The organism is Microvirga sp. KLBC 81, from assembly GCF_003075415.1.
In the GTDB taxonomy this organism is placed as follows: Bacteria; Pseudomonadota; Alphaproteobacteria; order Rhizobiales; family Beijerinckiaceae; genus Microvirga.
Map to the genome: position 1 here is coordinate 111944 of NZ_QDAH01000009.1, position 45323 is coordinate 157266.

The 45323-nt window shown below is 63.0% G+C and carries 47 protein-coding genes (1 of these 47 cut by a window edge); 27 read left to right on the top strand and 20 right to left on the bottom strand.

Annotated features, from left to right (window positions below; genetic code table 11):
* Together acnA and DC522_RS09150 are read right to left on the bottom strand one after the other, a co-directional pair.
* On the bottom strand, positions 1 to 283 hold the beginning of the coding sequence (gene acnA, locus DC522_RS09145; RefSeq protein ID WP_116528445.1) for an aconitate hydratase AcnA. 2423 nt of this gene lie to the left of the window's left edge; 283 of the gene's 2706 nt are visible here — the first part of the coding sequence; the start codon lies at positions 281 to 283; the stop codon falls past the left edge of the window.
* A gap of 237 nt (positions 284 to 520) precedes the next feature.
* Positions 521 to 1243, bottom strand: a complete 723-nt coding sequence (locus DC522_RS09150; RefSeq protein WP_116528387.1) for a GntR family transcriptional regulator — start codon at positions 1241 to 1243, stop codon at positions 521 to 523.
* A 154-nt stretch (positions 1244 to 1397) separates the two neighbouring features.
* On the opposite strand from DC522_RS09150, the gene DC522_RS09155 reads away from it, so the two are divergent.
* From DC522_RS09155 to DC522_RS09180, 6 genes are all read left to right on the top strand, one after another.
* Positions 1398 to 2405 (top strand): ABC transporter substrate-binding protein, encoded by a 1008-nt coding sequence (locus DC522_RS09155; protein WP_165820109.1) that lies wholly within the window; start codon positions 1398 to 1400, stop codon positions 2403 to 2405.
* A gap of 65 nt (positions 2406 to 2470) precedes the next feature.
* On the top strand, positions 2471 to 3232 hold the full coding sequence (locus DC522_RS09160) for an ABC transporter ATP-binding protein (protein WP_116528389.1): 762 nt from the start codon (positions 2471 to 2473) through the stop codon (positions 3230 to 3232).
* 11 nt (positions 3233 to 3243) lie between these two features.
* Entirely contained in the window at positions 3244 to 4107 is an 864-nt protein-coding gene (locus tag DC522_RS09165; RefSeq protein ID WP_116528446.1) for an ABC transporter permease, read from the top strand.
* 51 nt (positions 4108 to 4158) lie between these two features.
* Positions 4159 to 5895, top strand: a complete 1737-nt coding sequence (araD, locus tag DC522_RS09170) for an L-arabinonate dehydratase (RefSeq protein WP_116528390.1) — start codon at positions 4159 to 4161, stop codon at positions 5893 to 5895.
* Between the two features lie 18 nt (positions 5896 to 5913).
* Positions 5914 to 6630 (top strand): ribonuclease activity regulator RraA, encoded by a 717-nt coding sequence (locus DC522_RS09175; RefSeq protein WP_116528391.1) that lies wholly within the window; start codon positions 5914 to 5916, stop codon positions 6628 to 6630.
* A gap of 39 nt (positions 6631 to 6669) precedes the next feature.
* A complete protein-coding gene (locus tag DC522_RS09180; RefSeq protein ID WP_116528392.1) occupies positions 6670 to 7656 on the top strand; it encodes a 2-hydroxyacid dehydrogenase in 987 nt (328 codons plus the stop codon).
* 22 nt (positions 7657 to 7678) lie between these two features.
* Here DC522_RS09180 and DC522_RS09185 read toward each other — a convergent pair whose 3' ends face one another.
* The 9 genes from DC522_RS09185 to cphA all read right to left on the bottom strand — a co-directional run bounded on the left by DC522_RS09185 (position 7679) and on the right by cphA (position 16981).
* Positions 7679 to 7924, bottom strand: coding sequence for a hypothetical protein (locus DC522_RS09185; protein ID WP_116528393.1), 246 nt, complete (start codon positions 7922 to 7924; stop codon positions 7679 to 7681).
* A 32-nt stretch (positions 7925 to 7956) separates the two neighbouring features.
* Positions 7957 to 8304 carry a cytochrome C oxidase subunit IV family protein gene (locus tag DC522_RS09190; RefSeq protein ID WP_116528394.1) on the bottom strand — a complete coding sequence of 116 codons (348 nt, stop codon included), beginning with the start codon at positions 8302 to 8304 and terminating at the stop codon, positions 7957 to 7959.
* A 10-nt stretch (positions 8305 to 8314) separates the two neighbouring features.
* Positions 8315 to 9037, bottom strand: coding sequence for a heme-copper oxidase subunit III family protein (locus tag DC522_RS09195; protein ID WP_116528395.1), 723 nt, complete (start codon positions 9035 to 9037; stop codon positions 8315 to 8317).
* A gap of 14 nt (positions 9038 to 9051) precedes the next feature.
* The gene (locus DC522_RS09200; RefSeq protein WP_116528396.1) at positions 9052 to 9756 is read right to left on the bottom strand and encodes a cytochrome c oxidase subunit 3; all 705 of its coding nucleotides are present in this window, start codon (positions 9754 to 9756) and stop codon (positions 9052 to 9054) included.
* A complete protein-coding gene (locus tag DC522_RS09205; RefSeq protein WP_165820101.1) occupies positions 9749 to 11527 on the bottom strand; it encodes a cytochrome c oxidase subunit I in 1779 nt (592 codons plus the stop codon). The genes DC522_RS09200 and DC522_RS09205 overlap by 8 nt, the downstream gene beginning before the upstream one ends.
* A gap of 58 nt (positions 11528 to 11585) precedes the next feature.
* Positions 11586 to 12392 carry a cytochrome c oxidase subunit II gene (locus DC522_RS09210; RefSeq protein ID WP_116528398.1) on the bottom strand — a complete coding sequence of 269 codons (807 nt, stop codon included), beginning with the start codon at positions 12390 to 12392 and terminating at the stop codon, positions 11586 to 11588.
* A 308-nt stretch (positions 12393 to 12700) separates the two neighbouring features.
* Positions 12701 to 12991, bottom strand: a complete 291-nt coding sequence (locus DC522_RS09215; RefSeq protein ID WP_116528399.1) for a hypothetical protein — start codon at positions 12989 to 12991, stop codon at positions 12701 to 12703.
* Between the two features lie 145 nt (positions 12992 to 13136).
* On the bottom strand, positions 13137 to 13991 hold the full coding sequence (locus DC522_RS09220) for a cyanophycinase (RefSeq protein ID WP_116528400.1): 855 nt from the start codon (positions 13989 to 13991) through the stop codon (positions 13137 to 13139).
* 116 nt (positions 13992 to 14107) lie between these two features.
* Positions 14108 to 16981, bottom strand: coding sequence for a cyanophycin synthetase (cphA, locus tag DC522_RS09225; RefSeq protein WP_245444062.1), 2874 nt, complete (start codon positions 16979 to 16981; stop codon positions 14108 to 14110).
* A 643-nt stretch (positions 16982 to 17624) separates the two neighbouring features.
* On the opposite strand from cphA, the gene DC522_RS09230 reads away from it, so the two are divergent.
* Entirely contained in the window at positions 17625 to 17927 is a 303-nt protein-coding gene (locus tag DC522_RS09230; RefSeq protein WP_116528401.1) for a hypothetical protein, read from the top strand.
* A 21-nt stretch (positions 17928 to 17948) separates the two neighbouring features.
* Here the strand turns inward: DC522_RS09230 and DC522_RS09235 are convergent, their stop codons facing one another.
* Both DC522_RS09235 and DC522_RS09240 read right to left on the bottom strand, forming a co-directional pair.
* Positions 17949 to 18608, bottom strand: a complete 660-nt coding sequence (locus DC522_RS09235) for a Spy/CpxP family protein refolding chaperone (RefSeq protein WP_165820102.1) — start codon at positions 18606 to 18608, stop codon at positions 17949 to 17951.
* Positions 18609 to 18681: 73 nt separating this feature from the next.
* Positions 18682 to 19068 (bottom strand): response regulator, encoded by a 387-nt coding sequence (locus tag DC522_RS09240; protein WP_116528403.1) that lies wholly within the window; start codon positions 19066 to 19068, stop codon positions 18682 to 18684.
* 138 nt (positions 19069 to 19206) lie between these two features.
* Here DC522_RS09240 and DC522_RS09245 point away from each other — a divergent pair, with 138 nt between their 5' ends.
* The 4 genes from DC522_RS09245 to DC522_RS09260 all read left to right on the top strand — a co-directional run bounded on the left by DC522_RS09245 (position 19207) and on the right by DC522_RS09260 (position 23915).
* Positions 19207 to 19947 (top strand): Crp/Fnr family transcriptional regulator, encoded by a 741-nt coding sequence (locus DC522_RS09245; protein WP_116528404.1) that lies wholly within the window; start codon positions 19207 to 19209, stop codon positions 19945 to 19947.
* Between the two features lie 60 nt (positions 19948 to 20007).
* Positions 20008 to 21930, top strand: coding sequence for a PAS domain-containing sensor histidine kinase (locus tag DC522_RS09250; protein ID WP_116528405.1), 1923 nt, complete (start codon positions 20008 to 20010; stop codon positions 21928 to 21930).
* Positions 21931 to 22001: 71 nt separating this feature from the next.
* A complete protein-coding gene (locus DC522_RS09255; RefSeq protein WP_116528406.1) occupies positions 22002 to 22757 on the top strand; it encodes a HugZ family protein in 756 nt (251 codons plus the stop codon).
* A 252-nt stretch (positions 22758 to 23009) separates the two neighbouring features.
* Complete coding sequence (locus DC522_RS09260; RefSeq protein ID WP_116528407.1) at positions 23010 to 23915, top strand: YihY/virulence factor BrkB family protein; 906 nt, start codon at positions 23010 to 23012, stop codon at positions 23913 to 23915.
* Here DC522_RS09260 and DC522_RS34720 read toward each other — a convergent pair whose 3' ends face one another.
* Entirely contained in the window at positions 23916 to 24080 is a 165-nt protein-coding gene (locus DC522_RS34720) for a hypothetical protein (RefSeq protein WP_165820103.1), read from the bottom strand.
* A gap of 316 nt (positions 24081 to 24396) precedes the next feature.
* Between DC522_RS34720 and DC522_RS09270 the strand changes: the two genes are divergently transcribed.
* The 3 genes from DC522_RS09270 (at position 24397) to DC522_RS09280 (ending at position 25909) form a co-directional block, all read left to right on the top strand.
* Positions 24397 to 24861 (top strand): Hsp20 family protein, encoded by a 465-nt coding sequence (locus tag DC522_RS09270; protein WP_116528409.1) that lies wholly within the window; start codon positions 24397 to 24399, stop codon positions 24859 to 24861.
* A 76-nt stretch (positions 24862 to 24937) separates the two neighbouring features.
* A complete protein-coding gene (locus tag DC522_RS09275; RefSeq protein ID WP_116528410.1) occupies positions 24938 to 25459 on the top strand; it encodes an Hsp20/alpha crystallin family protein in 522 nt (173 codons plus the stop codon).
* Positions 25460 to 25534: 75 nt separating this feature from the next.
* The gene (locus DC522_RS09280; protein WP_116528411.1) at positions 25535 to 25909 is read left to right on the top strand and encodes a hypothetical protein; all 375 of its coding nucleotides are present in this window, start codon (positions 25535 to 25537) and stop codon (positions 25907 to 25909) included.
* 117 nt (positions 25910 to 26026) lie between these two features.
* Here the strand turns inward: DC522_RS09280 and DC522_RS09285 are convergent, their stop codons facing one another.
* The gene (locus DC522_RS09285; RefSeq protein WP_116528448.1) at positions 26027 to 26578 is read right to left on the bottom strand and encodes a sigma-70 family RNA polymerase sigma factor; all 552 of its coding nucleotides are present in this window, start codon (positions 26576 to 26578) and stop codon (positions 26027 to 26029) included.
* Positions 26579 to 26981: 403 nt separating this feature from the next.
* Between DC522_RS09285 and DC522_RS09290 the strand changes: the two genes are divergently transcribed.
* From DC522_RS09290 to DC522_RS09335, 10 genes are all read left to right on the top strand, one after another.
* A complete protein-coding gene (locus tag DC522_RS09290) occupies positions 26982 to 27380 on the top strand; it encodes a response regulator (protein WP_165820104.1) in 399 nt (132 codons plus the stop codon).
* Between the two features lie 187 nt (positions 27381 to 27567).
* Positions 27568 to 28122, top strand: coding sequence for a hypothetical protein (locus DC522_RS09295; protein WP_133239256.1), 555 nt, complete (start codon positions 27568 to 27570; stop codon positions 28120 to 28122).
* 119 nt (positions 28123 to 28241) lie between these two features.
* Positions 28242 to 28856: a ribonuclease D gene (locus DC522_RS09300; protein WP_116528414.1), complete on the top strand. Its 615-nt coding sequence runs from the start codon at positions 28242 to 28244 to the stop codon at positions 28854 to 28856.
* Positions 28857 to 28961: 105 nt separating this feature from the next.
* On the top strand, positions 28962 to 29699 hold the full coding sequence (gene lptC / locus DC522_RS09305; RefSeq protein WP_165820105.1) for an LPS export ABC transporter periplasmic protein LptC: 738 nt from the start codon (positions 28962 to 28964) through the stop codon (positions 29697 to 29699).
* Complete coding sequence (locus tag DC522_RS09310) at positions 29696 to 30304, top strand: LptA/OstA family protein (RefSeq protein WP_245444063.1); 609 nt, start codon at positions 29696 to 29698, stop codon at positions 30302 to 30304. The genes lptC and DC522_RS09310 overlap by 4 nt, the downstream gene beginning before the upstream one ends.
* A gap of 40 nt (positions 30305 to 30344) precedes the next feature.
* Positions 30345 to 31199: an LPS export ABC transporter ATP-binding protein gene (gene lptB, locus DC522_RS09315; protein WP_116528416.1), complete on the top strand. Its 855-nt coding sequence runs from the start codon at positions 30345 to 30347 to the stop codon at positions 31197 to 31199.
* 175 nt (positions 31200 to 31374) lie between these two features.
* Complete coding sequence (rpoN, locus tag DC522_RS09320; RefSeq protein ID WP_116528417.1) at positions 31375 to 32802, top strand: RNA polymerase factor sigma-54; 1428 nt, start codon at positions 31375 to 31377, stop codon at positions 32800 to 32802.
* A 93-nt stretch (positions 32803 to 32895) separates the two neighbouring features.
* Entirely contained in the window at positions 32896 to 33471 is a 576-nt protein-coding gene (gene hpf, locus DC522_RS09325) for a ribosome hibernation-promoting factor, HPF/YfiA family (protein ID WP_116528450.1), read from the top strand.
* 81 nt (positions 33472 to 33552) lie between these two features.
* Complete coding sequence (gene ptsN, locus DC522_RS09330) at positions 33553 to 34011, top strand: PTS IIA-like nitrogen regulatory protein PtsN (RefSeq protein ID WP_116528418.1); 459 nt, start codon at positions 33553 to 33555, stop codon at positions 34009 to 34011.
* 93 nt (positions 34012 to 34104) lie between these two features.
* On the top strand, positions 34105 to 36093 hold the full coding sequence (locus tag DC522_RS09335; RefSeq protein WP_116528419.1) for a methyl-accepting chemotaxis protein: 1989 nt from the start codon (positions 34105 to 34107) through the stop codon (positions 36091 to 36093).
* Between the two features lie 10 nt (positions 36094 to 36103).
* Here DC522_RS09335 and DC522_RS09340 read toward each other — a convergent pair whose 3' ends face one another.
* From DC522_RS09340 to DC522_RS09350, 3 genes are all read right to left on the bottom strand, one after another.
* Positions 36104 to 36832 (bottom strand): SIMPL domain-containing protein, encoded by a 729-nt coding sequence (locus DC522_RS09340; protein ID WP_116528420.1) that lies wholly within the window; start codon positions 36830 to 36832, stop codon positions 36104 to 36106.
* 91 nt (positions 36833 to 36923) lie between these two features.
* Positions 36924 to 38009: a polyamine ABC transporter substrate-binding protein gene (locus DC522_RS09345; RefSeq protein WP_116528421.1), complete on the bottom strand. Its 1086-nt coding sequence runs from the start codon at positions 38007 to 38009 to the stop codon at positions 36924 to 36926.
* 116 nt (positions 38010 to 38125) lie between these two features.
* Entirely contained in the window at positions 38126 to 39280 is a 1155-nt protein-coding gene (locus tag DC522_RS09350; RefSeq protein ID WP_116528422.1) for an aminotransferase, read from the bottom strand.
* A 133-nt stretch (positions 39281 to 39413) separates the two neighbouring features.
* On the opposite strand from DC522_RS09350, the gene DC522_RS09355 reads away from it, so the two are divergent.
* The 3 genes from DC522_RS09355 (at position 39414) to DC522_RS09365 (ending at position 43254) form a co-directional block, all read left to right on the top strand.
* Complete coding sequence (locus DC522_RS09355) at positions 39414 to 40418, top strand: iron ABC transporter permease (RefSeq protein ID WP_116528423.1); 1005 nt, start codon at positions 39414 to 39416, stop codon at positions 40416 to 40418.
* The gene (locus DC522_RS09360; protein ID WP_116528424.1) at positions 40415 to 41209 is read left to right on the top strand and encodes an ABC transporter ATP-binding protein; all 795 of its coding nucleotides are present in this window, start codon (positions 40415 to 40417) and stop codon (positions 41207 to 41209) included. The genes DC522_RS09355 and DC522_RS09360 overlap by 4 nt, the downstream gene beginning before the upstream one ends.
* A gap of 80 nt (positions 41210 to 41289) precedes the next feature.
* Positions 41290 to 43254 (top strand): nucleoside-diphosphate sugar epimerase/dehydratase, encoded by a 1965-nt coding sequence (locus DC522_RS09365; RefSeq protein ID WP_116528425.1) that lies wholly within the window; start codon positions 41290 to 41292, stop codon positions 43252 to 43254.
* On the opposite strand, the gene DC522_RS09370 is transcribed toward DC522_RS09365, so the two are convergent.
* Together DC522_RS09370 and DC522_RS09375 are read right to left on the bottom strand one after the other, a co-directional pair.
* A complete protein-coding gene (locus DC522_RS09370) occupies positions 43187 to 44128 on the bottom strand; it encodes an NAD-dependent epimerase/dehydratase family protein (protein ID WP_116528426.1) in 942 nt (313 codons plus the stop codon). The genes DC522_RS09365 and DC522_RS09370 overlap by 68 nt on opposite strands.
* Positions 44125 to 45225: a glycosyltransferase family 4 protein gene (locus DC522_RS09375; RefSeq protein ID WP_116528427.1), complete on the bottom strand. Its 1101-nt coding sequence runs from the start codon at positions 45223 to 45225 to the stop codon at positions 44125 to 44127. The genes DC522_RS09370 and DC522_RS09375 overlap by 4 nt, the downstream gene beginning before the upstream one ends.
* Between the last annotated feature and the right edge of the window lie 98 nt (positions 45226 to 45323).

The following is a 45323-nucleotide window of genomic DNA, read 5'->3' on the forward strand; positions in this document are numbered from 1 at the left end:
CCAGAGCCGGCCCGCAGGTGGTGTCGTGCATCAGAACACGGCCGGGCAGGAAGGGGATCTCCTCCTCGCTGCGCCCGCTGCTCAGCCAATTCAGGATCGCATCCTTGGCCCTGGGGGCATCGTCCCCCGCATTGCGCAGGACATTCTCAAGCATGATCCGCAGGATATGCGGCAGCCGCTGAAGGCTCTCTCCAGCGGCCATGGGGAGATCGACGATACAATGCCGCCCCCCATCGGTGGCAATGGTTGCTGCAGCTTCTCGCGTGTCTGTTTCATGGGTCATGGCCCAATATTGCATAATGTCGCCAATAAATGCAAATGGTTTTGCATTTTAGGCTTACAAAATGATTTGGGCCTCACTCCGTACAAACTCCCACAGGCTTGAAGGTAGCCTGTGCGGGATCGGGGACTCCCAGCAAAGCAAGTTCGGGGACCGCAAACCCGTCGGTTGAGATCAATGGCCCCGGAAGCGGTGAAGGGCGGATCCCTGAAGGCTCTGGTCCTGCCAGAAGGGATTGCTCTACCGCCTCAGGTAACCAGGATAGCGTGCGCTGATCTCGTCCACATGGGAGAGGGTGCCTGAGAGGTGATCGCGCAGATGCTGCTGCGCCTCGTCGGGTTTGCCGTCGGCGATGGCCTGCACGATCAGCTTATGATGCCGCACGATGCCCTCGATCTTGCCAGGGGTTGGCAGGAAGAGGCGCCGAAGGCGGTCGATATGCCCGCTGCGGCTGCGCACGAGCAGCCAGAGATCATGCATCTGGGCAGCTTCATAAAGGTGCCGGTGAAACTCCTGATCCGCGGCCTCGAAAGCCTGCAGGTCGTTGGCCTCCATCAGGGCCTGCTGCTGTGCAACGATCCCCTTGAGCCGTGCGACCAGCCTCGTGTCCGGGTTCAGGGCCAGGCTGCGCACGATCTCGAGCTCCAGGGAGCGCCGCAGGAAATGGGCCTGCTGAGCGAGCGTCAGGTCGATGGGGCTGACCACTGTCGCATGCTGCGGAAAGACATCCACAAGGCCCTCCTCCTCGAGCCGCATCAGGGCGTCACGGATGGGCGTGGAGCTGACCCCGAACTGCGCAGCAAGCGTCGTCCGCGACAGGGTGGTGCCCGGCGTCAGCTCCAGGGACAGGATCGCCTCCCTCAAGCGCTCGAAAACCTGAGGAGCCGCCTGACGGCCACGCTCCAGGCGCTCCGGGGTTTGGAGGGGAGCTTGTTGTTTCAATGCTGATTTTGACAGCGACATCCTGAACAACCCGATTTGTCCGTTGAATTCATATAGCACACTTGCGAGCCGTGCACTAATGCATTAGTGTATGAGTTGCCGGAACGGAAGTCCCGGATCATCCCGAAGCTCCCGCAAAGAGGGGCCACTCTGAGGAAACACCATGAAGAAGCAGATGAGGCGCCTTGGCGCCGGTATTGCGGCTGCCGTCGGATTGCTTGCTCTGGCAGGCGCGGCCCAGGCTCAGCAGAAGAGCGAAATCTCCATCACCCGTCAGCCCGGCATCCTCTATTTGCCGACCCATATCATCGAAAAGCAGCAGCTGATCGAGAAGCACGCGGCGCGTCTCGGCTTGGCCGAGCTCAAGACCAAGTGGGTGACCTTCAGCGGCGGCGGTGCGCAGACCGATGCGCTCCTGTCCGGCGGCGTCGACATGGTGAATACCGGCGTCGGCAACCTGCTTCTCCTGTGGGATCGCACCAAAGGCGGCGTGAAGGGAATCGTGGCGACGTCCGCGCAGCCGCTGGCCCTCGTGACGCATGACCCCAAGATCAAGTCGCTGAAGGATTTCGGCCCTGGCGACAAGATCGCGGTGCCGACCGTGAAGGTCTCGACACAGGCCATTCTGCTGCAGATGGCGAGCGCGAAGGAATTCGGCGCGGATCAATGGTCGAAGCTCGACGCCAATACGGTGCAGCTCGGCCATCCCGATGCCGTCGCGGCCATGACGAACCCGCAGCACGAGGTGAAGAACCACTTTGCCGCGCCGCCCTTCCAGTACATCGAGATGAAGACGGTGCCGAATGCGCGCATCATCCTGCAATCGCCCGACATCATCGGCGGGCCGCTGACCCAGGGCCAGTTCTTCACCACCACCAAGTTCGCAGATGCCAATCCGAAGGTGATCGAGGCGGTTCGCGCCGCATCGAAGGAGGCGCAGGACTTCATCCGCAAGGATACGAAGGCCGCAGTCGACATCTACAAGGAGATCACCGGCGACAAGACGAGCGCCGAGGATCTGCTCGCGTGGCTCAAGGAGCCCGGCATGATGGAATGGAATCTTCAGCCGCAGGGCACGATGAAGTTCGCCGAGCACCTCCACAAGATCGGCACGCTCAAGACGAAGCCCTCGTCCTGGAAGGATTTCTACCTGCCGATCGCGCATGATCTGAACGGCAACTGATTGAGCCCGTGCGCCCCGCGACGCGGCGGGGCGCGCCACCACCATTTCATTTCAGGTCTTCATTCATGTCCGCTCTTCTCGATGTCAGTGGCGTGACGCTGCGCTACAAGACGCCCAGCGTTCTCGTGACGGCGACCGACAGGGTCAGCTTTCAGGTCAATCAATCGGACCGTTTCGTTCTGCTGGGACCCTCCGGCTGCGGCAAGTCCACGCTTCTCAAGGCCGTCGGCGGCTATTTGAATCCGAGTGAAGGCAAGATCCGCATCAAGGGCCGCGAGGTCACGGAGCCCGGGGCGGACCGGATGATGGTGTTTCAGGAATTCGACCAGCTTCTGCCGTGGAAGACGGTGCTGGAGAACGTGATGTTCCCGCTTCTCGTGGCACGCAAGCTGCCGCGCAAGGAGGCTGAGGACAGGGCAAAGGCCTATATCGAGAAAGTCAATCTCACGCGCGCCATCAATGCCTATCCGCACACCCTCTCGGGCGGCATGAAGCAGCGCGTGGCGATTGCCCGCGGCATGGCGATGGAGCCTGATATCCTGCTGATGGACGAGCCGTTCGCGGCGCTCGACGCGCTCACCCGTCGCACCTGTCAGGATGAGCTCTTGCAATTGTGGGAGGACACGAAGTTCACCGTGCTCTTCGTCACCCACTCGATAGCGGAAGCGATCAAGATCGGCAATCGCATCCTGCTTCTCTCGCCTCATCCCGGCCGCGTGAAGGCCGAGGTGAACGACGTGGACCGCGTCTCGCCGACCGACGGCAGCGCGGGCCAGCTCGAGAAACACATCCACGAACTCCTCTTCGCGGAAGAGGGCGCACATTAAGGATGACGCTCATGAGCAATGCACAGATCGTGATGCGCGCCGAGACCACGCCGGCGCAGGCTTCAACGAGTGAGGTGGAGCGCAAGCTCAGTGCCCTGGAGCTCGCCTGGGGCAATGGCTTCGTCCGCAAGACAGCCATCATCATCTTCCTCGGGATCGTCTGGGAAATCTACGGACGCTATCTCGACAACCCGCTTCTCTTCCCGACCCTTCTCGACACCCTGTCCACCATGGTTGACCGGGTTGCGGATGGCACCATCCCGCAACGCGCCTGGACGTCGCTGAAGGTTCTGCTGATGGGCTACGCCTCCGGCGTCACCATCGCGTCGATTCTGACGATCCTTGCCATCAACACGCGCATCGGCACGGATTTCCTCGAGACGATGACGGCAATGTTCAACCCGCTGCCGGCGATCGCGCTTCTGCCGCTTGCGCTGATCTGGTTCGGCCTCGGCAACGGCAGCCTCGTCTTCGTTCTCATTCACTCCGTGCTCTGGGCCGTGGCGCTCAACACCCATTCGGGCTTCCTCGGCGTGTCGCAGACCTTGCGCATGGTGGGGCGCAACTACGGACTCAAGGGTCTGTCCTACGTGTTCAAGATCCTGGTTCCGGCGGCCTTCCCGTCGATCCTCACCGGATTGAAGATCGGCTGGGCCTTTGCCTGGCGTACCCTGATCGCGGCGGAACTCGTGTTCGGCGTGTCGTCGGGGCAGGGCGGTCTTGGCTGGTTCATCTTCGAGAACCGCAACCTGCTCGACATCCCGTCCGTCTTCGCGGGGCTGCTCACCGTCATCACCATCGGCCTCGTCGTCGAGAACCTGATCTTCAGGACCATCGAGCGCAAGACCATTCGGAAATGGGGGCTCCAGAGCTGAGCTTTCGCTTAGGCTTCCACCCATCCCGATCCATTCAACAGGTATCCATCCATGTCGCCCAAGAAGACACCCGATGCGCTGCGCAGCGCACGCTGGTTCGCGCCCGATGATCTGCGCGGCTTCGGCCACCGCTCCCGCATGATGCAGATGGGCTACGCCCCCGAGGATTGGGCCGGACGTCCCGTCATCGCCATCCTCAACACCTGGTCCGACATCAATCCCTGCCACGCCCATTTCAAGCAGCGCGTCGATGACGTGAAGCGCGGTGTGCTGCAGGCCGGCGGTTTCCCGATCGAGCTGCCCGGCATCTCTCTGGCAGAGCAATATGTGAAGCCGACAACCATGCTCTACCGCAACCTGCTCGCCATGGATGTGGAGGAGCTGCTGCGCTCCCATCCCGTGGACGGCGTGGTGCTCATGGGCGGCTGCGACAAGACCACGCCCGCCCTGCTGCTCGGGGCCACGAGTGCGGGACTGCCTGCCATCTATCTGCCCGCCGGTCCGATGCTGCGCGGCAACTGGAAGGGCAAGATTCTCGGCTCCGGTTCCGACGCCTGGAAATATTGGGACGAGCGCCGCGCCGGTACGATCTCCGATGCGGATTGGCTCAACATGGAAGCCGGCATTGCCCGCAGCTACGGCACCTGCATGACCATGGGCACCGCCAGCACGATGATGGCGATCGCAGAAGCCATCGGCATGACGCTGCCGGGCGCTTCCTCCATTCCGGCCGCGGATGCCAACCATATCCGCATGAGCGCCGAATGCGGTCGGCGCATCGTCGAGATGGTCTGGGAGGATCTGACGCCGAACAAGGTGCAGATCCGTGAAGCGTTCCTGAACGGCATCGCGGTCGCGATGGCCATGGGCTGCTCCACCAATGCCATCATCCACCTCATCGCGCAGGCGCGTCGCGCCGGGCAGGATATCGGGCTTGGTGATTTCGAGGCCGCGAGCCGCAAGGTCCCGGTCATCGCCAATATCCGCCCGAGCGGCGACAAATACCTGATGGAGGATTTCTTCTATGCGGGCGGCCTGCCCGCACTGATGACCCGCATCAGGGATCACCTCCATCTCGACGTTCTCACCGTGAACGGCCGGACATTGGGCGAGAACATCTCGCGGGCAGAAGTCTACAATGACGATGTCATCCGGACCGTCGACAACCCGATCTATGCCGAGGGCGCGCTCGCAGTGCTCAAAGGCAATCTCGCGCCCGACGGCTGCGTGATCAAGCCGAGCGCCTGCGATCCGCGCTTCCTGAAGCATACGGGTCCGGCGCTGGTGTTCGACGATTATCCTTCCATGAAGGCCGCTATCGAGGACGAGAACCTGGATGTCACGGCCGATCACGTCCTCATCCTGCGCAATGCCGGCCCCCAGGGCGGGCCGGGCATGCCGGAATGGGGCATGCTGCCGATCCCGAAGAAGCTCGTGAAGCAGGGCGTGCGCGACATGGTGCGCCTGTCGGATGCGCGCATGAGCGGGACGAGCTATGGCGCGTGCATCCTGCATGTGTCGCCCGAGGCCTATGTGGGCGGGCCTTTGGCCCTGGTGCGGAACGGCGACATGATCTCGCTCGACGTCGCCGCTCGCACGATCGATCTCGACGTACCGGCCGAGGAACTGGAGCGCCGCCGTGCCGTCTGGGTGAGACCTGAGCCTCGCTACGAGCGCGGCTATGGCTGGATGTTCACGCGCCACATCAAGCAGGCCCACGAGGGCTGCGACTTCGACTTCCTGGAAACGAGCTTCGGCGCGCCCGTGGGCGAGCCCGCCATCTTCTGACGATTGGAGACAACCATCATGGCACTTCAGCCCGAAACCCGCGAGAAGCTGAAAACCGTCAGCACCGCGACGCTCTGCACGGCCCTCTACAAGCGCGGCCTGCGCAACCAGTTCATCCAGGATGTGCGCCCGCTCAACCCGAACCTCGGCAACATGGTGGGCGAGGCCTTCACCCTGCGCTACATCCCGGCGCGTGAGGATCTGAACCCGATCAGCGTGTTTCAGGATCGCGCTCACCCGCAACGCAAAGCGGTTGAGGAATGCCCTCCCGGTGCGGTCATGGTCATCGACAGCCGCAAGGATGCGCGCGCGGCATCCGCCGGCGGCATCCTGGTCTCTCGCCTCATGAAACGCGGCGTGGCGGGCGTCGTCACCGATGGCGGCTTCCGTGACTCGCCTGAGATCGCACGTCTCGACATCCCGGCCTACCACAACCGTCCTTCGGCTCCCACCAACCTCACGCATCATCAGGCGCTCGACATCAACGTGCCGATCGGCTGCGGCGACGTGCCGGTCTGGCCGGGGGACGTGGTGGTCGGCGACGGCGAGGGCGTGGTGGTGATCCCGGCGCATCTGGCTGACGAGATCGCGAACGAAGCCGTCGAGATGACGGCGTTCGAGGATTTCGTTCAGGAGGAGGTGCTGAAAGGCCGCTCGATTCTCGGCCTCTATCCTGCGACGGATCCGCAGACGCTGACCGATTTCGCCGCATGGCGCGAAGCCAACCGGCGCTGATCGGCGTCTCTTGATTCATCACTCCAGGGGCACGCAAGCATGGCGTCTTCAGCCGTCAAGGTCTTCTACAACAGCCTCGGCACGCCCGAGATCTACGCGTTGATGCAACGACTGAAATCCCCGTCCCTGGAGCTGGTGCTCCTGGAGGCGGACGACGACGAGGAGCGCGTCGCCAAGGTCCGGGACTGCGAAGCGATCATTGCCGCCGCAACGCCGCTGACGCGCAGAACCATCGAGGCTGCTCCCCGATTGCGCTTCGTCCAGCACCAGGGCGTCGGCTACCACGATACGGTCGATGTCCCGGCTCTGGTCGAGCGCGGCATCCGCCTCGCGGTCAGTACGGCCGGCACCATCGGCGTTGCCGAGCATGCCGTGATGCTCGCCCTTGCGGCGGCAAGGCGGCTGACATTCGCCGATCCGGAACTGCGGCGCGGGCAATGGCATGCCAACAGACTGCGCCCAGTTTCCATCGAACTTGCTGGCAAAACAGTGGGATATGTCGGCATGGGCCGCATCGGCCAGGCCGCGGCCGAGCGTTTCAGAGGATTCCAGACCCGGGGGCTCTATTCCGATCCGAATGTGCGCCTGCCGCCTGAGCGCGAAGCGGCGCTGGGGCTCGAGCCGGCATCTTTGGAGCGTATCTTGCGCGAGGCCGATTTCGTCACCCTTCATCTGCCGCTGACCTCGGAAACCCGCAACCTCATCGGGCGGGACGAGCTCGCCCTGATGAAACCGAACTCCATCCTCATCAACACCGCACGCGGCGGGATCGTGAATGAGGCGGCTCTTGTGGAGGCCTTGAAGATGGGCCGACCCGGCGCCGCTGGCATCGACGTGTTCGAAACGGAACCGATGCCGGCTGATCACCCGCTCGCCACGCTGCCCAACACGGTTCTGACGCCTCACATCGCGGCAGGAACCTGGGACTCGTTCGTGGGCAAGATGGACTCGGTTCTGTCGAACATCGATGCCTTCTTCGACGGGCGACCGCTGCAGAACGAGATCGTGCTCGGATCGACAGCGTAAAACCTCAGCCGAGCACCGATGGTCAGAATGCGGTCTCCGTAAAGATGAGAATGCTGCCGATGAGGATCAGGGCGAAGGCAGGCCAATGGGTCTTGAAGCTGAACGCTTTCGGGCTCTGTCTCGGCTCCAGACTGGCTTTCGTCCCGGTCCTCCCGCCTGGCCTTGCGTCGCTCAATCGTCCTGGCCAAAGAGCTTGAGCGGCTCCGTAGAGCACGCCTGCGATGATGAGCAATGCGCCGATCCAGGTGAGGAGAAAGCCCGATTCCATGGAACTATCCCTGCTCTTAACTCATACAAGGCTCACTGACCGGGTGCAAAGAACGAGATGCGCGAGAAAAGCGTGTAGTCCGCTTCGAGCACCATGATGCCGACGAAGACCAGCACGGCGCTCATCGGCACCAGGATGGCATAGACGAGCGACAGACGTTCCCAGGCCATGTGCATGAACACGGCGACGATGAGCCCCGCCTTGAGCAGCATGAACAGGAGGATGAGGGAATATCTGAGGAGACCCTCGAGCTGGAAGTAATCGACCAGGTACGAGCAGGCGCTCAGGATGAACAGCCACACCCAGACCACGAGGTAGAGCTTGATCGGATGCTGCTGTCCGTGCGCGTGGGTGGAAGAATGTGCCGCCGCCTGTGCCATGACCGGCCTCTTACCAGAGATAGAAAAAGGCGAAGATGAAGACCCATACCAGATCGACGAAGTGCCAGTAGAGGCCCATGATCTCGACGGCCTCATAATTGCCCTTGCGGCTGGTGAAGAATCCCTTTCGCTCGTGATCGAAATCGCCGCGCCAGACTTTTCTGGCGACGATGAGAAGGAAGATCACGCCGAAGGTCACGTGCGTGCCGTGAAAGCCCGTGATCATGAAGAAGGTGGAGCCGAACTGAGCCGCTCCCCACGGATTGGTCCAGGGCCGCACGCCCTCATGAATCAGCTTGGTCCATTCGAAAGCCTGCATGCCGACGAAGGTGGCGCCCAGGAGCGCCGTCAGGAGCATCAGGGCTGCGGTCTTCCGGCGGTCGCGGCGGTAGGCGAAATTCACCGCCATCGCCATGGTTCCGCTGCTGCTGATCAGGACGAAGGTCATGATGGCGATCAGGATCAGCGGCAGCGTCGCGCCGCCGATGGTGAGCGCAAAGACCTCGCTGGCGTTGGGCCACGGCACCGTCGTCGACATCCTCGCCGTCATGTAGGCAATGAGGAAGCTGCTGAAGACGAAGGTGTCGCTCAGCAGGAAGATCCACATCATCGCCTTGCCCCAGGACACGTTCTTGAACGCGCTCCTGTCGGAGGAAAAATCGGTCGCGATGCTGCGCAGGCCGGAGCTGTCGGTGTGGGTTGTTTCGAAGTGGGAAATCGTGTGCTCCGCCATCACCAGAGCTCCTCTCACGTCAGCAGCTGCCGGCAGATATCGATCACATCCCCGGCCCAGCCGGTCAGGACGCTCAAAAGAACCAGCCAGACGAACAGCAGGAAGTGCCAGTAGGTGGCGCACAGCTCCACGCTGAGCTGCAGACGCTCCGGCGCGATGCCTCGCCACGCCCTCGCGATGGTTCTTCCCAGGGCGATCAGGCCGCCTAGGAGATGCAGGCCATGGATCCCCGTCAGCACATAGAAAAACGCGTTGGCCGAGTTGGACGCCAGGAGATAGCCATCGGCCGTCAGCTGCCGCCAGGCCAGAAGCTGGCCGGACAGGAAGGCCAGAGCCGTCACGCCGGCCGCGAGAAGACCGAGCCTCAACTCGACGTCCTCTCCCCGGCGGGCCGCCTTTCGTGCTCCATGCAATGCGACGCTGCTCAAGACGAGCATTCCCGTGTTCAGCCATAGGATCCTCGGAAGCGGCAGCGCGCGCCAATCCGGCATCTGCATCCGGATCGCATAGGCGCTGATAAAGAGAGCGAAGAGCGAGCCGATCACGGCCAGAAAGACGCCGAGGCCGACCTTCGCGGCAGATGAAGACGTGCTTCTGGCCGCTGGCCAGTCGACGGCAACGCCCTGTTCGAGCCAGGGTTTCGACATCAGGCCCTGCCGCGAGAGCCACCATGTGGCAATGATGAGCAGTGCAGTCAGGAAAACGAGGATGCTACCCATGGATCGTTCCCGACGTTGGCTGTGCGCTTGGCTGGTTCTGCGGCAGGAAATCCTCGGCCGCGCCCGGCACGCTGTAATCATAGGCCCAGCGGTAGACCACCGGCAGCCTCGCGCCCCAATTGCCGTGCGGAGGCGGTGTTTCGGGGGTTTGCCATTCGAGCGTCGTCGCCCTCCAGGGATTGCCGCCGGAGGGCCTTCCGTAGCGCAGGCTCCAGAACAGGTTGAAGACGAACACGAGTTGGACCGCGCCGACGATCAGCGCCACGATGGTGATGAAGGCGTTGAGCGTATGGGCCGAAGCCGGGACGAAGGCCATGTCGCCGATCTCGTGATAGCGGCGCGGAACGCCCATCAGGCCGAGATAATGCATGGGGAAGAAGATCGCGTAGGCGCCAAGAAACGTGACCCAGAAATGGAGCTTTCCGAGCGGATCGTTCATCATGCGTCCCGTGATCTTCGGGTACCAGTGATAGATCGCCCCGAAGATCACGAGGATCGGCGCGACGCCCATGACCATGTGGAAGTGGGCGACCACGAACATCGTGTCGGAGAGCGGAACGTCCACGACGACATTGCCGAGGAAGAGGCCCGTGAGCCCTCCATTCACGAAGGTGACGATGAAGGCGAGGGCAAACAGCATGGGGACGGTGAGGTGGATGTCCCCGCGCCAGAGGGTCAGGACCCAGTTATAGACCTTGATCGCCGTCGGGATGGCGATGATGAGCGTCGTCGTGGCGAAGAAGAACCCGAAGTAGGGGTTCATGCCGCTCACATACATGTGGTGCGCCCAGACGATGAAGCTGAGAGCGCCGATGGCCAGCAGCGCCCAGACCATCATGCGGTAACCGAAGATGTTGCGCCGCGCGTGAGTGCTGATGAGATCGGACACGATACCGAACGCCGGCAGGGCGACGATATAGACCTCCGGATGGCCGAAGAACCAGAAGAGGTGCTGGAAGAGGATCGGGCTGCCGCCGCTGCGATCCAGGGTCTGGCCCATCTCGACGATGGCCGGCATGAAGAAGCTGGTGCCGAGAGTCCTGTCGAACAGCATCATCACGGCGCCGACGAAGAGAGCCGGGAAGGCGAGGAGCGCCATGAAGCTCGCGGTGAAGATCCCCCACACGGTCAGGGGCATGCGCATCAGCGTCATGCCGCGCGCCCGCGCCTGCAGCACGGTCACCACATAATTCAGGCCGCCCATGGTGAAGCCGATGATGAAGACGATCAGCGACACGAGCATCAGGATGATGCCCCAGTCCTGTCCTCCCGGCGTGCCCGAAAGAATGGCCTGCGGCGGATAGAGCGTCCAGCCCGCGCCCGTGGGCCCGCCCGGCGCGAAGAAGCTGGCGACCAGGATCAGCACGGCGAGCAGATAGATCCAGAAGCTCAGCATGTTGACATAGGGAAACACCATGTCGCGCGCGCCGACCATCAGGGGGATGAGGTAATTGCCGAAGCCGCCGAGGAAGAGGGCGGTCAGCACATAGACCACCATCATCATGCCGTGCATGGTGATGAACTGGTAATAGGCATTGGCATCGATGAAGGAGAAGACGCCCGGGAAGCCAAGTTGCAGGCGCATCAGCCACGACAGCACGAGGGCGATGAGGCCAACCGTCAGAGCCGTGGCGGAATATTGGATGGCGATGATCTTCGCGTCCTGGCTGAAGACGTATTTCGTCACCCAGCTATGCGGGTGATAGAGCTCGACATCGTCGACATCGGCCGCATGCGCCGGTCCGATGTGACCGAGTGGGACGTCAACCATCAGGATCCTCTCCCTGACCGTTTCCTCTGCCCCCGTCCGTCGAATGCCGACGGTTGGTTTATTGGGCTGCAGGTGCCAGACGCGCGAAACTCCGCGACGCCTGACCCTCGAGCCATGTCTGGTAGTCTTTCTGCTCCTGGACGACGACCGTTCCCCGCATCTGCGGATGACCGACGCCGCAGAGTTCCGCGCACAGGATCTCGAAGGTTCCGGTCCGGGTCGGCGTGAACCAGATATAGGAGACCTGGCCCGGCACCAGATCCATCTTGGCCCGCATTTCCGGCACGTAGAAATTATGGATGACGTCGACGGAGCGCAGCAGTGCCTTGACGGGCTTGTCCACGGGCAGACGCAGCTCGCCGCCCTCGATGATCACGTCGTCCTGCCCCTTCGGATCATCGCGGCTGATGCCTAATGGATTGTCGGGGCTGACGAGGCGCGTGTCGGTCACGCCGAGCTTGCCGTCCGGGCCCGGCAGCCTGAAGGCCCATTGCCATTGCTGGCCAAGGATCTCGATGTCGGTGGCGTCCTCGGGAACGGTGATGAACTGCCGCCAGACGAACAGGCCCGGCGTCAGCATGGCCGCGACGCCGATGCCTGTGATGACCGTCAGCCAAAGCTCCAGGCGTTTGCTTTCCGGTTCATAATGAGCCTGCCGGCCCGGCTGATGCCGGAAGCGGTAGACGCAATAGGCCATGAAGAAAACGACCGCGACGAAGACCGCGCCTGTGATCCAGAAGGTGATGACGATCGTGGAATCGATGTAGCCCCAGTTCGAGGCAATGGGCGTCCACCACCAGGGGCTCACAAGATGGAAAACCACCGAGCCGACGGTGATCAGAACCAGTATGAGCGCTACAGCCATCCCCGTTCACCCTTGCCTTAAGAGGCTGCCGGCATGAAATTGAAGGCGATAACTTGTCAGCCAAAGCAATCTCAGAAGAAAAAGCCGAAAATCGCTTTAGTCGACACAACGCGACGACTCGCACAACACTGCGCTTCCCAGGAAAAACCTTCACGTCTCCAAGACAATGAAGGGACAATGAAGACTTCCTGCTAAGGTCGCTCAAAGTTATACCCAACGGCTGAGTTGGTCAACGAGAGCCTGAGCGTAGCAAAGCCCATCATGTCTGCTGGTGACGGATTCGTCTCCCTGATGAGGGTCCGGAGAGCTTACTGCCCGTTGTCGATCTCGATCGAGCGGCAGATACCTCCAACAGGGCATTGCGCTGTGTCGGCGGCCCTGATCCATGCCGGCTGGACAGTCATGGAACGCCCGCAGAAACTGGGGTCGCGAACATAACGGTCATAGGTCGTGGGGCCGGTGCGCAGCACCACTGCACCCTGTGACGCGACGATCTGTCTGGCTTGCTGACAGGTCATGGTCAGGGTTGTGGCTGCCGATTGCGCCATGGCGCCCGTCGACAAGGCTGCAAGCATGACAGACGCAAGAAAGGCTTTCATACGGCTTCCCGATATTTGCTTTGAGAGATGAGAAACAAACCCGATCGGCTGCTGTTCCCTGGAGCAGCCGATCGGAACGCCGTACGCCACCGCACAAGGCATCTGACCCGTGATGGCCTTCGGGAGGCAGGTCCTCCGATGGTGGTCATCCCATCGTCTGCGTCTCGATGGCGTGACTTTTCGTGACGTCCGGCACCTCGGTGGGGCGGCGTTTGGCGACGTCGAAGGTGTCGCCTGCACTCAGCACATGCAAACGCACGTCGAACATCGAGAGCGCGCGCTCCGGTTCCGCCTCGGCGATGTTGGAATGCGTCACGCCTGCGCCGTCCACCACATAGACGCAGCCGCTGCCGATCACTTCGAAGCGGTCATCCTGGAACACGAGAGCCGTGTCCTCGTCGATGCCGATCCCGAGTTCGCGCGGGTTGTGGGCAACCGCTCCGAAGAGACGTCCGAAGCGCCCCCTCTCCGCAAAATGCTGGTCGATGATCATGTTGCGGACAAGCCCTAGGCCTGGTGCCATGTGCAGATCGCCGATCTTGTAGGATTCGCCGCTGGTGCCCTTCACCAGCATCGTTTCACTCATCATGGAGGCACCGGCCGACGTGCCTGCAAGCAGCCCGCCGCGTTCATGGATTTCCCGCACCCGCTGCTCGATGGGCGTGTCGCCGATCTGGCTCGAAATCCGCAATTGGTCGCCGCCGGAGAAGAACACGCCAGCGGCGTCGTCGAGCAGGCCGAGCTTTTTCGGGTCGAGGGTCTCGGCACGATCCTTCACGTAGAGCTCGACGATATCGGTGACGCCGAGATCAGCGAATGCGCGCTCGTAAGATTCGAAGTAGCCTTCGGGCTCATGGGAGGCGACAGTGGCGATGACGAGCCTGCCGCCGTCGAGGTGCTTGACCACCTCGCGGAGGATGGTGCAATCGCCTTCCTTGTCCTCGCCGCCGCCGATGATGATGAGCGGCCCCTTCGACCCTCGCTTCCTGCGTTCCGCCATGGTTCCCGATGCTCTTCTCGTCCCAAAAGGTTTTCGCGTGAGGGGATAAATGGAGCGCAGGCCACGCTCCGCCCAGCTTGAGGGCACAGCATGGCCGCACATGGGATCTGTGGGGATCAGGCGCTCTTTCGCCAAGGCTCCACCTGATCCACCATCCTTTCGATCTCCACATCGAAGCGGGTGGCGGGTTGAGGCTGGAAGTTGAGAACCTGCTGCCACATGGCCTCGACATCCGTCGGGGTGAGCACCACGAGGTCGCCCGGCTGCGCCATGCGCAAGCAGAGATCCGCAGCCTCGTCCTCTTCGAGAATCCGTTTGATCCGCTCCTCGGGGAATCCGACGGCCAGTGCGCCTTCGGCGAGCAGAGTGACGATCTCGCCGGGCTGGCGGCCACGCCGGGCAGGATCCTCGCGGAAGATGATCTCGTCGAAGTAGCGCGTCGCCAGCGCGCCCATGACCCGCATGTCGTCGTCGCGGCGGTCGCCGGGAATGTTGATCATGCCGATCACGCGTTGATGGTGCGGGCGCAGCTTGAGGATGAGATCGCCGAGGGCCTGGAGGCCCGCCGGGTTGTGCGCATAGTCGAGGATCACCCGGAAGCCGTGCCCATCGAACACGTTGAGGCGGCCAGGACTGTGCGCGAATGAGCTGGTGTAGGTGGACAAAGCCATGCGAATGACATTGACCGGCACGCCCTGCGCATAGGCCATGGCCACGGCTCCCATGGCATTCTGCACGTTGAATTCCGCCAGGCCATCGAGGGTGGCCGGAATTTCGGCCGCTCGCATCACGTGGATGCTGTCACCATCGTCGTGGATCACGATCTCGCCGCCGAGGGAGCGTCCAGGCTCGCGCACGACGGCAAAGCCGCCATCCTCGATGTGCTCTCGCAGGAAGTCGGGCATGTCGGCACCGCCACGCAGCGAGAAATAGCCGATCCTCCCGCCGGCGCGACGGCTCATGCCGACGGTGAGCGGATCGTCGGCGTTGAGGATGCTCGTGCCGTTCCGGCGCACGGCCTCGACCACAACGGACTTGACCCAGGCGAGGTCCTCGGCGGTGTCGACGCCCTTGAGCCCCAGGTGATCCGACTGGATGTTGGTGACGAGACCGACATCGCATTCCGAGAAGCCGAGGCCCTCACGCAGGATGCCGCCACGGGCGGTTTCCAGAACCGCCACGTCCACGGTCGGATCGCGCAGCACCACGCGGGCGCTCCACGGCCCGGAGGCATCCGTCTCCATCACCCGGTCATTGTTCACGTAGATGCCGGTCGTCGAGGTGAGGCCCACATTCAGCCCATGAGCCCGCAGGATATGACCCACCATGCGGCAGGTCGTGGATTTGCCATTGGTGCCCGTGACTGCGAGGATCGGGATGCGTGTGGGCGTGCCGCGCGGGAAGAGCATGTCGATCACCGGCCGAGCCACGTTGCGCGGCCGTCCTTCGGAGGGCTGCAGGTGCATGCGGAAGCCTGGTGCGGCATTGACCTCGATGATCCCGCCACCGGTCTCGTGCACCGAACGTGCGATATCGGGAGCGATGAAATCGATGCCGGCAACGTCGAGACCCACGGCCTGCGCGGCGCGGCGCGCGATCAAGACGTTGTCGGGATGAATGTCGTCCGTGCGGTCGAGGGCCGTTCCACCCGTCGAGAGATTGGCGGTATCGCAGAGACAGACGACCTGGCCGGCTTCGGGGATGCTCTCAGGCGTCAGGCCTGCTTTCGCCAGAAAGGCGAGCACATGATCGTTGAGGGTGATGCGGGTCATGGCGTTCTCATGGCCCTCGCCGCGACGCGGATCGCGGTTGACCTCCTCCACGAGCGCGGCAATGCTGTGCCGCCCGTCGCCCACCACATGCGCGGGCACACGCTCGGCCACGGCGACGACTTCGCCGTTCACCACGAGGATGCGATAGTCGCGTCCCTTGAAGCAGCTCTCGACGATCATGCGGCGGGAATGGCGCGCGGCCTCCGCAAAGGCTTGCGTGACCTCCTCCGGCGTCGACAGATCGATGCTCACGCCACGTCCGTGATTGCCGTCGAGGGGCTTCACCACGACCGGGTAGCCGATCCACTCTGCCGCATGCACGGCCTCCTCTGCGCTGCGCACGACCTCGCCTTTCGGAACGGGAAGGCCTGAATCGGCGAGGAGCGCCTTCGTCAGGTCCTTGTCGCCCGCTGCGTCGGTGGCGATGGAGGAGGTGAAGCTCGTGATGCTGGCGCGGATACGCTTCTGATAACGGCCGGTCCCGAGCTGCACAAGGCTTTGATCGTCAAGGCGCATGACCGGGATGCCGCGACGCTCGGCCTCCTGCACGAGGGAGAGCGTCGTCGGCCCAAGCGCCTTGCGGCGATGCACATATTTGAGCGCAGCGAGCGCGGCCTGCAGATCGAAAGCGGCCTGGAGTGCAGGTTCCTCCTCGTCCTTGTAGATGCGGTCGAGCCCTTGAACGCCCTGCATCTCGGCCGGGAGAAGCGAGTCCACGAGCTGGAGCGCGAGGCGTCCGGCGAGAAGGCCCGTCTCCTCTTCTTCGTAGACGTACATGACGTTGTAGACACCGGGCTCACCACGCACGGAGCGCGTCTTGCCGCGCGTCGCGCGAAGGCCCATGAGCGACTGAAGCTCGATGGCGACGTGCTCGGCCACATGGCCAAGCCAGGTTCCTTCCTCGAGACGCCTCACGAAGCCGCCAGGCTCGTGGAAGCAGCAGCCATGCTGGTGCAACCCCGGCAGCAGGGCGAGGAGCCGTTCGGTGAAATGGGGAAGGCGGTCGGAGGGCCACTCCTCCAGCGAGCCGAGATCGAGCTTGATCCGGATCATGGGCGTCAGGCTGTAAAGGTGAGGTCCGCGATAGACGCCCTTCTCGATGACGCGCATGGGCTTTGCGACCTCACCGGATGTTTGGGCTTTATCGGATTGTTCTCGATCAATCTGCTGAGATACGATGTCCGCAGATCCGGCCTGCGCCTGCAAATCTTCACCCACGCTTGAACTCCTCATGGGAACGCGGCAGACGGCTGCGCCCGCACGCAACACGTCTTTGCTGTGATTTCGGATTCTTGGTGACTAAGAGCGTTCAAAATGAACCTTGGGACTGCTCAATCCGTGAGCAGAGCCCCTTGTTCCCAGATGGAACGAAGATTTTCAGATGTTATTTCGTCTGCGATTAACATAAGTAATTTCGGGGTGCCGACGGCTTGATCTTGCGCTCGTCTTGCGCGTCCCCGAGACAATCGGCGGACGATGCTTGGTTTGCCATGAGAATGACAGGCGGCGTGAGGCCGCCTGTAGAGGTTTAGGCTGCGCTCAGGGTGTAGCCGGCCTTGGCGACGAGGGCGTCGATAGCCGCAGGTCATGTGCTCCACCCTTGAGAGCCATGGCAGTCGGGTTACGCTCAACGGTCGTGGCGGCTTGAGAATGAGGGGTGCTGCATCCGCACATGAGACGAACTCCGATGAGGATCGATCAATGAACGATGCGCCCTCCCGTCGCGGCAAGGTCAGGCAGCCGCCTCGATTTGATCTCGAGACCATCCCTCAGGCTTCCGAAACACAGTATTTCAGGTTCTCTTTCAGGGGCTTAGGCTTATAATTACAGATGTGAAGTCGTTGCCTTTGAGGAGGCGACCATGTCTGCTTCAACTCTTCAGAACACCGTTCCTGCAACTGAGACACACCGGGTCTCGCCGATGAGCCTGATGGCAGCCGGTTGGGCGCTCTCCAGTGCTCTCATAGGGCTGTTCATTCTCTGCTATCTGGCGACGCTGGTGTGGCCCACGGCCGGGCTCGCTCATGGCTGGATCGAGATCTTCGCATCTCAGCCGGACAATCTCCCGCGCAGCTTTGCCGAGGGCGTGATCGGCAGCTTGGCCGCTGCCTGGATCACGGTGGTACTGTTCGTGCCGGTTTACAATCGGTTGATCAGACGCTGATGAAATGACAGCTGCTGTGCTTCAGCGATTGTCCTGATCATCATCGTCGTCATCGTCCCAGTCGCGCATCATGGCACGGCGGCCAGGATCCATCATTCCGCGGCCCATCATGGCCCTCGGCATGGAGCGGATGAGGACATGGAGCCGCCGCTTCTGAGCCTCATCGAGTGTCGCGTAGAGCGGAGCGGCTGCGTCGGCGAGCTTTCGCATGGCCTCGGACCCCTGGCCCATATGGTCCGCCATGGCACGCAGGGTGCCGACGGGGTCCATTCTCATCATGCCCCTGTTCTGGCGCATGACCTGCATGTGGGCCATGTGAAGGCGGGCGAGACTTCTCAATGTCTCTTCGACGGGAGGCCACAGCTTCTCCTGTTCGGCGGACAGCCTCAGCCCGGCCCGGAGAGCCGCAATGTGCGCGTCGGCGAAAGCGCTCATGTCCTCGGCCGAGAAGCGGCCCATCATGCCACCTCTGTCGGATCCCCCCATCATGCGGCTGTGCATCATGTCCATGCGGGCCTGGGGCATGGTCTGCATCATCTGGCCCATGGGCATCTGAGATCCTGGTTGAGCCTGCTGCGTCACGGCCCCTTCCGGGTGATGCTGGGCATGGTCGCCGGACGTCTGGGCCAGCGCTGGAGCCGAGAAAGCCATCAGAGCGGCAGCGAATGCAGAGATTTTCATGGCGCCCTCCTTGGTGCCTGAGGTCCGCTGGATTGGAAAACCGGCAAAGGCATTTTTCCGTTTCAAGCCAGCCTCAGGCGTTTCCCACAATGCCGGGGAGAGCCCGCGCCAGCGCATCCGGACTGAAGGGCTTCTCCCACCGTGGGATGCCCTTATAGCTCGGCGGAATCGAGGATGCATCGTAGCCGGTGGCGAAGACGAACGGAATGCCGCGCTCGGTCAGCGCATCCGCGACAGCAAAAACTTCCTCGCCACGCAGATTGATGTCGAGGACAGCGGCGTCGATCTGTTCGCCCGAAGAGAGCAGCGCCAGAGCTCTGTCCTTCTTCGGTATGGGGCCGACCACCTCGGCTCCGATTTTCTGCAAAGCTCTCGCCATGTCGTCGGCGATGAAATACTCGTCCTCGACAACGAGAACCCGGCACCGCGCGAGCGCTTTTCCCGCAGAAGAGTTCCCCATGGCCTCCTCCTTGTCCGGATTCGTGGGAGCCTTAGCTATCCCTGAAGGGCCCCTCGGCCGGCCTCTTCGAATAACATACGTTAGGCGTGCACCGTTCCCGGCTCTTTATGCTGCGGCTCCTGAGAGGGCTCCCCGGAGATGGCCATCCACCTGATCCGCAAGCTGGAGCATTTTACGAAGCTCTCCAGCGAAGAAAAGACGTCCCTTGAGCGAACGGCTGCGCAGAAAGTGCGTCAGCTCAATCCGCGTGAGGACATCGTCTACGAAGGGGACCGACCATCCCAGATCAACCTGATCCTGGAGGGATGGGCCTGCCGCTACAAGGTGCTGGAGGACGGGCGGCGGCAGATCATGGGCTATAGCATCCCCGGTGACATCTGCGATATGCGCATGTTCATCCTGAAGGAGATGGATCATTCCATCGGCGCGATCACGCCTGTCTCTCTGGCGGAAATTCCGAAGGATACGATCATCGAGCTGACCGACACCTATCCGCGCCTCAGCCGCGCCTTCTGGTGGGATTCGCTGGTGGAGAATGCGATCTCCCGGGAATGGATCGTCAACAACAGCCAGCGCGAGGCGACGGAGCGCATGGCCCATCTGTTCTGCGAGCTTTTTATCCGCCTGCGCATGGTCGGGCTCACCAGGGACCACAGCTGCGAAATCCCCGTGACACAGGCGGATCTTGGCGAGACGCTCGGCCTCTCGACGGTTCATGTGAACCGCACGCTCCAGGAACTACGGGCCTCGAATCTCATCGTCCTGAAGGGAAAGGCCCTCACCATTCCGGACCTTGAGGCTCTGCAGGAAGTTGCCTTGTTCAACGACAACTACCTGCACCTCAACCGCGATGGGCATGAGATGGATGCCAATGAATGATGAGGAGCGAAGACCTGATCGTGCTGAAGCGTCGTCGTGCCGATCGGGTGAGGTGAGCGTATGCAGCAGGTTGCCGCTGACAGAACCTCTTGGCCGCCCGGCAACGGCGAGATGGCTAAACGCATGCGCGCGCACGACTGGGCTGCGACGCCGCTCGGGCCCATCGACACCTGGCCTGCGGAGCTGAAATCAGCGGCAGCCCTCGTGCTGGATTCCGGCTTTCCAGCCGCTCTGATCTGGGGACCGGATCTCGTTACCATCTACAACGATGCCTTCCGCCCCATCCTAGGAGACAAGCCCGAGGCGCTCGGCCGCTCCTTTGCGGAGATCTGGAGCGAGGCCTGGCACGAGATCGGACCCATCGCCGAGCGCGCGCTTGCCGGCCAATCGACGTCCATCGAGGATTACCCGCTCGTCATCAACCGCTCGGGCAAGCCGGAGCAGGCCTACTTCACCTTCTCCTACAGTCCCGTTCGCGCCGCCGACGGATCGGTCCTCGGCATGATCGATACGGTGGTCGAGACGACTCGCAAGGTGCGTGCCGAGGTCGCCTTGCGCGCAAGCGAGGAGCGGATGCGGCTGGCGATGCAATCCGCCGGATTTTATCTCTGGGAGATCGACGTTGCGACCGGCAAGGTGACCTTCTCCGAAAACGTCGATGAGGTCACTGGATTCGCGACCGATCAGCAATCGCCCGACCTGATGACGCGCATCGCTGAACTCATCGCCCCCGAGGAGAGGGATCGACAGAGAGAAGCGACGCTGCGTGCCATGCGAGGCGAGGCGGAATTCCACGAGGTGACGCGCGTCATCAACCCGGATTCCGGAGAGCCGATCTGGCTCGAAGAGCACGGCACTCTCATCAATAGTCCAGACGGAACGCCGCAGCGGCTCGTCGGCGTGGGCATGAACATCACCGACCGCAAGCGCGCCGAGGCGGCGCTGCGCGAGAGCGAGGAGCGGTTCCGCCTGATCGTCGAGAGCGCGCGCAACTACGCCATCCTCATCACCGACCCGCAGGACCGGATCACCGACTGGTTTGCCGGGGCTGCTTTCGTTTTCGGGTGGAGCGCGGAGGAGATCATCGGCCAGCCCGGAAGCATCCTGTTCACGGAGCAGGATCGTGAAGCAGGCGAGCCCGAAAGGGAAATCGAGACGGCTCGCACCAAGGGCTTTGCTCAGGACGTGCGCTGGCATCTGCGCAAGGACGGCAGACAGGTCTTCATTGAAGGCAGCGTGGCGGCCCTGAGGCGGCCGGACGGCAGCCTCCAGGGCTTTCTCAAGATCGGTCAGGACACCACGGAGCGTCAGGCCTATGAGCAAACGCTGAGGGCCAGCGAGCGCCACGCCAAGCTGCTGCTGGCGGAGTTGCAGCATCGCGTGAGAAACACGCTCGGCGTGATCCGCTCCATTGCCCGCCGAACGGCAGCCACCAGCGCGACGCCAGAGGACTACGCCATGCATCTCGAAGGGCGCATCGATGCCTTCGCCCGCGTGCAGGCGGCCGTCACGCGCAATCCTTTGGCGGGCGTTGATCTCGAAATACTCGTGGCTGACGAACTGCGCGCAGTCACCGCCCATGAAGGCGAGCAGGTGAAGAGCATCTCCGGCCCCGCAATGCGTCTTCAGCCCAAGCCCGCCGAGACGTTTGCGCTCGCGATCCACGAGCTGGCGACGAATGCGGTGAAATATGGCGCGCTTTCGATCCCGGAGGGGCGCATCGCGGTGACCTGGACCATCGACCGGTCGGGAGACGAGCCGCGGCTCGTCTTTCAGTGGATTGAGACGAGGGTGCGGCTCTCGAGTGACAAGTCGCGGCGGCGCGGGTTCGGCACCGAGCTGATCGAGCGCACCCTGGGCTATGAGCTTGGCAGCGAGGCGGAGCTGGATTTCACGCCACACGGTCTTCACTGCACCATCACACTCCCATTGGACGACCACCTCTTCATTCTCGACCGGGAGCGCCGCAATCACGTCCAGTAGCCTCTCCGCATTCGCGCCTGAGCGCGAGGTGTGTAAGATGACGGCTTCCATGATGAGGGAATGCGAGCGCGATGGAGAAAGACCCGACTTTACCGGTGGATGGCGAGGCGCGGCATCTCGCCAAGCGGCTGATGCGCACCGCCCGCTCGGGGGCGCTGGCGACGAACGGGGCCGGGAACGGCATGCCCTTCGCCAGCCTCGTGGCGGTGGGAACGGATCTCGACGGCTCGCCGGTGATCCTCACCTCCCGGCTCTCGATCCATACCCGCCTGCTCGTCGCCGATCCGCGCTGCTCGCTGCTGCTCTCCGCCATCGGCAAGGGCGATCCCCTTGCTCATCCCCGCCTCACCCTGCTCGCTGAAGCCGAGCAGCTCGAGCCCGGCTCGGACAAGGCGCAACAGGTGCGCCGCCGCTACCTGCTGCAGCATCCCAAGGCTGCTCTCTATGTCGACTTTCCCGATTTCGCCTTCTGGCGCCTGAACGTCACCTCGGGCAGCCTCAACGGCGGCTTCGGCCGCGCCTACCGCATGGCTGCTGAGGATCTGCTCACCGACTTTTCCGCCTTCCCCGGTTTTGCCGAGCTGGAGGCTGGAGCCGTCGAGCACATGAACGAGGACCATGCCGAGGCGGTGGCGCTCTACGCGACGAGGCTGTGCGGGGCGAGGGAGGGGGCGTGGCGGCTGATCGGCATCGATCCGGAAGGCCTCCAGCTGGCACTGGGCGACGAGCTGCTGCGGCTCACCTTCCCGACCCCACTGAAAGGCCCTGAGGAGCTGCGTCCCAGGCTCGTGCAACTCGCCCAGGAAGCGCGGGCTCAAAGCGGCTGAGAGTTTGGCTTGGATCAGGAGGCTCTCCCGAGCCTCACCCTGAGGAGCGAGCTTGCTCGCGTCTCGAAGCCTCATCCTGAGGAGCAGCCACGGCTGCGTCTCGAAGGACGAGGCTTAAGATCAATGACAACCTTTCAGGAGTTGCCCTGAGGCATCTTAGGCCTTGCCAGGGACAAGCTCGGATAGCATCAAGGATCAGGGTCGCGCGAAACCTCCGGCCCGATCTGCCGATCCATCTCACCGTTCGCCTCGATGACCTTTGCCGTCCTTCCTGCCCGTCTTCGCTCCATCCTCGCGGCCATTGCCGATGCCGGGGTGAGCTTTGCGCGCAACGATGGCTTGGCCATGGCAAGCCATGTGGCCCTCTCCCTCGTCATCGCACTCTTCCCATTCCTCATCTGCGTGGCGGCCTTGGCGGCCTTTCTCGGCGCAGGGCGCATTTCCACGCACATCGTTCACCTGCTCTTCGATTTCTGGCCCGAGGGCGTCGCGGGTCCGCTGGCGAGCGAGGCCGGCAAGGTTCTCATCCCGAAGCGCAACGTGTTGACGATCTCCGTCGTGGTCACGCTGCTCGTCGCGACGAATGGCGTCGAGAGCCTGCGCATTGCGCTCTGCCGCGCCTACGGCGTTGCGCGCTCAAGGCCTTGGTGGCAGGCGCGGCTCATCGGCGTCGGCTTCGTGGCGATGGGCGCAGGCGCGCTGGTGGCGGCGTCCGTTCTCGTGGTGCTGTGGCCCTCGATCTGGCGCACCACGGTGTCGTACATGACGGACCTGAAATCGGTGCGCCTCACCTACGATCTCGTGCGCTATGCGCTGGCGTCCATCGTGCTCGTCGTTGGGCTGACGGCCACGCATCTCTGGTTGCCGGACACACGCCCGAACTTGAGGGACGTTCTTCCCGGCGTCGTGGCGACGCTGGTCCTCTGGCTTGCGGGCGCGACGCTCTATGGCGAATTCCTGGCCAATGTCGCCCACATCAAGTCCACCTATGCGGGGCTCGCCGGAATTCTCACGGCGCTGATCTTCCTGCAGATCTCCTCCGCGATCTTCATCTTTGGCGCCGAACTCAACGCCGCTCTGCGCCGGCGCAGGCAGATCCAAGACGAGCAGGCATTGCCGGCACTTGCGGCGGAACCTGCTTCCGAGCCTCAGCTCTGATCAGGCGCTCACGCCCTCATCCCGATTTCTCTCGCAATCGCGCTTCGGGCTCTGCTGCGGCGGCTGTTGCTGCTGTTGGGCGAGGACGATTTCATCCGATGGCTGCGTCGCTGAGGATAGGGCGGAGAGGGTCGTCAAAACGGCGAGGGAGATTGCGCGCAGCATGAACTGTCCTTCCTTCATCGACGCCCATGATGCTTCCTTTCTGGAGTAGGGCATCGTTGAGAGCGGAAAACCGGATCCACTTTTCGCTGACGCGGACCTGCGGTTCCGCACGATGCTCTAGCGGCGCAGGAGCCGTGTGGCCAGCCTGTTTCGAGGGCAATCGCGCGATCGAAAAAACGTCTGCCGCACCCTCTTGAAAATCCAAGAGAGCATACCCAACATCATGATTGCCAAGGCCTTTTCAGGATTGGCCGTACGGGCGCCGGCGGGTGTCCGGTGTCCTTATGGTTACGTTGCTCATATGGAGGATGTAGCTATGAGATCGGCTTTCGACTTTTCTCCCCTCTATCGCTCGACGGTCGGCTTCGACCGGTTGTTCGATCTGCTCGATCAGTCCTCGCAGATCGATTCCATGGCGAACTGGCCGCCCTACAACATCGAGAAGGCGGGCGAGGACCAGTACGTCGTCACCATGGCGATTGCCGGCTTCTCGACCGATGAGATCGAGATCACGCAGAAAGAGAACCAGCTTCTCGTTTCGGGCCAGAAGAAGGGCTCGGAGGAGGGCAAGCAATATCTGCATCGCGGCATCGCGACCCGCGCCTTCAAGCAGACCTTCAACCTTGCCGACCACGTGAAGGTCATTGGTGCGAGCCTCGAGAACGGCCTGCTGACGATCGACCTGAAGCGCGAGGTGCCCGAGGCCCTGAAACCGCGCCGGATCGAGATCACGACGGCTAAGTCCCAGCCGCAGCAGATCGAACACAACAAGGCCGCTTAAGGCATGAATGATGGAACCGGTGCCGGTTGGGAACCGGCGCCGCATCATCGTCTGTGCAGATAAGGAGGATTGAGCCATGAACATGCGCGATTTGATCCCCTGGGGCCGTGAAAACCAGACGACCCCGAGCCGCTTCCGCGAGGAGGGCGATCCCTTCATGACCCTTCATCGTGAGATGAACCGGCTCTTTGACGATGTCTTCCGCAATTTCGAAGTCGCCCCATTCAGATCGTTCGGCGGCACGGGCCGCATGGGCGGGTGGCCGCATGTGGAAGTCATCGAAACCGACAAGGATGTGCGCGTCTCGGCCGAGCTGCCGGGCATGGAGGACAAGGATGTCGAGGTGCTGATGGGCGACGGCGTCCTGACCATCCGCGGCGAGAAGAAGTCCGAGATCGAGGACAAGGACCGCGCCTTCAGCGAGCGCTATTACGGTCGCTTCGAGCGCCGCATCCCGCTCGCCTGGGATGTGGAGGAGGACAAGATCGACGCCTCCTTCAAGAATGGCGTGCTCACCGTCACGATGCCCAAATCGGCTGAAGCCAAGCCGAACGTGAGGCGCATCTCCGTCAACAGCGCGGAGACCACCAAGCACTAAACCTCGAACCACGTCACATGGCAGGGCGCCCGGAGAACCGGGCGCCCACTTCTGTTCACGGGAGAAGGAGCTCCGATGAATCGGACGATGGCTCATGATGTCGATTATATCCAGCACACCATGCATCCCCTGCCGGCCAACGCATCCTGCCTTCCTGTTCCGTCGCTTGCGGATGCCTTGGCCGATCCGAGAAGCGCATTCCGGCATCCTGCTGAAGTCGTCTCGCATCCTTTGCTGTCGAGGCACGAGAAGCGCACGATCCTGATTTCATGGGCAAGGGACGAGATCCTGCTTGAGCAGGTTGCGAACGGGGGCCTGCCTGAGTTGAAGCCGAAGTCGCAGATCGATGCCGTAACTGCTGCTCTTCGGCGGATCGATCCTCAGGCGGCGGCCGAGTATCGTGCTGCTGTCGCCTCGATCCGGGCGCGCAGGCCGCTTTGTCGGGGCTAGAGCATCGGACGTGAAAAGTGGACTTGCACTTTTGGGATCGATCCGATGCTCAGCCTTGAGAGGAGCGCATCGTTTTGAGCGGACCTTCGGTTCCGCACGATGCTCTAGCGTTTCACCTTAAGCCGATGTGTGCATGAAGAGGGCGGCCTTGACGAGACGGTCGGGGCCGAGATCGTCGTGAGCGTCGAAATTCATGAGCTCGGCCAGGCGACGGCGCGCACGATTGATGCGGCTCTTGATGGTGCCGATATTGGTGCCGCAGATCCGCGCGGCATCCTCATAGGTCAGACCCTCTGCGGTCACGAGCAGAAGCGCCTCGCGCTGGTCGAGAGGAAGCTGGCTGAGCGCCTTCAGCATGTCATCGAAATCGAGCCGCGATCCCTGCTCGGGCAGCACGGCCACGCGCTCGGCCCAGGCACCTTCGGGATCCTCGACCTCGCGCTTCCTGCGGCGAGCCTGGGTGAGAAAGTCGTTGCGCAGGATGGTGAAGAGCCAGGCCTGCATGCTCGTGCCGGGCTGAAACTTATCGAGGTTGCTCAGGCCCTTCAGAAGAGCGCCCTGCACCAGGTCGTCGGCGCGATCTACATTGCCACAGAGAGAGATGGCGAAGGCGCGCAGATGAGGGATGGCGGCCAGCATCTGCTCCTTCAGGGGTGTTTCAGCCGCCATTTGCATCCCTTCCGAATTCTGGACTCAAGAACAGACGTCTCCTGGCTGGCTGGTGCATTAACCTATGTGAAGCTGGACCGATTTCCCAGCGGAATTACGGGTTAGGAATTTGTGTCCAAGGATGCGGCCCGACAAGACCCGAATAGCAATAGTCAAAAAATTTCGTCAGTGCTTCGTAAGGCATGCCTGACGCTACGGGATCATAGGTCATCAAAATCTTAAATTCTTCCATAAAGCCCAGATTTACATGAGTGAATGAGATGCGGGCAGCCTTGAGGCACATTTCACTCTGCGAATAGACGGGACGATTCGCTTTTTCTTGGATAAACCTCTTCCATTCCCTCGGGCCTCTCGCTCAAAGCAAGGTGACACGAAAGCGGATTTGATGCCTCAAACGCGCTGCATGATTGTCGAAGACCAAGCTCTGATCGGGATGTCGCTCGAGGCCTCCCTTGAAGAGGCAGGGTTTGCGGTGGAAGGCCCCTTCGTGAGTAACGCGCAGGCCCTGCGCTGGCTTGAAAGCGATACGCCTGACATTGCTCTGCTTGATGTCATGATCAAGGATGGCACGTCGCTGGAGATCGCCCGTGAACTGAAGAGCCGGGGCATCCCCTTCGCGATCTATTCGGGGTTGCCGCCGAAGAAAGATTGTCCTCCCGAGCTGCAGAATGTGCCGTGGCTCGAGAAACCGATCAGCCGCGAAACCCTGACGGCGACTCTCGAGGAACTCGTGGCCGGCCCGCGTTGCCCGACGGTGTTGGGATCCGAAGATCGCTTTGGTGGACAGCCGAGAGATCCCTGAAGGATATGACAGCTCCCGAAGCTGTATGGCGCTACCTCCTCCCTTGAGACGGAGCGCTGCGCCGCATGAGCCCATCGGCAGGCTGGGGGGCTTTCGTCGAATGGCGTCTTGGTCCCATGATGGGGTAAAAGCGGAACATCGGAATACGATCTACCGTTATCCTATGTGGCGTATCCTGGAGGATGCCATGCGTGCATCGTTCAAAACCCTCATGGCTGCGGTGCTCTTCTTCGGTGGTGCCGCGGCGGCCGAGCTGAGCACTGCTTCGGCACAGTCGATTCCCCGCCCGGTCCTGACAGGGCGCACCGGAGTTTATGGTATGGAGTATCGGGGAGCGCGGTATTATCCCCGAGGTTCTTTCTCCCCCCGTTCCTACGGCGGCTATCGTCGCACCGCCTATTACGGGCCCCGCTACGGCTACCGTCGCGCTGCCTACTACAGTCCCCGTTACTACGGCTACCGTCGCGCTGCCTATTATGGCCCTCGCTACCGCTATTATAGCCGGTATCCCTACTATCCCTACCGCCGTTATTACCGTGACCGCTATTATGACGGCGGCGGTGCTGTCGTGGCCGGTCTCATCGGAGGCCTGACCCTCGGCACCTTGGCGAGCCCCTACTACTATGGATACGGGCCGGCCTATTATCCATCCTATTACGCGCCCACGTGCGTGATCGAGCGCAGGCGCGTGGTCAACCGCTACGGTCGTTATGTCTGGCGGAGGGTTCAGGTCTGCTACTGAGGCGCACCATCCATCATCTGCAAAGCCCCGCTCCCCGGCGGGGCTTTTTTTGATCGTTGAAGCCCGTTCCGAGACGGGTTAAGCCAAGATCGATGTCTTATTCAGGTGGCTAGCTTTCCATGACAGCACGCTTTCATCGCGGCGACCTGCCCGCGGATTATCTGCCCGGCTCCGCGATTGCGATCGATACCGAAACTCTGGGCCTCAATCCGCATCGGGACCGGCTCTGCGTGGTGCAGATCTCGAAGGGCGACGGCACGGCCGATGTGGTGCAGATCCTGAAGGACGGCCCGCTGCCGGAGAACCTGATCCGCGTGCTCGCCGACGAGAGCGTGCTCAAGATCTTTCACTATGCCCGCTTCGACCTCGCCGTGCTCTTCCATGCCTTCGCCGTGATGCCGAGACCCGTCTACTGCACCAAGGTGGCCTCACGGCTGGTGCGCACCTATACGGACCGGCACGGCCTCAAGGACCTCGTGCGGGAATTCATCGGGGTGGAGATTTCCAAGCAGCAGCAATCCTCCGACTGGGGTGCGGAGACGCTGACCCCGGCCCAGCTCGATTATGCGGCCTCGGACGTTCTGTACCTGCATGCCTTGAAGGAAAAGCTGGACCAGAGGCTGGAGCGGGAAAACCGCCTCGGCATTGCCCATCAATGCTTTTCGTTCCTGCCGACCCGGGCGCAGCTCGACCTTCTCGGCTGGCCCGAGACGGACATTTTTGCGCATAGTTGACGCAGGCTTAAACTTTCCCGCATAAAACCCATATCCGTCATAACATCGCCATCACCGATAGGCATGGCGCCAGACCGCAGTGGGACGGAAGGGATTGGATCAGACGTGGCGGGACTTCAGGGCACCACGATACAGGGTGGCCCGGCATCAAAGCCGGCTGCGCGCACGCGCGCCTTCAAGAAGGCCCGGCGCCATTCCCGCTGGGTACGCTTCGCCAAGGTCGCAATCCCTTTGGGCTCCGTCCTGTCGATGGCGGTCGTGGGCTTCTTCGCCTATTTCGACCCCTTCAAGAAGATCGAGAACCTGAGCTTCGGCTCCATCGGGGTCAACGGCACGAACGTGACCATGGAAGCCCCGAAGCTCACAGGGTTCAAGAACGACAACCGGCCTTATGAGGTGACGGCCAGCGCCGCTACGCAGGATGTGCGCAAGCCCAATTTCGTGGAGCTGAAGGACTTGAGAGCCCGCGTCGTCACCGACGACAAGGGAAGCGCCGCCAGGCTTGAGGCCAAGGTCGGCGTGCTGGATACCCAGAAGGAGCAGATGAACCTGAAGCAGAACGTCCGTGTCAGGACCGATGCGGGCCAGGAGGTCCAGATGCGCTCCGCCTTCGTGGACTTCAAGGCCGGCCTGGTGACGTCCAGCGAGCCTGTCACCGTGATCCTCGGCGGCAATGGTCAGATCGACGCTCAAGGCCTCAGGGTCATCGACAACGGCAGGGTCATGAGCTTCAAGGGACGTGTGCGCACCACCTTCTTGCCCTCGACCGATTCTGACCCGTCCGCTCCCGTTCCTTCTCCTGATGCCGCCAATGCGGCCCAACCGACAAGTGTTCGTCCATGATGAGTCTCGCACGTCACGCGCTCGCTCTCGCGCTTCTCCTTCCCGCAGCGACATCTGCTGCCTGGGCCCAGGCCTCGAAGGAGCGGGCGGTCGGCTTCGGCAATTTCGGGTCCAGCAAGGAGCCGATCAAGATCGACGCCAACAAGCTCGACGTGTTCGACAGGGAAGGGCGCGCGGTCTTTTCCGGCGATGTGGTGGCCGTCCAGGGCGAGAGCACCATGAAGTGCACGGCCATGACCGTGTTCTACGAGCAGCAGAACCGTGAAGGCGGCGCGCAGCCCGCCGCGGCGACAGCCCAGGGGCCGAGCGAGAGCGCGATCAAGAAGATCGAGTGCAAGGGCCCGGTCACGATCGTCTCCAAGACGCAGGTGGCCACTGGCGACAATGCCACCTTCGACCGGGGGGCCAACAAGATCCTGCTCACCGGCAACGCCGCTCTGAGCGACGGCCCCAACGTGACCCGGGGCGAGCGCGTGGTCTATGACATCAATACAGGCGTGGCGAGCATCGACACCAAGCCCGGTGGTCGTGTAAGGGCACTGTTCGTGCCCGGTAATGGCGGACCGGCCCCGACAGGCGCGGGCAATGCCAAGCCCAAACCGTAAGTTCATGGGCTGATCCGGCCTCCTCCTTTCCTTTTCGGCGATGGATTCCGTGAAGTCTCTTTTCAACCGCCCCCAATCCGCCCCGGCGGACACGACGACCTTAGGCCGCCATCCGGCGGGGCCTGCGCCGCATCTGTTCGGCCGCGTGGAGGATGCGGGCGTCTTCGGCGGCCCTGGCGTCCTCGCCGTGAAAGGCCTGCAGAAGAGCTATCGTGGCCGCACGGTGGTGCAGGATGCGGGCCTGAATGTGCGCGCCGGCGAAGCGGTGGGCCTTCTCGGTCCCAACGGCGCGGGCAAGACCACGATCTTCTACATGATCACGGGCCTGGTCTCGGCGGATCGCGGCATCATCAGTCTCGACGGCCACGACGTGACCGGCCTGCCCATGTATCGCCGCGCGCGCCTCGGCATCGGCTACCTGCCGCAGGAAGCCTCGATTTTCCGCGGCCTGAGCGTGGAGGACAACATCCGCGCCGTGCTCGAGATCGTGGAGCCGAGCCGCAAGGAGCGAGAGCGCAAGCTCGACGCATTGCTGGACGAGTTCAACATCACGCGCCTGCGCAAGGCACCCTCCATCGCGCTTTCGGGCGGTGAGCGTCGTCGCTGCGAGATCGCCCGCGCGCTTGCGGGCGAACCCACCTTCATGCTCCTCGACGAGCCTTTCGCAGGCATCGACCCCATCGCGGTGGGCGATATTCAGAACCTCGTGCGGCACCTCACCCGCCGCGGCCTCGGCGTGCTCATCACCGACCACAACGTGCGCGAGACGCTGGGCCTGATCGACCGGGCCTATATCATCCATTCTGGACGCGTGCTCACCGAAGGCGCGCCGGACGAGATCGTTGCCAACGAGGATGTGCGCCGTCTCTATCTCGGTGAAGATTTCCGCCTTTAGGCATCGTGCGGAAAAGTGGACCCGGTTTTCCGCTTTCAACGATGCGTGACAATAAAAAGAGCATCAAACGAAAGGCAGATGGTTTAGGACGATCTGCCTTTTGACGTCACGGCGGACATCGCAGTAAAAGAATCAGGCATGCAAGAAGCGTGCCTTGAGGTTTGCTGGGTGCGTGATGAGTTCGATGCAACGGCTTGAGCTGCGCCAGGGCCAGTCCCTGACGATGACTCCCCAGCTCGTTCAATCCATCAAGCTGCTGCAGCTCTCCCATGCGGAGCTTGCCGCTTATGTGGAGGCGGAGCTCGAGCGCAATCCGCTCCTGCAGGAAGCGGAGGCGCATGGGGATGCGCCGCTTCCGAGCCTTGCCGATTTCCTGCGCGCCAGGCAGAGATTTGCCGAGTCCGGTGGACGAATGGCCCCCGGCCCGCCGCCGGCGCGGGGAGAAGCCGTTGCCGGAGCTTCGTCTCAAGCTCAGGCTTCCGCTCATTCCGAGCTGAAGCCCGAGCTCGAGGCAACGCTCGCCGGTGCGCAGAGCCTGACGGATTACCTCGAGGCACAGCTCGATCTTGCATCCGCTGATTCCACCTTGCGCGAGATCGGCCGTCACCTGATCCATAACCTGAACGAGGCAGGCTACCTCGCCGAGGGTCTTCAGGATGTGGCCGATCGGCTCGGGATATCTCTGCAGCAGGCTGAAGCTGCCCTGAAGCTGATCCAGACCTTCGAGCCCTCGGGAATCGGGGCGCGAAACCTGAGAGAATGCCTCGAGATCCAGCTGCGGGAGCGGAACCGGCTCGATCCGGCCATGCAGATCCTGCTCTCGCGTCTGGACCTCGTCGCCCGCCAGGATTTCGCGACGCTCCAGAAACTCTGTGGCGTCGATCGCGATGATCTCATCGACATGCTCGCCGAGATTCGGCGCCTGGAGCCGAAGCCCGGCCTTGCCTTCACGGCCGCACCCATCGACGTGCTCGTGCCCGATGTGCTCGTGCGCCCGGCCGCCGACGGGAGCTTCATCGTGGAGCTCAACCCCGACACCCTGCCGCGCGTCCTGCTCAACCGCACCTATTATGCGGAAGTGGCGAAGGCGGTGCGCAAGACCGAGGACAAGAGCTTTCTCTCCGATTGCCTCCAGACGGCAAGCTGGCTCACCCGCAGCCTCGACCAGAGGGCCAAGACCATTCTGACGGTCGCGACCGAGATCGTGCGCCAGCAGGAGGGCTTCTTTCGAGAAGGCATCGCGGCTTTACGGCCCATGACCCTGAAAAGCGTGGCCGAGGCCATTGGGATGCACGAATCCACGATCTCGCGCGTCGTTGCCAATAAGGCCATCGGTGCGGGCGGCGTCACGCATCCCATGAAATTCTTCTTCAGCGCGGCGACAGGCGAGGGGGAGCATGCGGCCACGGCCGTCCGCCACCGCATCCGGCAGCTGATCGAGGCCGAGGCGCCGGACAAGGTGCTCTCGGATGAGGCACTTGCACAAGTATTGAAAGCCGAGGGGATCGATGTTGCCCGCCGGACCATCGCCAAATACCGGGAGGCCTTGCGCATTCCCTCTTCGGCCGAGCGCCGGAGACGCCATCGCTTGAGAACATCATGACATCCTGCAATGGCGCTTGCTTTGCCTTGGGTTAAGGTCATGATGGCTTCAAGCCAGTCCCATCAAAATGGGAGCATTCAAAGGGAGATCGCCATGACGCTGAGGGTTTCGGGCAAGAATCTCGATATCGGTGAGGCCCTTCGATCCCAGGTTCAGGCGCGTGTGGCGGACGCTATGTCGAAATATTTCGATGGCGGCTATTCCGGCCATGTGACGGTGGCCCGCGACGGCACCGGCTTTCGTACCGATTGCGTGCTCCATCTGACCTCGGGCATGACCATCGAGGCTTCGGGTGCGGCCCAGGATGCTTATTCCAGCTTCGACCAATCTGCGATTCGCATCGAAAAGCGCCTGCGCCGCTACAAGCAGCGGCTGAAGGAGCATGCCAATCCCGGCAATGAGCGCGAGGCCGGCCTGGAAGCCCCCTATTCGGTGCTCGAATCGCCGACCGACGAGGCTGTCGAGGAGGAGGGCTATCACCCTGTCGTCATTGCGGAAACCACCAAGCCGCTTCATCGCTTATCCGTCAGCGACGCGGTGATGCAGCTCGATCTCACGGGAGCGGCCGCTCTCGTGTTCATCCACGCTAGCACCGGCCGCGTGAACGTCGTATACCGCCGCGGCGACGGGGCGATCGGTTGGGTCGATCCACCGCCCGCTCAGCCTTGATGGGGATTACCCCTCTTGGCCTGGTTTTTGCCTGGAACGGTGTGAGGCCATAAGGCTTTTCATCCTAATGCAGCGTGATCGATGCCCTTGCTGGATTTTCTAGACCCTCAGGCCGTTCTGCCCGCCCTGCGCGTGAGCGGCAAAAAGCAGGCACTCCAGGAGTTGGCCTCCCATGCGGCCAGACTCACGGGCCTGTCCGAGAACGCCATCTACGAGGCCCTTCTCCAGCGCGAGCGCCTCGGCTCCACCGGGATCGGCGAGGGAATAGCCATTCCTCACGGCAAGCTGCCGGGCCTCTCCCGCATCTTCGGTCTGGTGGCGCGGCTCGAGAGGCCGATCGATTTCGAGGCGCTCGATGGTCAGCAGGTGGACGTGCTGTTCCTGCTCCTGGCGCCCGAGGGGGCGGGGGCGGATCACCTGAAGGCCTTGGCCCGGGTGGCGCGGGTGCTGCGCGAGCCCGGTCTCATCGAGCGGGTGCGCGCCACGAAGGATGCGGCCGCGCTCTACGCAATCATGACCGAGCTGCCGAAGGCGGCCTGATCGCCTCGATCGTCGGGCATTCGTTCCGCGACGCCAACTTCGCGCAAGCAAGCCTCGCTAGCGTGCCCCCAACAATGGGGGAGAATCGGGACAATGTCTCTTGCTGGCTTGCATTGGCCGTCTGTCAGGGTGCGTGTGGCGGCCCTGAGCGGTGTCATGGTGGTTGGCTTCGCGGTGATCGGCGCTGTGTTTCAAATGGGCCGGAGCGAAGTGGAAGCGGCTCTCGAGACGCAGCAGACTTACTTTTCCCTGGCCGAGAAGGCCTATCGGTTCCGCGGCCGGGCCGATGGTCTGAAAGCCGTGGCCCTGGAATGGACCGCGACCCGTCAGGGCCATCACGGACAAGCCTTTTTCGATCAGCACAAGGCTCTTGCCGCCCAACTCGATGAGATGAGCTCCGCTCCGGGAGCCGCCCTGATCGAGGCGGAGGTAAAGGAGCTCAAAGATCGCTCGGCGATTCTGATCGAACAGGGCACCGCCCTCGACAAGCTCTATACCGGCATCGGCTACAAGGCGGATGAAGGGGCGCTGGGGAGCCTTCTGTCCGCAGAGGAAAACCTCGAGAAACTGGTCAGGCCGCTTGCCGGAAACGGCGAGGCGGCCTTCTTGCGTTTATGGGCCGCGACCCTGGGCCTGTTCAGGCAGGAGGCCCGCGCGCGTCTCGTCATGGACGAGAGCCTGCTCGGCGCCTTCGAAGTCGATCAGGGTCGCTTCACCCGTGCTCTGGCGCAGCTTCCCGAGGGGGTTGCCGCCGAGAAGGCATCCGTTCAGCAGGCGGGTGAGGTTTATCAGAAGGCCTTCAGCTCCTGGGCGGAGCTGGAGCGGCAGGTCGCAGGCCAGGGCGAGCGCCTGAAAGGTCAGTTCGACCTGCTCGTGCCCGTGCTCGACCAGCTCCTGGCCAAGGTCCACACCGAAGCACAGAGAACCGCCGAGGCCCTCACGGCTTCGCAGCAGCGCACCTTCACGCTGATTCTCTGGGCCATGGGCATCACGTTGGCTCTGGGTCTTGCCCTCAACTTCCTCGTCGGACGATCCATCTCCCTTCCTCTCTCTCGCCTGCAGCAGGCCATGAAGCGCTTGGCCGATGGCGACGCGAGCGTCGAGGTTCCCTCGACCGCCGCGTCCGACGAGATCGGCGCCATGGCACGCACGGTTCTGGTCTTCCGCGACAACGCCCGCGAGCGCGAGCGGCTGACGCAGGAGCGGGAAGGGCAGGCTGCCTTCGAGACGCGGCGCGCCCAGACCATTGCCGAGGCGATTGCGAGCTTCGATGCTTCCGTGGAGCAGATCCTCGGTGAGGTCCGCCGCGCGACCGGCGATCTCACGGCGGCTTCCGGAGAACTGGAGGGGTCGGCCAATCAGGTCACCCGACAGGCACAGGTCGCCGGCACTGCTTCGTCGCGCACGTCGCAGAACATGGCGGCCGTGGCGAGCGCGGCGGAAGAGCTCGATGCGTCGTTGGCCGAAGTGGCTGCCCAGACGAATGCCTCGACGCAGGCTTCCGAGCGCGCCGTGGCGGAGGCGCGCGGTGCCTCCAGCAGCATGACGGTTCTGGCGGAGGCGACCTCCCATATCGGGCAGGTGGCCGACCTCATCCGCACCATCGCGGCCCAGACGAACCTTCTGGCGCTCAATGCCACCATCGAGGCGGCCCGCGCCGGCGAGGCCGGCAAGGGCTTTGCGGTCGTGGCGAGCGAGGTGAAGGATCTGGCCGGACAGACATCCAAGGCGACGGAAGAGATCGCGCGGCAGATCGAGGCGGTGCAGGCCGCCTCCCGCGAGACCCTCGTGGCGCTCGGCTCCGTGCAGGCTTCCGTCGACGATCTCGCAGGCGTGGTCTCCACGGTTGCAGGCACCGTGAGCCAGCAGACGGTGGCGGTCTCCGACATCGCCCGCTCCGTCGCTCAGGTGTCGACGGAAGCGCAGGCCGGAGCCTCGGCCATCGAGACCACCGAGACGGTGGCCGTCCGCTCCCTCGATGCGGCCCGCGCCGTGGCGAATCTCTCCGCTGCGCTGGACAGCCAAGCCGAGCGCCTCGGCCGTGAGATCCATCAGTTCCTCGCCAGCGTCAGGGCGGCCTGACGCTGACCCATCAGGGCTTCGGGGCGATTTCCCAGACGAGCTGCACGTTGGCGGTGTAGCGGATCGTGGCCGGGGGCACGAGCGGGATGGCGCCATCGTTCTTCGCTGCAGCCATCTGCGTCCGCATCATCTCAGGGTACGGTTCGACAGGCTGGGCGGAACCGTCCCGGATCTCCAGGATCCGGCCGAGCGCAACGCCTGCGGCGGCGGCATAGACCTCTGCCTGACGCTTGGCATCGCGCACGGCGGCTTCGCGGGCCTTGTCTCCGCCCTCCTCCTGTCGGTCGAGCCCGAAGGAGACCGATTGGAAGGTCATGTCGCCGCTGGCGAGGATCTCGCCCGCGAGCTGGCCGACGCCATCGATGTCGCGGGTTTTGATCCGCAGCCGGTGATTGGCGGAAAACTTCGGCTGCTTGATCTCCCGGCCATCGGGGCCGATCTGCTGCGGCGTCTGGAAGACCTGGAAATTCGCCGTCTGGATATCGTCCTTCTTGATCCCGATTCCTTGGATGCGGGCAAGCACACGCTCCGTTCCTGCGCGATTGGCGTTCGTCGCCTGCGCCACCGTATCCCCCTTGGTCTCCACGCTGACGAAGATGGTGGCGAAGTCCGGCTTCAGCTCGGCTTCGCCGGTCCCCATGACGCTGATGGTCGGCTGGCGCGGAGTGGGTTCTTGAGCAAAAGCCGGAGAGGCAAGGCCGAGGGCAAGGCTGAGAGCCGCTGCAAGGGCGAGGCGCATCGCTGAAAGTCCTTCCAAAAACAAAAGCTCCGCCCTTAAGGCGGAGCTCGATGGGCGCAACAGTAATTCAGGATCAATCCTGAGCGGGCGATTAACGGCCCGTCTTCACCCGGGTCCACAGGCGGGTGACGGTGCGCTGCGAGCGCTCGTCATAGGCCGTGTTGGTGAAGAGGCGCCTCATCGTGGCCTCGTCCGGATAGATGCCGGGGTCGTTGAGGATCGCCGGATCGATATGCTGCTTGGCGGCGAGGTTGCCCGACGCGTAGGACACGTAGTTCGTGTTCATGGCGGCGATCTCGGGTCTCAGCATGAAGTTGATGAACTCATGCGCCTCGGCCACGTTCTTGGCATCCGCCGGGATCACGAAGCTGTCGAACCACATGAGCGCGCCCTCGCGCGGGATCACATAGGCGATCTCCACATTGTTCTTGGCTTCCTCGGCGCGCTTCTTGGCCTGGATCATGTCGCCGGAATAGCCCACCGCCACGCAGATATCGCCGTTGGCGAGCGCGTTGATGTACTCGGAGGAGTGGAACTTCTGGATGTTGCCGCGGATGCGGAACAGGGCGTCGCCCGCCTTGGTCAGGTCCTCGTTGCGCTTGGAATCCGGGTTCAGCCCCAGATAGGCCAGCACGCCCGGGAAGAGGTCCTCGGGGCTGTCCAGCATGTAGATGCCGCAGGCCTTCAGCCTGGAGGAGAACTCCGGCTTCATCACCAGATCCCAGGTGTTGAGCGGCACGTCGCCCAGGATTTCCTTCACCTTCTTGACGTTGAGGCCGATGCCGGTGGTGCCCCACATGTAGTTCACGGCATATTGGTTGCCGGGATCGAACACGGCGAGGCGCTGCGTGACGTCCGGCCACTGGTTCGACAGGTTCGTAAGCTTCGACTTGTCGAGCTTCTGGAACACCTTGGCGCCGATCAGGCGCTGCACGAAGGGGCCCGACGGCACCACGATGTCGTAGCCCGACTTGCCGGCGAGCAGCTTGGTTTCGACAATTTCGTTGTTGTCGTAGGTGTCGTAGACCACCTTGATGCCGGTCTGTTTCGTGAACTCGTCCAGTGCCTTCGGGTCCACGTAATCGGACCAGTTATAGACATTGACCACACGCTCTTGAGCGGCGGCGCCGGTCACAAGCCCCAGGGTGAGGGCAACGGAGGCGAGAAGGCGGAACATCGAGGGCGGAACTCCTGAGAAGAGAAAAGCCTTGATCGGCTAGGCGCTTAATTGAAGTCCGAATGATCTGCCCGTCAAGACGGCAGCTTCCGGAACGCGCCGGTTCTTGGACGCGCTCAAGCCACCCGCTTCACCACGTCCGCCAGCCGTTCAAGCCCCGCATCGAGGGTGGAATCCTTCTTGGCGAAGCAGAAGCGCACCACGTTCTTCACTGCGCCTTCCGCATAGAAGGCGGAGACGGGGATGGCGGCGACGCCATGCTCCATGACGAGGCGGCGGCAGAAGGCGACGTCGTCGGTCTCGCCCAGAGGCGTGATGTCGATGTTGAGGAAGTAGGTGCCCTGGCTCGGGATCACGTCGAAGCCGAGCGTCCTCAAACCTTCCGTGAAGCGGTCGCGGCTGCGGGTGAAGTTCTTCCGCATGTCCTCGAAATAGCTGTCATCCTTGGCCAGGCCGTAGGCGACGGCGACCTGCAGGTTCGGGGCGGTGGTGAAGGTGAGGAACTGGTGGGATTTCGCCAGCACCTTCATGATGTGCGGGGCGGCAGCCACGAAGCCCACCTTCCAGCCCGTAAGGCTGAAGATCTTTCCCGCCGAGCCGATCTTCACCGAACGGTCGCGCATGCCCTCCAGTCCCAGCACCGGCTGATGCCTGCGGCCGTCGAACACCACGTGCTCCCACACCTCGTCCGAGATCGCGATGGCATCGAACCTGCGGCAGAACTCCGCGAGGAGGCCTAAATCCTCGTTCGAGAACACGGTCGCCGTGGGATTGAGCGGATTGTTGAACACCACGGCCTTGGTCTTCGGCGAGAAGGCCTTGGACAAGGCCTCTTCCGTCAGCCGGAAATGCGGGGGCTGGAGCGTGACGAATTTCGGAATGCCGCCGGCAAGCCGCACGAGCGGCAGATAGGCGTCGTACATGGGCTCGAACAGCACCACCTCGTCGCCCGGCTCCACGATGCCGAGGATCGCGCCGGCGAGCGCTTCCGTCGCGCCGGAGGTCACCATCACTTCGGTATTCGCATCGAGATCGAGGCCCTGCCAGTGCCTGTAGTGAGCGGCAATCGCGGAGCGCAGCTCCGGAATGCCCATCATCGAGGGATACTGGTTGTAGCCGTTGAGAACCGCATCCGCCGCTACGCGCCGCACGTCCTCCGGCCCGGGATCGTCCGGGAAGCCCTGGCCGAGATTGATGGCGCCGGTTTCCCGGGCCAGGCTCGACATGACTTCGAAGACGGTGGTGGGCAGGTTGGCGAACAAACGGTTCATGCCGGTTCCTCAAGCAATGCGCGATGACGTGGATGCGTTCGTATCACGGAAGAACGCCAGGATTGAACCCGTAACATAGGGTGACACCTGACGATGCTGTTGCTATCGCGGATGCGACAATACCGATTCCTTCATGCGCTCGTCCCGGCTGCCTCTCACCTTAAGCCTCATCCTCCTCGTCGGAGCCTTGAGCCTCGCCTCCCTCGTCATCGGGCCCGCCCCGATCACGCCCTTTGAGGCGTTGACGGCGCTCGTCTCGGATCAGGGCAGCACGAGCATCGTGGTGCGCGACATCCGCCTGCCCAGGACGCTGCTCGCCCTCCTGATCGGCTGGATCTTCGGCCTCACGGGAGCGGGCCTCCAAGGATTGTTGCGCAACCCGCTCGCCGATACGGCGGTGTTCGGCGCTCCGCAGGCGGCCGCCTTCGGCGCGGTGCTGGTGCTCTATTCCGGCCTCGTGGGGGCCCTCTCATGGGCGCTGCCCTTCGCGGCGATCCTCGGCGCGCTCCTCTCCGTCGCGCTCGTGGTGACGGTGGCCGGGCGCAGGGCCACCGTGGTGGTTCTCGTTCTCTCAGGGCTCGCCGTCGGAAGTCTTGCGGGTGCCGGCACTTCGCTGGCCATCAGCCTCTCGCCCAATCCTTTCGCCGTCACCGAGATCGTGTTCTGGTTGCTCGGCTCCTTCGAGGATCGCTCGATCATCCATGTCTGGCTCGCAGCGCCCTTCATCCTTGTGGCCTCCGTCCTTGTCCTGTCCTCCTCGACGGGTTTGCGGGCGCTGGCTCTCGGCGAGGAGACCGCACGCAGCCTCGGCGTCAACGTGATGCGCCTGCGGCTTCTCCTAGTGGCGGGGGCCGCCATCGGCACGGGCGCCTCGGTGGCGGTCGTGGGCTCCATCGGTTTCGTGGGCCTCGTCGCACCTCATCTGGTGCGTCCCTTCGCAGGCTACGATCCTGGCCGGACGCTCGTTCCCTCAGGCCTGACGGGGGCGGCCTTGCTGCTCGCAGCGGACTGCGCCGTGCGCCTCATCCCGTCCCAGACGGAGATCAAGGTCGGCGTGCTCACCGCCATTCTCGGCGTGCCGTTCTTTCTCTGGGTCATCGCCCGCCGCAAGGCCGAGCTCGCGGAGATGCCCGTATGACGGAGCTTCGCGCCCATTCGCTCGCCGTCGATCTCGGCCGGCGCCACGCGCTCTCACGTGTCGATCTCACGCTGCCCTCGGGTCGTCTCACCGTGATCGTGGGGCCCAACGGCGCGGGCAAGACCACGCTGATGCGCACCCTCGCCGGGCTGCTCGAACCGACCGCGGGGCAGGTGACGCTCGATGGGCAGCCGGTTTCACGCATGAGCGCCGGAGAGCGGTCGCGCTGCATCGCCTATCTGCCACAGGGCGGGAACGTCGCCTGGCCGCTGCCTGTGGCCGAGGTCATTGCGCTCGGCCGCCTGCCTTACGGCGAAAAGCCCGACAGCCTGTCATCGAAGGGCCAGGAGGCTGTGGCCGCTGCAATTCACGCGGCCGACCTCGAGGGCTTCGAGGACCGGCCGGCTACGGAATTATCAGGCGGCGAGCGTGCCCGCGTGCTTCTGGCCCGCGCTCTCGCGACGCAGGCCCGGGTTCTCCTCGCCGACGAGCCTGTTGCGGCGCTCGATCCGCGTCATCAGCTCATCGTTCTCGATGTCCTCAGGGAACAGGCCCGAGCCGGCACGACGGTTGCGGCCATCATGCACGACCTGACCTTGGCGGCACGCTTCGCAGATGAGATCATCCTGCTGAATCAAGGAATTGTCGCTGCGTCCGGTCCGCCGGAAATGGTTCTGACGGAGGAGCTGCTTGCCGCCAATTTCGGGATCCAGGCGCATGTCTCGCACGATGGAGGGCACCTCGTCGTGGTGGCGGACCGCCCACTGGCGGAATCCGGGCATGGCGGCTGAGGGCTTTGAACAGGTTACTTTACTACATTGACAAAGGGGTGAGCCGGGCCGATACCCCCGGTTTAACGTTTGGCACGGCAATGAATCGGCAGGAATTCAAGAAAGCTCTTATCATCGTGCATGATCTCGTGATGACGGGTGTAGCCGTCCTTGCGACCTTTGCCGTGCGCTTTGAGGGCCCGCTTCTCCAGGAACGCTTGGTCCATCTGCCGATCTTCCTGCCACCTTTCATCGTTTTCGCAGGCGTCGTTTACTGGATCTTTCACCTCTACCGCTCCAAGTGGCGCTTTGCCTCGCTGCCTGATCTGTTCAACATCTTCCGGGCCTCGACCGTCCTGGCGCTGGCGCTGCTGATCACCGACTATATTGTGCTCTCGCCGCAGTTTTACGGCTCGTTCTTCTTCGGCAAGATCACGATCGCCCTCTACTGGCTGATCCAGATGTTTCTGCTGGGCGGCCCGCGCCTGGCCTTCCGCTATTTCAAATATGCCCGCTCGCGCCACACCCTCGGCCGTGACTCGAACACGCCGATCCTGCTTCTGGGGCGCGGTACCGATATCGAGGTGATCCTGCGCGCCATCGAGACGGGCACGGTCAAGAAGATGCGCCCACAGGGCATCCTGTCCTACCGTGTCGATGATCTCGGGCAGTCGATTCGCGGCGTGCCGGTGCTGGGCACCTTCACCGATCTCGATCAGGTGGTGCAGGATTTCCACGAGCGGGGTGAATCGATCCGCCGCCTCGTGGCGACGCCGAGCGCGCTCGTGCCCGAGGCCAATCCGGACATGCTGCTCGCCCGTGCGCGCCGTCTCGGGCTGCCGCTGGTGCGCGTGACCAGCCTCGGTGAAGGCATGCGCGATGCGGAGCTGGCGCCGCTGGAGATCGAGGATCTTCTCCTACGCCCCACCGTGCAGATCGACCGGCAGCGGCTCGAAAACTTCATTCGCGGCAAGCGTGTTCTCGTGACCGGCGGCGGCGGCTCCATCGGCTCGGAAATCTGCACCCGCGTCGTGGCTTTCGGCGCCAGCGATCTGATGATCCTGGAGAGCTCCGAGCCGTCCCTGCACCACATCCTGGAAAATCCCACTCTTCTCTCCAGCGACACCAATGTCGACGGCATCATTGCCGACGTGCGCGACCGCGCACGGGTGCAGGAGGTGATGAACGATTTCCGTCCCGACGTGGTCTTCCACGCGGCCGCTCTCAAGCACGTTCCCTATCTCGAGCGGAACTGGACGGAGGGCATCAAGACCAACGTGTTCGGTTCCGTGAACGTGGCAGACGCGGCGGTGGAGGCTGGCGTCTCCGAGATCGTGATGATCTCGACCGACAAGGCCATCGACCCCGTCTCGATGCTGGGCGCGACCAAGCGGCTCGCCGAGATGTACGGCCAGGCACTCGATGCCGAGTTCATGGGCCGCAATGGCGCGACGCGCATCATCGCTGTGCGTTTCGGCAACGTGCTGGGTTCCGTCGGTTCCGTCGTGCCGAAATTCAAGACGCAGATTGCCCGCGGCGGGCCGGTCACCGTCACGCATCCCGACATGGTGCGCTATTTCATGACGACGCGCGAGGCGGCCGATCTCGTGCTCACCTCTGCCTCCCATGCGGGCGAGGACCGCATCCGCATGCAGACTTCGAACAGCGATGAGCGCGCCTCCGTCTACGTGCTGAAGATGGGCCAGCCCGTGCGAATCTATGAGCTGGCCGAGCGCATGATCCGTCTCGCCGGCTATGAGCCTGGTGAGGACATCGAGATCTCCGTGACCGGTACGCGCCCCGGCGAGCGCCTGCACGAAATCCTGTTTGCCCGTGAAGAGCCCCGCACCGAGATCGGCATCGACGGCGTCATGGCCGCCAGGCCCATCTTCGCCGATCGCGCCAAAGTCGATCAGTGGCTGAAGGCGCTGGCCAGGGCCATGGCCGCAGGAGACCGCGCGGCGGCGGAGCGGGTGTTCGAGGATGCGATCCCCGAATTCAAGCGTCGCCAGCAGAATCTGCAGCCTGCCGTGCCAGCTCAGACAGCCCGTCTGGCGTCTCGGTAACAGGCTGCCAGCCGAGTTTTCTCAAGGCATCCGGGCTCGCCACCAGCGAGCCTGAGAGACGCTCATAAGCTTCTCCCTTCCCCATCAGGGCTGCAGCAGCGCCCAGCGCGAAGGACGGCACGGGAATAAGCCCCGGACCGCGCCCAAAACCCCTGCGAAGCGCCGCGATGATCTCGGGCACCGTCACCGGTTCCGGATCCGCCGCGATGAAGGGGCGCTTCAAAGGTCCTTGCGCTTTCAGGAGCGTGTCGAGGGCAGCCGTGAGATTGTCGAGGGAGAGCAGCGAGCGCTTTCCTCTCAGGCCGCCGAGCGGCAATGGCCAGGGAGAATGGGCGAGCTTCAGGAGCGCCGCCATGTTGCCCTTCACGCCCGGCCCGTAAACGAGGACCGGGCGAAGCGCCGCCCAGTCCAGCCCAAGTTCTGCCAAACCCTTCTCCGCCTCCAGCTTCGATCGGCCATAAGCATCGGTGGGCTTCGGCTCCATCTCTTCGGTGAGAACGCCTTCCGCCACCGGTCCGCTCTGCGCGCGAATGGACGAGAGAAACACGAAGCGTTTCACGCCCGCGCGTTCGGCAGCGTGTGCGAGCTTGATCGTCGCGTCCGTGTTGATGGTGCGATAATCGTTCTCCGGCTGCCCCGACATGGCATGCGCGAGAGCTGCGGAATGGATCACCATGTCCACGTCGCGCAAGGCCGCCGCCATGTTCTGCGGCGAGGCGATGTCGCCGATCACGGCGCTCGATGCACCCTCCGGCACGTCCGAGGGACGGCGCAGCAGCACGCGGATCCGGTACCCGCGCTTCGGCAACTCGGCGAGGAGATGGCGGCCGATGAATCCCGTTGAGCCGGTGAGCGCAATCAAGGGTGCATTCATCGGGGAACCTCCACAGATGCCGTCACCCGGGGGTGAGAAAAGCGCCAGAGAACCAGGCTGACGAGAAGAATACCTGCAGCCAAGGCTGCAACCTGCACAACGCTCGAGGGCCAAACAAGTGTCATGGCTGCCAGCAGAGCGAGCGCGAGATTGAGCATGAAGACATGTGTGACGACCGCCATCACGGAGAAGCCGTTGTCGGTGGCACGCTGATAGAAATGGCTGCGATGCGCCTCCCATACCCGCTCGCGTTTTGCGAGGCGGCGGAAGAGGGTGATCGTGGCATCCATCAGGTAGTAGAGCGGCAGGAGGATTGCGGCTGCAAACGTTCCGTTGCGTGCCAGCATCAGAAGCAGCCATCCTACCATCAAGCCGATCGGCAATGAACCGACATCGCCCAGGAAGAGCCGAGCCACGGGCTTGTTGAAGACGGCGAACCCCAGAAGAGCGCCACAGAGAGCCGCCGCCATGAAGGCAGCCGGCATGCTGGTGACAATACCGAGGCCTGCAAGGAAAGCGGTGATCGGCACCATCTCGGCGACAGTGATCCAGTCGAGCCCATCCATGAAGTTGACGAGGTTCACGAACCACACTCCACCCAGGACGAGAAAGGCGATCTCGAACCACTCGGGTATCCAACTCGGGAGGATACGGGGGCCGGTGATGTCGAACACCGTCACCGCCGCAGCGACCGCGACGACCTGCAGAAGCAGGCGAGGAATGGGATGTAGGGGACGAATGTCGTCGACGGCTCCGACGACGGCGAGGCCGATGGCGGCTAGAAGAACGATCGAGATAAATCGGAAGCCGTTGCCGCTGCCCCAGTTAAGTTTGATGTCAGGCGCGGTGACGAAAATCAGGACCGCGATCGGAATGACCGTCGCTGCGAGCACCGCAATGCCGCCGCCCTGCGGCGTGGGAATGCGGTGGCTCGAACGCGCATTGGGCCGCGCAAGCGCATAGCGCTGAAGGAGCGGCATCAGCAGCACGATCAAGGCAGCCGAGAGAAGCGCGGAGACGATGAGCAAACCGGAGAGCACGGTTTGGCGTTCAAGCGGGCCGAGAAGGCCAAGGGTGAAGTTCTGGAGGGAAGCCATCTCAGAACTCATCTCAAGTGCCGTGATATTCGCGATACCATCTGACGAAGCGCTTCACGCCGTCTTCCAGCGATGTTGAAGGCGCGAAGCCCGCATCC

What these genes read in the sequence shown, in the direction of transcription:
- DC522_RS09150 (WP_116528387.1), bottom strand. Translation starts at nt 1,243, where the DNA reads ATGTCGCTGTCAAAATCAGCATTGAAACAACAAGCTCCCCTCCAAACC.
- DC522_RS09155 (WP_165820109.1), top strand. Translation starts at nt 1,398, where the DNA reads ATGAGGCGCCTTGGCGCCGGTATTGCGGCTGCCGTCGGATTGCTTGCT.
- DC522_RS09160 (WP_116528389.1), top strand. Translation starts at nt 2,471, where the DNA reads ATGTCCGCTCTTCTCGATGTCAGTGGCGTGACGCTGCGCTACAAGACG.
- DC522_RS09165 (WP_116528446.1), top strand. Translation starts at nt 3,244, where the DNA reads ATGAGCAATGCACAGATCGTGATGCGCGCCGAGACCACGCCGGCGCAG.
- araD (WP_116528390.1), top strand. Translation starts at nt 4,159, where the DNA reads ATGTCGCCCAAGAAGACACCCGATGCGCTGCGCAGCGCACGCTGGTTC.
- DC522_RS09175 (WP_116528391.1), top strand. Translation starts at nt 5,914, where the DNA reads ATGGCACTTCAGCCCGAAACCCGCGAGAAGCTGAAAACCGTCAGCACC.
- DC522_RS09180 (WP_116528392.1), top strand. Translation starts at nt 6,670, where the DNA reads ATGGCGTCTTCAGCCGTCAAGGTCTTCTACAACAGCCTCGGCACGCCC.
- DC522_RS09185 (WP_116528393.1), bottom strand. Translation starts at nt 7,924, where the DNA reads ATGGAATCGGGCTTTCTCCTCACCTGGATCGGCGCATTGCTCATCATC.
- DC522_RS09190 (WP_116528394.1), bottom strand. Translation starts at nt 8,304, where the DNA reads ATGGCACAGGCGGCGGCACATTCTTCCACCCACGCGCACGGACAGCAG.
- DC522_RS09195 (WP_116528395.1), bottom strand. Translation starts at nt 9,037, where the DNA reads ATGGCGGAGCACACGATTTCCCACTTCGAAACAACCCACACCGACAGC.
- DC522_RS09200 (WP_116528396.1), bottom strand. Translation starts at nt 9,756, where the DNA reads ATGGGTAGCATCCTCGTTTTCCTGACTGCACTGCTCATCATTGCCACA.
- DC522_RS09205 (WP_165820101.1), bottom strand. Translation starts at nt 11,527, where the DNA reads ATGGTTGACGTCCCACTCGGTCACATCGGACCGGCGCATGCGGCCGAT.
- DC522_RS09210 (WP_116528398.1), bottom strand. Translation starts at nt 12,392, where the DNA reads ATGGCTGTAGCGCTCATACTGGTTCTGATCACCGTCGGCTCGGTGGTT.
- DC522_RS09215 (WP_116528399.1), bottom strand. Translation starts at nt 12,991, where the DNA reads ATGAAAGCCTTTCTTGCGTCTGTCATGCTTGCAGCCTTGTCGACGGGC.
- DC522_RS09220 (WP_116528400.1), bottom strand. Translation starts at nt 13,991, where the DNA reads ATGGCGGAACGCAGGAAGCGAGGGTCGAAGGGGCCGCTCATCATCATC.
- DC522_RS09230 (WP_116528401.1), top strand. Translation starts at nt 17,625, where the DNA reads ATGTCTGCTTCAACTCTTCAGAACACCGTTCCTGCAACTGAGACACAC.
- DC522_RS09235 (WP_165820102.1), bottom strand. Translation starts at nt 18,608, where the DNA reads ATGAAAATCTCTGCATTCGCTGCCGCTCTGATGGCTTTCTCGGCTCCA.
- DC522_RS09240 (WP_116528403.1), bottom strand. Translation starts at nt 19,068, where the DNA reads ATGGGGAACTCTTCTGCGGGAAAAGCGCTCGCGCGGTGCCGGGTTCTC.
- DC522_RS09245 (WP_116528404.1), top strand. Translation starts at nt 19,207, where the DNA reads ATGGCCATCCACCTGATCCGCAAGCTGGAGCATTTTACGAAGCTCTCC.
- DC522_RS09250 (WP_116528405.1), top strand. Translation starts at nt 20,008, where the DNA reads ATGCAGCAGGTTGCCGCTGACAGAACCTCTTGGCCGCCCGGCAACGGC.
- DC522_RS09255 (WP_116528406.1), top strand. Translation starts at nt 22,002, where the DNA reads ATGGAGAAAGACCCGACTTTACCGGTGGATGGCGAGGCGCGGCATCTC.
- DC522_RS09260 (WP_116528407.1), top strand. Translation starts at nt 23,010, where the DNA reads ATGACCTTTGCCGTCCTTCCTGCCCGTCTTCGCTCCATCCTCGCGGCC.
- DC522_RS34720 (WP_165820103.1), bottom strand. Translation starts at nt 24,080, where the DNA reads ATGCTGCGCGCAATCTCCCTCGCCGTTTTGACGACCCTCTCCGCCCTA.
- DC522_RS09270 (WP_116528409.1), top strand. Translation starts at nt 24,397, where the DNA reads ATGAGATCGGCTTTCGACTTTTCTCCCCTCTATCGCTCGACGGTCGGC.
- DC522_RS09275 (WP_116528410.1), top strand. Translation starts at nt 24,938, where the DNA reads ATGAACATGCGCGATTTGATCCCCTGGGGCCGTGAAAACCAGACGACC.
- DC522_RS09280 (WP_116528411.1), top strand. Translation starts at nt 25,535, where the DNA reads ATGAATCGGACGATGGCTCATGATGTCGATTATATCCAGCACACCATG.
- DC522_RS09285 (WP_116528448.1), bottom strand. Translation starts at nt 26,578, where the DNA reads ATGGCGGCTGAAACACCCCTGAAGGAGCAGATGCTGGCCGCCATCCCT.
- DC522_RS09290 (WP_165820104.1), top strand. Translation starts at nt 26,982, where the DNA reads ATGATTGTCGAAGACCAAGCTCTGATCGGGATGTCGCTCGAGGCCTCC.
- DC522_RS09295 (WP_133239256.1), top strand. Translation starts at nt 27,568, where the DNA reads ATGCGTGCATCGTTCAAAACCCTCATGGCTGCGGTGCTCTTCTTCGGT.
- DC522_RS09300 (WP_116528414.1), top strand. Translation starts at nt 28,242, where the DNA reads ATGACAGCACGCTTTCATCGCGGCGACCTGCCCGCGGATTATCTGCCC.
- DC522_RS09310 (WP_245444063.1), top strand. Translation starts at nt 29,696, where the DNA reads ATGATGAGTCTCGCACGTCACGCGCTCGCTCTCGCGCTTCTCCTTCCC.
- lptB (WP_116528416.1), top strand. Translation starts at nt 30,345, where the DNA reads ATGGATTCCGTGAAGTCTCTTTTCAACCGCCCCCAATCCGCCCCGGCG.
- rpoN (WP_116528417.1), top strand. Translation starts at nt 31,375, where the DNA reads ATGAGTTCGATGCAACGGCTTGAGCTGCGCCAGGGCCAGTCCCTGACG.
- hpf (WP_116528450.1), top strand. Translation starts at nt 32,896, where the DNA reads ATGACGCTGAGGGTTTCGGGCAAGAATCTCGATATCGGTGAGGCCCTT.
- ptsN (WP_116528418.1), top strand. Translation starts at nt 33,553, where the DNA reads ATGCCCTTGCTGGATTTTCTAGACCCTCAGGCCGTTCTGCCCGCCCTG.
- DC522_RS09335 (WP_116528419.1), top strand. Translation starts at nt 34,105, where the DNA reads ATGTCTCTTGCTGGCTTGCATTGGCCGTCTGTCAGGGTGCGTGTGGCG.
- DC522_RS09340 (WP_116528420.1), bottom strand. Translation starts at nt 36,832, where the DNA reads ATGCGCCTCGCCCTTGCAGCGGCTCTCAGCCTTGCCCTCGGCCTTGCC.
- DC522_RS09345 (WP_116528421.1), bottom strand. Translation starts at nt 38,009, where the DNA reads ATGTTCCGCCTTCTCGCCTCCGTTGCCCTCACCCTGGGGCTTGTGACC.
- DC522_RS09350 (WP_116528422.1), bottom strand. Translation starts at nt 39,280, where the DNA reads ATGAACCGTTTGTTCGCCAACCTGCCCACCACCGTCTTCGAAGTCATG.
- DC522_RS09355 (WP_116528423.1), top strand. Translation starts at nt 39,414, where the DNA reads ATGCGCTCGTCCCGGCTGCCTCTCACCTTAAGCCTCATCCTCCTCGTC.
- DC522_RS09360 (WP_116528424.1), top strand. Translation starts at nt 40,415, where the DNA reads ATGACGGAGCTTCGCGCCCATTCGCTCGCCGTCGATCTCGGCCGGCGC.
- DC522_RS09365 (WP_116528425.1), top strand. Translation starts at nt 41,290, where the DNA reads ATGAATCGGCAGGAATTCAAGAAAGCTCTTATCATCGTGCATGATCTC.
- DC522_RS09370 (WP_116528426.1), bottom strand. Translation starts at nt 44,128, where the DNA reads ATGAATGCACCCTTGATTGCGCTCACCGGCTCAACGGGATTCATCGGC.
- DC522_RS09375 (WP_116528427.1), bottom strand. Translation starts at nt 45,225, where the DNA reads ATGGCTTCCCTCCAGAACTTCACCCTTGGCCTTCTCGGCCCGCTTGAA.